This window comes from Labrenzia sp. OB1 (assembly GCF_001624695.1).
Lineage (GTDB): Bacteria > Pseudomonadota > Alphaproteobacteria > Rhizobiales > Stappiaceae > Roseibium.
On the sequence record NZ_JSEP01000009.1, the window covers coordinates 1 to 55,831 of the forward strand.

At 59.6% G+C, this 55,831-nt stretch carries 58 protein-coding genes and 1 pseudogene (1 of these 59 cut by a window edge); 27 read left to right on the plus strand and 32 right to left on the minus strand.

Annotated elements, in window-relative coordinates:
- The coding region (locus OA90_RS13505; RefSeq protein ID WP_156510491.1) for an integrase core domain-containing protein at positions 1 to 237 on the plus strand (237 nt) is incomplete at its 5' end.
- Here OA90_RS13505 and OA90_RS29015 read toward each other — a convergent pair.
- The 14 genes from OA90_RS29015 to OA90_RS13570 all read right to left on the minus strand — a co-directional run bounded on the left by OA90_RS29015 (position 203) and on the right by OA90_RS13570 (position 13,658).
- Positions 203 to 607, minus strand: coding sequence for a hypothetical protein (locus OA90_RS29015; protein WP_199823705.1), 405 nt, complete (start codon positions 605 to 607; stop codon positions 203 to 205). The two genes, OA90_RS13505 and OA90_RS29015, sit on opposite strands and share 35 nt — an antisense overlap.
- Positions 594 to 1,376, minus strand: coding sequence for a glucosamine-6-phosphate deaminase (gene nagB / locus OA90_RS13510; RefSeq protein WP_068412406.1), 783 nt, complete (start codon positions 1,374 to 1,376; stop codon positions 594 to 596). Before nagB ends, OA90_RS29015 begins: the two co-directional genes overlap by 14 nt.
- Before the next feature lie 31 nt (positions 1,377 to 1,407).
- Complete coding sequence (locus OA90_RS13515) at positions 1,408 to 2,481, minus strand: ABC transporter ATP-binding protein (protein WP_068412409.1); 1,074 nt, start codon at positions 2,479 to 2,481, stop codon at positions 1,408 to 1,410.
- Positions 2,482 to 2,484: 3 nt separating this feature from the next.
- Positions 2,485 to 3,312: a carbohydrate ABC transporter permease gene (locus OA90_RS13520; protein ID WP_068412413.1), complete on the minus strand. Its 828-nt coding sequence runs from the start codon at positions 3,310 to 3,312 to the stop codon at positions 2,485 to 2,487.
- Positions 3,309 to 4,172, minus strand: coding sequence for a sugar ABC transporter permease (locus tag OA90_RS13525; RefSeq protein ID WP_068412416.1), 864 nt, complete (start codon positions 4,170 to 4,172; stop codon positions 3,309 to 3,311). The genes OA90_RS13520 and OA90_RS13525 overlap by 4 nt, the downstream gene beginning before the upstream one ends.
- A gap of 52 nt (positions 4,173 to 4,224) precedes the next feature.
- Positions 4,225 to 5,523, minus strand: a complete 1,299-nt coding sequence (locus OA90_RS13530; RefSeq protein WP_156510503.1) for an extracellular solute-binding protein — start codon at positions 5,521 to 5,523, stop codon at positions 4,225 to 4,227.
- Positions 5,523 to 6,377 carry an ROK family protein gene (locus OA90_RS29500; RefSeq protein WP_068412422.1) on the minus strand — a complete coding sequence of 285 codons (855 nt, stop codon included), beginning with the start codon at positions 6,375 to 6,377 and terminating at the stop codon, positions 5,523 to 5,525. Before OA90_RS29500 ends, OA90_RS13530 begins: the two co-directional genes overlap by 1 nt.
- Positions 6,377 to 7,063 carry an N-acetylmannosamine-6-phosphate 2-epimerase gene (locus OA90_RS29505; protein WP_068412425.1) on the minus strand — a complete coding sequence of 229 codons (687 nt, stop codon included), beginning with the start codon at positions 7,061 to 7,063 and terminating at the stop codon, positions 6,377 to 6,379. Before OA90_RS29505 ends, OA90_RS29500 begins: the two co-directional genes overlap by 1 nt.
- A 56-nt stretch (positions 7,064 to 7,119) precedes the next feature.
- A complete protein-coding gene (locus OA90_RS13545; protein ID WP_156510493.1) occupies positions 7,120 to 7,899 on the minus strand; it encodes a GntR family transcriptional regulator in 780 nt (259 codons plus the stop codon).
- A gap of 1,008 nt (positions 7,900 to 8,907) precedes the next feature.
- Positions 8,908 to 9,141: a hypothetical protein gene (locus tag OA90_RS13550; protein ID WP_068412428.1), complete on the minus strand. Its 234-nt coding sequence runs from the start codon at positions 9,139 to 9,141 to the stop codon at positions 8,908 to 8,910.
- Between the two features lie 323 nt (positions 9,142 to 9,464).
- Positions 9,465 to 10,667 carry a biotin/lipoyl-binding protein gene (locus OA90_RS13555; protein WP_068412431.1) on the minus strand — a complete coding sequence of 401 codons (1,203 nt, stop codon included), beginning with the start codon at positions 10,665 to 10,667 and terminating at the stop codon, positions 9,465 to 9,467.
- Entirely contained in the window at positions 10,660 to 11,235 is a 576-nt protein-coding gene (locus OA90_RS13560; protein WP_156510494.1) for a hypothetical protein, read from the minus strand. Before OA90_RS13560 ends, OA90_RS13555 begins: the two co-directional genes overlap by 8 nt.
- A 456-nt stretch (positions 11,236 to 11,691) precedes the next feature.
- A complete protein-coding gene (locus OA90_RS13565; protein WP_068412437.1) occupies positions 11,692 to 12,297 on the minus strand; it encodes a hypothetical protein in 606 nt (201 codons plus the stop codon).
- Positions 12,294 to 13,658, minus strand: coding sequence for a hypothetical protein (locus OA90_RS13570; protein WP_068412440.1), 1,365 nt, complete (start codon positions 13,656 to 13,658; stop codon positions 12,294 to 12,296). The genes OA90_RS13565 and OA90_RS13570 overlap by 4 nt, the downstream gene beginning before the upstream one ends.
- 359 nt (positions 13,659 to 14,017) lie before the next feature.
- Here OA90_RS13570 and OA90_RS13575 point away from each other — a divergent pair, with 359 nt between their 5' ends.
- The 9 genes from OA90_RS13575 (at position 14,018) to OA90_RS13615 (ending at position 23,973) form a co-directional block, all read left to right on the plus strand.
- On the plus strand, positions 14,018 to 14,506 hold the full coding sequence (locus OA90_RS13575; RefSeq protein WP_068412443.1) for an EamA family transporter: 489 nt from the start codon (positions 14,018 to 14,020) through the stop codon (positions 14,504 to 14,506).
- A gap of 301 nt (positions 14,507 to 14,807) precedes the next feature.
- Positions 14,808 to 15,845 carry a tripartite tricarboxylate transporter substrate-binding protein gene (locus OA90_RS13580; RefSeq protein ID WP_082837035.1) on the plus strand — a complete coding sequence of 346 codons (1,038 nt, stop codon included), beginning with the start codon at positions 14,808 to 14,810 and terminating at the stop codon, positions 15,843 to 15,845.
- A gap of 74 nt (positions 15,846 to 15,919) precedes the next feature.
- The gene (locus tag OA90_RS13585; RefSeq protein WP_082837036.1) at positions 15,920 to 17,425 is read left to right on the plus strand and encodes a tripartite tricarboxylate transporter permease; all 1,506 of its coding nucleotides are present in this window, start codon (positions 15,920 to 15,922) and stop codon (positions 17,423 to 17,425) included.
- Positions 17,422 to 18,003 (plus strand): tripartite tricarboxylate transporter TctB family protein, encoded by a 582-nt coding sequence (locus tag OA90_RS13590; RefSeq protein WP_068412452.1) that lies wholly within the window; start codon positions 17,422 to 17,424, stop codon positions 18,001 to 18,003. The genes OA90_RS13585 and OA90_RS13590 overlap by 4 nt, the downstream gene beginning before the upstream one ends.
- A gap of 209 nt (positions 18,004 to 18,212) precedes the next feature.
- Positions 18,213 to 19,424, plus strand: coding sequence for a cupin domain-containing protein (locus OA90_RS13595; RefSeq protein WP_068412455.1), 1,212 nt, complete (start codon positions 18,213 to 18,215; stop codon positions 19,422 to 19,424).
- 4 nt (positions 19,425 to 19,428) lie between these two features.
- Complete coding sequence (locus OA90_RS13600) at positions 19,429 to 20,940, plus strand: ethanolamine ammonia-lyase reactivating factor EutA (protein ID WP_199823706.1); 1,512 nt, start codon at positions 19,429 to 19,431, stop codon at positions 20,938 to 20,940.
- A complete protein-coding gene (locus OA90_RS29020; protein ID WP_068412458.1) occupies positions 20,921 to 21,295 on the plus strand; it encodes a hypothetical protein in 375 nt (124 codons plus the stop codon). Before OA90_RS13600 ends, OA90_RS29020 begins: the two co-directional genes overlap by 20 nt.
- A 167-nt stretch (positions 21,296 to 21,462) precedes the next feature.
- Positions 21,463 to 22,404 (plus strand): tripartite tricarboxylate transporter substrate binding protein, encoded by a 942-nt coding sequence (locus tag OA90_RS13610; RefSeq protein ID WP_068412461.1) that lies wholly within the window; start codon positions 21,463 to 21,465, stop codon positions 22,402 to 22,404.
- A 51-nt stretch (positions 22,405 to 22,455) separates the two neighbouring features.
- Positions 22,456 to 23,973 carry a tripartite tricarboxylate transporter permease gene (locus tag OA90_RS13615; protein ID WP_199823707.1) on the plus strand — a complete coding sequence of 506 codons (1,518 nt, stop codon included), beginning with the start codon at positions 22,456 to 22,458 and terminating at the stop codon, positions 23,971 to 23,973.
- A gap of 208 nt (positions 23,974 to 24,181) precedes the next feature.
- Here the strand turns inward: OA90_RS13615 and OA90_RS13620 are convergent, their stop codons facing one another.
- Positions 24,182 to 24,508 (minus strand): non-heme iron oxygenase ferredoxin subunit, encoded by a 327-nt coding sequence (locus tag OA90_RS13620; protein WP_068412467.1) that lies wholly within the window; start codon positions 24,506 to 24,508, stop codon positions 24,182 to 24,184.
- Between the two features lie 267 nt (positions 24,509 to 24,775).
- Here OA90_RS13620 and OA90_RS13625 point away from each other — a divergent pair, with 267 nt between their 5' ends.
- From OA90_RS13625 to OA90_RS13640, 4 genes are all read left to right on the plus strand, one after another.
- Positions 24,776 to 25,375: a cupin domain-containing protein gene (locus OA90_RS13625; protein WP_068412974.1), complete on the plus strand. Its 600-nt coding sequence runs from the start codon at positions 24,776 to 24,778 to the stop codon at positions 25,373 to 25,375.
- A 1-nt stretch (position 25,376) separates the two neighbouring features.
- Complete coding sequence (locus OA90_RS13630) at positions 25,377 to 25,979, plus strand: cupin domain-containing protein (protein WP_068412469.1); 603 nt, start codon at positions 25,377 to 25,379, stop codon at positions 25,977 to 25,979.
- Positions 25,980 to 26,049: 70 nt separating this feature from the next.
- Positions 26,050 to 27,027: a DMT family transporter gene (locus OA90_RS13635; RefSeq protein WP_068412472.1), complete on the plus strand. Its 978-nt coding sequence runs from the start codon at positions 26,050 to 26,052 to the stop codon at positions 27,025 to 27,027.
- 94 nt (positions 27,028 to 27,121) lie between these two features.
- Complete coding sequence (locus tag OA90_RS13640) at positions 27,122 to 28,045, plus strand: LysR family transcriptional regulator (protein WP_068412475.1); 924 nt, start codon at positions 27,122 to 27,124, stop codon at positions 28,043 to 28,045.
- A gap of 9 nt (positions 28,046 to 28,054) precedes the next feature.
- Here the strand turns inward: OA90_RS13640 and OA90_RS13645 are convergent, their stop codons facing one another.
- The 5 genes from OA90_RS13645 to OA90_RS13665 form a co-directional block, all read right to left on the minus strand.
- Positions 28,055 to 28,288 carry a hypothetical protein gene (locus tag OA90_RS13645; protein ID WP_068412477.1) on the minus strand — a complete coding sequence of 78 codons (234 nt, stop codon included), beginning with the start codon at positions 28,286 to 28,288 and terminating at the stop codon, positions 28,055 to 28,057.
- 212 nt (positions 28,289 to 28,500) lie between these two features.
- The gene (locus OA90_RS13650) at positions 28,501 to 29,523 is read right to left on the minus strand and encodes an amidohydrolase family protein (protein WP_068412480.1); all 1,023 of its coding nucleotides are present in this window, start codon (positions 29,521 to 29,523) and stop codon (positions 28,501 to 28,503) included.
- A gap of 20 nt (positions 29,524 to 29,543) precedes the next feature.
- Positions 29,544 to 30,239 (minus strand): 4-carboxy-4-hydroxy-2-oxoadipate aldolase/oxaloacetate decarboxylase, encoded by a 696-nt coding sequence (locus OA90_RS13655; RefSeq protein WP_068412483.1) that lies wholly within the window; start codon positions 30,237 to 30,239, stop codon positions 29,544 to 29,546.
- Positions 30,240 to 30,249: 10 nt separating this feature from the next.
- Positions 30,250 to 31,230 (minus strand): GTP-binding protein, encoded by a 981-nt coding sequence (locus tag OA90_RS13660; RefSeq protein ID WP_068412486.1) that lies wholly within the window; start codon positions 31,228 to 31,230, stop codon positions 30,250 to 30,252.
- A 3-nt stretch (positions 31,231 to 31,233) separates the two neighbouring features.
- A complete protein-coding gene (locus tag OA90_RS13665) occupies positions 31,234 to 32,337 on the minus strand; it encodes a zinc-binding dehydrogenase (RefSeq protein WP_068412489.1) in 1,104 nt (367 codons plus the stop codon).
- Between the two features lie 149 nt (positions 32,338 to 32,486).
- Between OA90_RS13665 and OA90_RS13670 the strand changes: the two genes are divergently transcribed.
- Together OA90_RS13670 and OA90_RS13675 are read left to right on the plus strand one after the other, a co-directional pair.
- Positions 32,487 to 32,777 carry a hypothetical protein gene (locus OA90_RS13670; protein WP_068412492.1) on the plus strand — a complete coding sequence of 97 codons (291 nt, stop codon included), beginning with the start codon at positions 32,487 to 32,489 and terminating at the stop codon, positions 32,775 to 32,777.
- A 21-nt stretch (positions 32,778 to 32,798) separates the two neighbouring features.
- Complete coding sequence (locus tag OA90_RS13675) at positions 32,799 to 33,740, plus strand: hypothetical protein (protein ID WP_199823708.1); 942 nt, start codon at positions 32,799 to 32,801, stop codon at positions 33,738 to 33,740.
- A gap of 11 nt (positions 33,741 to 33,751) precedes the next feature.
- On the opposite strand, the gene OA90_RS13680 is transcribed toward OA90_RS13675, so the two are convergent.
- The 6 genes from OA90_RS13680 to OA90_RS13705 all read right to left on the minus strand — a co-directional run bounded on the left by OA90_RS13680 (position 33,752) and on the right by OA90_RS13705 (position 40,163).
- Entirely contained in the window at positions 33,752 to 34,606 is an 855-nt protein-coding gene (locus OA90_RS13680) for an alpha/beta hydrolase (protein ID WP_068412498.1), read from the minus strand.
- Positions 34,607 to 34,617: 11 nt separating this feature from the next.
- Positions 34,618 to 35,439 carry a 3-methyl-2-oxobutanoate hydroxymethyltransferase gene (locus OA90_RS13685; protein ID WP_068412501.1) on the minus strand — a complete coding sequence of 274 codons (822 nt, stop codon included), beginning with the start codon at positions 35,437 to 35,439 and terminating at the stop codon, positions 34,618 to 34,620.
- Positions 35,440 to 35,449: 10 nt separating this feature from the next.
- Positions 35,450 to 36,436, minus strand: a complete 987-nt coding sequence (locus OA90_RS13690; protein ID WP_068412503.1) for a 4,5-dihydroxyphthalate decarboxylase — start codon at positions 36,434 to 36,436, stop codon at positions 35,450 to 35,452.
- Between the two features lie 17 nt (positions 36,437 to 36,453).
- The gene (locus OA90_RS13695; protein ID WP_068412505.1) at positions 36,454 to 37,443 is read right to left on the minus strand and encodes a 2Fe-2S iron-sulfur cluster binding domain-containing protein; all 990 of its coding nucleotides are present in this window, start codon (positions 37,441 to 37,443) and stop codon (positions 36,454 to 36,456) included.
- A gap of 22 nt (positions 37,444 to 37,465) precedes the next feature.
- Positions 37,466 to 38,290: an IclR family transcriptional regulator gene (locus OA90_RS13700; protein ID WP_068412977.1), complete on the minus strand. Its 825-nt coding sequence runs from the start codon at positions 38,288 to 38,290 to the stop codon at positions 37,466 to 37,468.
- A 106-nt stretch (positions 38,291 to 38,396) separates the two neighbouring features.
- Positions 38,397 to 40,163 carry an ethanolamine ammonia-lyase reactivating factor EutA gene (locus tag OA90_RS13705; protein WP_068412507.1) on the minus strand — a complete coding sequence of 589 codons (1,767 nt, stop codon included), beginning with the start codon at positions 40,161 to 40,163 and terminating at the stop codon, positions 38,397 to 38,399.
- Positions 40,164 to 40,280: 117 nt separating this feature from the next.
- Here OA90_RS13705 and OA90_RS13710 point away from each other — a divergent pair, with 117 nt between their 5' ends.
- The 8 genes from OA90_RS13710 (at position 40,281) to OA90_RS13745 (ending at position 46,272) form a co-directional block, all read left to right on the plus strand.
- Positions 40,281 to 41,396: an ethanolamine ammonia lyase-activating protein gene (locus OA90_RS13710; RefSeq protein ID WP_068412510.1), complete on the plus strand. Its 1,116-nt coding sequence runs from the start codon at positions 40,281 to 40,283 to the stop codon at positions 41,394 to 41,396.
- Between the two features lie 87 nt (positions 41,397 to 41,483).
- On the plus strand, positions 41,484 to 42,770 hold the full coding sequence (locus OA90_RS13715) for an aromatic ring-hydroxylating dioxygenase subunit alpha (protein WP_068412513.1): 1,287 nt from the start codon (positions 41,484 to 41,486) through the stop codon (positions 42,768 to 42,770).
- 2 nt (positions 42,771 to 42,772) lie between these two features.
- On the plus strand, positions 42,773 to 43,303 hold the full coding sequence (locus tag OA90_RS13720; RefSeq protein WP_082837039.1) for a hypothetical protein: 531 nt from the start codon (positions 42,773 to 42,775) through the stop codon (positions 43,301 to 43,303).
- 9 nt (positions 43,304 to 43,312) lie between these two features.
- Positions 43,313 to 44,029, plus strand: coding sequence for a hypothetical protein (locus OA90_RS13725; RefSeq protein ID WP_082837040.1), 717 nt, complete (start codon positions 43,313 to 43,315; stop codon positions 44,027 to 44,029).
- Between the two features lie 4 nt (positions 44,030 to 44,033).
- Complete coding sequence (locus OA90_RS13730; RefSeq protein ID WP_068412516.1) at positions 44,034 to 44,714, plus strand: class II aldolase/adducin family protein; 681 nt, start codon at positions 44,034 to 44,036, stop codon at positions 44,712 to 44,714.
- Complete coding sequence (locus tag OA90_RS13735) at positions 44,704 to 45,156, plus strand: hypothetical protein (RefSeq protein WP_068412520.1); 453 nt, start codon at positions 44,704 to 44,706, stop codon at positions 45,154 to 45,156. Before OA90_RS13730 ends, OA90_RS13735 begins: the two co-directional genes overlap by 11 nt.
- Positions 45,098 to 45,757, plus strand: a complete 660-nt coding sequence (locus OA90_RS13740) for a hypothetical protein (protein WP_156510495.1) — start codon at positions 45,098 to 45,100, stop codon at positions 45,755 to 45,757. Before OA90_RS13735 ends, OA90_RS13740 begins: the two co-directional genes overlap by 59 nt.
- Positions 45,754 to 46,272 carry a hypothetical protein gene (locus OA90_RS13745; protein WP_068412522.1) on the plus strand — a complete coding sequence of 173 codons (519 nt, stop codon included), beginning with the start codon at positions 45,754 to 45,756 and terminating at the stop codon, positions 46,270 to 46,272. The genes OA90_RS13740 and OA90_RS13745 overlap by 4 nt, the downstream gene beginning before the upstream one ends.
- Positions 46,273 to 46,562: 290 nt before the next feature.
- Here the strand turns inward: OA90_RS13745 and OA90_RS13750 are convergent, their stop codons facing one another.
- From OA90_RS13750 to OA90_RS13765, 4 genes are all read right to left on the minus strand, one after another.
- Positions 46,563 to 47,768, minus strand: a complete 1,206-nt coding sequence (locus tag OA90_RS13750; RefSeq protein WP_068412526.1) for a tripartite tricarboxylate transporter substrate-binding protein — start codon at positions 47,766 to 47,768, stop codon at positions 46,563 to 46,565.
- 64 nt (positions 47,769 to 47,832) lie between these two features.
- A complete protein-coding gene (locus OA90_RS13755; protein ID WP_068412529.1) occupies positions 47,833 to 48,426 on the minus strand; it encodes a cupin domain-containing protein in 594 nt (197 codons plus the stop codon).
- Positions 48,427 to 48,442: 16 nt separating this feature from the next.
- A complete protein-coding gene (locus tag OA90_RS13760) occupies positions 48,443 to 49,021 on the minus strand; it encodes a cupin domain-containing protein (RefSeq protein WP_068412532.1) in 579 nt (192 codons plus the stop codon).
- A 98-nt stretch (positions 49,022 to 49,119) separates the two neighbouring features.
- Positions 49,120 to 49,983, minus strand: a complete 864-nt coding sequence (locus tag OA90_RS13765) for an NAD(P)-dependent oxidoreductase (protein ID WP_068412535.1) — start codon at positions 49,981 to 49,983, stop codon at positions 49,120 to 49,122.
- Between the two features lie 227 nt (positions 49,984 to 50,210).
- On the opposite strand from OA90_RS13765, the gene OA90_RS13770 reads away from it, so the two are divergent.
- From OA90_RS13770 to OA90_RS29030, 3 genes and pseudogenes are all read left to right on the plus strand, one after another.
- Positions 50,211 to 51,722 (plus strand): tripartite tricarboxylate transporter permease, encoded by a 1,512-nt coding sequence (locus OA90_RS13770; RefSeq protein ID WP_156510496.1) that lies wholly within the window; start codon positions 50,211 to 50,213, stop codon positions 51,720 to 51,722.
- Positions 51,712 to 52,188, plus strand: coding sequence for a tripartite tricarboxylate transporter TctB family protein (locus OA90_RS13775; RefSeq protein WP_068412541.1), 477 nt, complete (start codon positions 51,712 to 51,714; stop codon positions 52,186 to 52,188). Before OA90_RS13770 ends, OA90_RS13775 begins: the two co-directional genes overlap by 11 nt.
- Positions 52,189 to 52,615: 427 nt before the next feature.
- Positions 52,616 to 53,194, plus strand: a pseudogene (locus OA90_RS29030) (hypothetical protein).
- Positions 53,195 to 53,226: 32 nt separating this feature from the next.
- Here the strand turns inward: OA90_RS29030 and OA90_RS13785 are convergent.
- Complete coding sequence (locus tag OA90_RS13785; RefSeq protein ID WP_068412547.1) at positions 53,227 to 54,321, minus strand: AbrB family transcriptional regulator; 1,095 nt, start codon at positions 54,319 to 54,321, stop codon at positions 53,227 to 53,229.
- Between the two features lie 868 nt (positions 54,322 to 55,189).
- Positions 55,190 to 55,831: the 3' portion of a LysR substrate-binding domain-containing protein gene (locus OA90_RS13790; protein ID WP_068412550.1), read on the minus strand. 282 nt of this gene lie beyond the right edge of the window; 642 of the gene's 924 nt are visible here — the last part of the coding sequence; its start codon lies off the right edge, out of view — the gene reads right to left on this strand; it ends in the stop codon at positions 55,190 to 55,192.

Genomic DNA, 55,831 nt, shown 5'->3' on the forward strand with positions numbered 1-55,831 from the left:
ATCTCGATGGACGGCAAGGGCGCTTGGCGGGACAATGTCTTCGTCGAGCGGCTTTGGCGGTCTATCAAATACGAGGAAGTCTACCTCCACGCTTACAAGACGGTGTCCGAGGCCCGCGCTGGCATCGGCCGCTATCTGACCTTTTACAATACCCGACGCCCTCACTCATCCCTTGACCGGCAGACGCCGGATCAGGCTTACTTCAAAGCGCTGGCGCCGATGATGGTGGCGGCATAATTGAGGCGGAAATCCACTTAGCAAAACGCCCGAAACTGTTCAGACAAACCGAACCACCTCTCATGATATGTGCCGTCCCACCTTTGCGCGCACCTTCAGCAATGCGTGACAGTGCATCAACAGTGGGTTCAAAATTGAATTGGGTGTCGTTTGCGCCATTGATCTGAAGATCGATGAGGCCGGGTGTGGCCACGTCGGCGATTGTCGCTCCCAGCTCCGTCGCCATGGCCTGCGTAGCCTCGCTGACGTGCACAATACGGCCCTGTACGATCCCGATCAGCTGGTTATGACGAGGTTCGGGTGATTGCCCGTCAAAAAGTGTGCGGGCGAACACAGAGTGTTCGAAACTGGCGGGATCAATTGCAGACACTTTCCGCCCCCTTGGGATGGACGTGCTGATAATATTCCGTATATGCGAGCTCGGCTGCCGCATCCTTGTCCAGAACGATTGTCGCCTTTGGATGCAGTTGCAGTGCGCTCGCGGGACAAGCGGCGGAAATCGGACCTTCAACCATCGCGGCGACGGCCCGGGCCTTGGTGACGCCGGTCGCCAGCAACAGGCAACTGCGGGTGGCCAGGATCGAACCAACGCCCATTGTCAGTGCATATTTCGGGATGTCCTCGGGGTTTTCGAAATAACGCGCGTTGGCGCGGCGCGTGTCCTCGGTCAGGGTCTTTATCCGGGTCAGGGAATTCAAGCTCGATGTTGGTTCGTTGAACCCGATATGCCCATTCTGACCGATGCCGACCAACTGAAAATCGATCCCGCCGCTAGCCGCGATCAGTGCCTCATACCGAGCCGCTTCGGCCACGCTGTCCGCGCAGTCTCCGCGTGGCAGGTGCGTGCGGGACGGATCAATGTCGATATGCCTGAACAATACCTCGCGCATATAGGCGTGATACGAGCAGGCGTGGTCCGGCGCTATCCCGATATATTCATCCAGGTTGAACGTAACCGCCTTGCCGAAAGACGCGCGGCCATCTTTGTGGAGTTCGACCAAACGCTGATAAAGCGGCAGCATCGTGCCGCCGGTAGCCAGCCCGAATACCGCGTCAGGCTTGGTGTCAAGCACCGCAACAAGCTGATCGGCCGCACTGACGACCGCCCGTTCGGCATCGTCGTAAATCAAAACCTTCATGCCACTTCCCTTTTCTTCAAAGCGGTCACGCTTACGCCTGCGGCGACGGGGTCACGCGGTTTCCAGATACGTCGAAAAAATGCAAAGCATCGGCCGGAAAATCGAGGCCAACGCGGGCGCCCTCAACCAATGCGCCGGCGCTCGGAGCCAGCACCGATATGTCGCCTATGGGCCCTGCATCCACAATGATGCTGAGCACTGAACCATGGTATTCGCAGAGTTTTATCGTTCCCTTGATCGCGGCATCGCCTGCCTCCGTGATGGAGATCTGTTCGGGGCGCATGCCCACGGTGCTGATCTTTTCTGAACTGCGTTGCCCGATGTCCAATCGCTGGTTGCCAGGTAGCATGATGCCAGCCTCGCCGCCGCTTGCCGCGTCAATCAGGTTCATTCTGGGGCTGCCGAGAAACTGGGCGACGAATACGTTCCCGGGGTGTTCGTAAAGTTCTCGGGGACTCCCGACCTGCATGATTTCTCCCTTGTTCAGAACGACGATGCGGTCCGCCAGGGTCATCGCTTCCACTTGATCATGGGTGACATAGATCATCGTCGCGGCCAGGGACTTGTGAAGAGACGCGATTTCGATGCGTGTTTCCCCGCGCAAGGCGGCATCCAGATTGGACAGGGGTTCGTCGAACAGAAAGGCCTTGGGTTCGCGCACAATTGCTCGGCCGATCGCAACGCGTTGACGTTGGCCACCTGAAAGCGCGGATGGTTTGCGGTCCAGATAGTCCTCAAGCTTCAGTGTGCGCGCGGCCTCGGCGACCTTGCGCTCAATGACCTGTTTGGGTTGTTTTGCGGTTTCCAGTGCGAAGGCAATGTTCTGGCGCACCGTAAGATGCGGATAAAGCGCGTAGCTTTGGAAAACCATCGAAAGCTGGCGATCAAAAGGCTCCAGCTTGGTGACGTTTTCATCGTCTATCAGAATCTGGCCTGAAGTCACATCTTCAAGCCCGGCTATCATCCGCAGCAGCGTCGATTTTCCGCAACCCGACGGGCCGACAAAAACGCAGAATTCGCCATCTTCGACCGTCAGGGAAACGGATTTGATAACCTCCAGTCCCTTGAAGGATTTGCAGATGTTTCGGAGCGAGATTCTTGCCATTTCTTATCCTTTGACTGCACCGGAGACCATGGAACCAGTGATTTTGCGATACATGATCAGGCCGAGCAGCAGCGGAGGCAGCGCCGCTACAATCATTACGGCAGCGGCCACACCCCATTGGACGCCACCGCCTGAAGTCGCAAAGAAGAACGATGCGCCGACAGTCATCGGCACTGCTTTCTGAGTGGTCAGTATCAGCCCGAAAAGGAATTCGTTCCACGCGGTGATGAAGCCGAAAACAAACGTCGTGATGAAGGCGGGGCGACACAGGGGCAACACGATCCGGAGAATGAGACGCGGCAGCCGCGCACCGTCCATTCGTGCCGCTTCTTCAAGCTCAATGGGGATCTCCGCGACCGCGTTGACCAGCAGCATGAGCGTCAAAGGCAGGTTCACAACGGCAAGAACCAGTCCAAGCCCAAGCCGGGTGTCCAGCAGGTTCACAACGGAAAACATCAAATAGAGCGGCACCGCGAAAATGATGAGCGGCAGGGCACGCAAGTTCACAATGAGCGGGAACAGAATGTTCCGGCCATATCCCCTGCGTACCATCGCCCAGGCGATCGGGAAGGCAACGACGATCGGCAGCAACGATCCGATCGATGCCGACAGCAGAGAGTTCAACAGATAATGATAGATGTTCAAACGGTCGCTTACGGTCAGAACGGTCACGAAATTCTCAATGGTGGGGTTCTGCACCACCAGCGACGGGTTGCGGGCAATTTCGGCCGGTGCCTTCAGGGCGGTTATGAATGTCGCGATGACCGGGAAATTCAAGACAAGAGCTGCGGTCACGAAGACAAGCCACCTGAGGATGAGGTGCAGTTTCATCGTCTCCTCCTCATCAGGCTCTGACCCAGGGCAAGTATCGCGAATGCCACGACGAACAAAAGGATCGCGGCCGCCATCGCCTTGCCGATTTCGCCCCGCCTCAGAAATGTCTCGTAGATGTAGATGGACATCGATGTCGTCGATCCTCCGGGACCGGCGCCCACCAGTGTGTAGATGTTGTCGAACACCCGGAATCCGTCGATAAACCGGATGAAACCCGCGACAAAAAGCGTCGGCATCATTTGCGGGAGCTCGATCTTCCAGAACATGCGCCAGGGACGGGTGCCATCAACCGACGCGGCTTCGCGGATGTCTTGCGGGATCGCTTGATAGGCCGTCAGAAAAAGCAGAAAAGCAAAGGGTGTCCATTGCAGGGTTTCGGCAACAACAATTGTTTTAAAGACCATCCCGGTGCTCAGGAATGACGGCGACCATCCAAGCCATTCATAAAAATAATAGGGAACCGGGCCTGCAAATTCATGCAGAACAAGCCGATACATCAGCCCGATCATCGCAGGTGCGACGATCATGGGAATGATGAGCACGGCCACCATCCAGCCGTTCTCTCTAATGAGAGGGGCCAGGTAGACCGCAAGAAAAAGACCGAGCACGCATTCAAGCAGCGCCGTGATGAGGCCAAAACGCAGCGAAAACCAGGCAGCGTCCCAAAAGGCGGAATCCTGGAGAACAAGCTGGAAATTCGCAAACCCTATGAGCTTTGGGGACATCAGGGACTGGAAGCTGGCTTCCGAAAAACCGTAGACGATGCTCAGGACAACAGGAAACCCCAGCAGCGCCAGCAGGAACAAGACCATCGGACTGGCAAGAATTGCATTTTCCTGGCTAGGCAGAAGGCGCATGGTGATCTCCTTGAATTCGGGCCGGCCGGGGATGCCGGCCAGCCCGGTTTTCTTATTTCAAGAGCTCGGTCATGGACGCGGAGATGTTGCTCATCGCCTCGTCAAGACTTTGTGTGCCTGCCCAGTAGCCGGTAAACTCCTTGGCCTGCGCTTCATAGACCGAAAGCGCATTTTCGGATGTGCCGCCGTTCATGACAAAGCCGTAGTTTGAGGCATAGTCCCCCACCTGCACGAGGTCCGGTCGCTCCTCCGCCAGTTTTCCCGCAGTGGCGGGCGTCAGGCCGGGAGCTCCGTCGGCGCGCGCGTAGGCAAGGGCCGCCTCTTCCGTGGAAAGCCATTGAAGAAACGCCCTGGCGCCCTCCTTGTTTTCGGCTGCCGCGTTCAGACCCAGGCCCAGACCGTGAATGTGAGTAAACCGTCCATCCGGTCCCGTTGGGGGTGCCTGGGTGACGGTCTCCGGTTGAGCGCCGACCAGATCGCTGGCCGCGGCATTCCACTGTACCATCGCCGCAACCTGTCCGGCGGAGTAAGCCGCATTGGCCTCGGCATATTCATATGATGTCGAATCCGGCGGAGTTGCGCCTGCATCGTACAACATCTTCGCCAACTCAAGCGTGTTCCGATAAGCCTCGGAATCCACAGTGATGTTGCCGTCGTTGTCCATCCAGTTCGCGCCGTAGCTGCGCGGCAGCGAATGGAAGACCATCATGTTGAAGAGCAGGTTCTTCATCTGAATGACGGTGCCGTAGCGGGTCGGGCTGTCAGGGTTGACCGACTGGCTGAAATAGAGCGCGTTGGCTGCGAAATCCCGCCAGGTCCACTCTTCCGGGTTTTTCGGTGCCAACCGCTCGCCAAGGTATTTTTCAGAGATATCGCCATAGAGCGTCCTGGCAGCATCATCCGCCATCAAAGCGTCTATCAGGTCCTTGCGGAAGTAGAGGAAATGAAGCGAAAGGTCCGTCGGCACGCCATATTGTGCGCCGTCAAACTGCATGGTCGAGAGAACAGTGTCGCCAAAGACCGACCCGGCCTCATCCGACAATGTGATTGGCTCCAGAAAGGGGGCGTAGCGCCCGATCGAGTAAGTGGCGATTAGGTTGGCGTCGAAGGCCGTGCTGCCAGCCGCCAAATCGACCTGGAGCTTGTCGAAAAAGCCATCCCGCGAGGTGAACAAGAGCTCGACCTTGTCCTCGTCCGCAAGGTCAGCCTTGGCGTTGTAGATTTCAGTGACAGCACGAAGGGCTGTTTCTTCCGGGCCGCCGGGCCATCCGAGGACCGTCACCTCCGCATTTGCTGTGCCTGTAAGCAGCACTGCAAGTGCGGTCGAGCACAAGAATTTGCGCGATAGCATCATTTGTTTGTTCTCCCTTGGGGTGCGAGTGCGGCAATTCCCAAGACGCCTGCGTTCGCCCCCAACGCCGCACGGGCAAGGGTCGATGAAACACGGGCAGGCAGTGTCTTGAGTTTGGTTTGCACCCTTGGGAGATACCCAGGAGCCAAACCCATGCCCCCGCCGACTACAATAACGGCAGGGTCGAAAGTCAGCTGCAGGTTGTGGCACAATCTGGCGATGTGGCTTGCCGATTCATTGATCAGTTCGTCTGCCCAGGCTTCGCCTCTTGCTGCAGCGGCAAAAACCTCGGGCGCTTGCCCGGAATGACCGCGCCGGCCTGCCTCCGCTGCAATCCAGCTACCCGATGCAGTGTCCTCCAGCAGCGTTTCACTGTCGGACAGCAAAAGACCGAAATGGCCACCAATGCCCGACCGGCCCTGCAGCAGCGTGCCGTTGACGACAGCGCCACCACCAATTCCCGTCGAGATGGTCAGAAAGACAGTGTCTTCGCGGTTGCCCGCGCCGAAACAGTATTCGCCCCAGGCCGCCGCCTGGGCATCGTTGCATAGGGTGGCCGGGACCTGGAAGATCGAGGTGACCTGCTGCGCCAGCGGGTACCTGTCCGGAACATTGAGCGTTCTTGGGTTCATCGCGGACCAGAAGCCGTCATGGACCGCGCCGGTGACCGTCACTCCGCAGTGCTCATAGCTCCCGCTCCACCCGCCGGCCAACTCGGCGGCTTGCGCGAGCCAGTCATCAGGCCCGTCCGCGCGCGAAGTCGCCACAGTTTCAGATGCCAACACCTCTTTCCCCTGGACGAGCGCCGTGAGAATCTTGGTGCCGCCGATATCGATGGCCAGCGTCGGAGACATCAGCGATCACCGGTTTTCGTGCGGCCGGTCAGCGCATCCGCGAACCAGGAAGTGATATGTTCCGGCCGTGAAATCGCCGATCCGACGACGACTGCATCTGCACCGTTTTTTTGGGCCCGAACAGCGTCTACGGGTCGCTGATAGCGGCCTTCCGCAACAGTGAACCGTCCGCATCCGGAAAGGGCGGTGACGAGTTCCAGATCCGGGCCATCGGGAATGGGCCCGCCGAGATAGCCGGACATTGTCGATCCGAGCAGTTCGCAGCCAAGATCGGCCGCCCGTCTGCCGTCCTCGACACTGGAGCAATCGGCCATTGCCAACACGCCAGCAGACTTGATTGCCGCGATCAGCCTGGAAATGGGTTCGGGCCGAACCCTGTCGGTCGCATCAAAGGCGACGATGTCCGCGCCGGCCTCGATGAGCGCTCTTGCCTGTGTAGGAAAAGGGGTAATTCGAACCGGACTGTCTGTCAGGTCCTCCTTTATCAATCCGATAACCGGTACTTTGGTAACCGCGCGGACGGCCTTTAGGTTCTCGACACCTTCAATACGCAAACCGCACGCTCCACCGTCCAGCGCGGCCAGAGCGAATGCCGCCGTTATTTCGGGGCGATCGAGGGGGCCACCGATGACAGGCTGGCAAGAGACGATCAGTCCGCTACTTAACTGCTCCAGAATTGACGGCACGCTGATCTCCTCTTTTGATGAGAAGATTTAATACCAGTGCAATACCAGGAAGCAATTTAATTGTAACTGGTATGTACCGTACCCGGTGTCAGCAGCTCTGCGGAGAAGTCGTAGCGCTCTCCGTTGTAGCGGGTCTCCGTGAACTCAACGGGCCGGCCGTCGTCGAGAAAACAGCGCCGTTCGACAATCAGGAGGGGGGTGCCGGGCTCCGCTTCGAGAAGCTCCGCGTCCAGTTTCGTCATGATCCCCGCCCGGATTCTTTGAATTCCGCGCGCTGGGGCAGCGCCAGCAGAGGCAAGCGCCGCATATAAGGACAGCGAAACCATGTTGCCATCCGGCAGAAACACCTTTGGAACGGCGGCACGCTCGACCGCGATCGGCACGCCGTCCGCAAGGCGCACACGAATGAGGCGAACGATCGGTTCCGCAGGCGGCACGCCCAACGCCATTGACTCTGTCGGTGTCGGGTTGACGGTATTGCGAGAGATCCATCGCTGACCGGGTTTCAATCCCCTTGCCTGCAATTCTTCTGAAAATCCGGTCAGGACGGAGAGTGGCTTTTCAAGGCGCGGCGTTACCGACGTCCTCGCGCCTTGCCGCCTTTGCAGGAACCCGTCTGCCTGAAGTTCATCCAGTGCCCGGCGCACGGTCACCCTGCTCAGATCGAGTTTGTCGGACAGTTTCCTCTCGCTGGGAAGATGGGCCGAAGCAGACAGAATGCCTGATTTCAGCGCGTCGGAAAGCGCAGCTGAAAGCCTGCGATACAGAGGTTCGCTCTGGTTGGAGCTCTCCATATGTTTGATCAGATACAGATAAAGATCGGCGAAATCACGCATAACTGGTCCTAATCATGACAATCTGGTAGTTACCAATTTGCGCGGTGCGTGACAAGTGACGATGGCCACGGGACGCATGTTGTTTCGATTTTGCTTGTTGGGGGGCTCTCTACGCGTAGCGCGCAACTTCACCTGGCGAAAAATACGGCAATCCGAAGAGCGGTGAAATGTGCCAATTGAAACCTTTGGCCCTGCTCTTCAAAACCGGCACGTGAACCACAAGCGTTTGTGTGGTTGTATCGCGAAGAAGGGCTGCCGATCCGCACCGGACTTGAAGATCCGAGGCAGGGGAGATGACCGATGGGTCGCACACACTGAAAAGACCCTTGGTGCTCTGCTTTCCGGCCGCACACAGGCTTGAAAATGAAATATCGGCTATCGTCTCTGTTTTCTGGGCTTCAGGGGAGCTGATCCTCCGGAAAGCTGTGCTTTGAAGTGCGTTAAAAATGAATGCCGTATTCAGGAGCAGGATCAAGTTCGATTTTCGAAAGGAGAGATCCCTCGATGATCGCTTGAATACTGATGTTTGCGCCCATGTGCGGATAAAATCTTGACCTCACGTCTGGGATCTCCACGTCGTTGGATTCCCCGTCAGAGGGCTTAGAGTCTAAACCTGTCGTGCGCATAATCCCCGCTCCCCGATACTTTTATGATCGAAAGAAATTTCGAAAAGCACACTAGGGAAGAGATGCAAAAACGGCGCTAAAGCCTTGAGGCGAATTTTCTCGGATTTATGGAAAAGTTGTTAATCTTTCGAGGGCGGGTTGTGATGGATTTACCCGAAATTTTTCGCTCATCTCATTTCAGCCGTTGGCTGGCTCGGATTGGATGTGCCCTGGAGCATGAGTCCAGCAGGGGGCGCATTTGCCAGCGTCAGATGAACAGCGGATCGAGGATCCGGTCGAAGCCAGATGTTATCAGCATTGCTTTCGCACAAGGCTGATCAACTCGCTTCGAACGGCTACAAAGGCGATAACCGCTCTTTGGCTGATCTACGGCTGCTTCGCGTTAGGGCGAAACGAAGGTAACCTTCACGCCGCGCTGGCGAAAGTAGGCCTGCAGCAGCTTACGGCCCGAGCGGTTGTTCTGGACGATCCTGGCCGGATCCAGGACGGCCTCTTTCAAGCCCTCGCGCTTCAATGCTGCCTTGAGCGCGGCAATGTGGTGCTCAATGTCCTCATTGTCCGCCTGAAGAGATTGGTAAATGCGGTTCGTTGCATCCGCTGCGGTCAATTCGCTCAATGGCACGTTCCTTATGTTGTTTACGGCGCATATCACATTTTCGATCCGGGTATCAAAGAGAGTTCACCGGGGCAAAACTACCGGCAGCGGAGAGCTTCGGCGGCAGCTTCCGAAACGAGTATCTCATTAAAGCGCTGTTTTCGTCACTGGGAGATGCCAGATGCCAAACCAATGCATGAAAGGAAGGCGAGCACGTCAGCAGTCCCACTCCTTCGGATATCGCGCGCCATGGGAGTTCGCATTGAAAACGGCATTGCGAACAGGCGCCGCTTGATCCGGACCTGCAACAAGCAGGGTCTTATGTCTTGACGTCGGGAAAAGCTCTAGTGACCACCTCCGGCCAGGCCCACGCCGGTGACAAGCGCGATCCATACCTTGATGCGCAGGCCCCAGGCCTTGATGATGCCGAGCCCGCCGAGAACATGTCCGACCAATCCGTGGCCGAAGTTCCTGTCATAGGTCTGCACGATACAGCCGCTTCCGTTGACAAGCAGGTCGCGATGCTCCGGATAGACCAGCTCGAAAAGTACGGCGACTTCACCGCGCGTGGCGAACTGGGAAGGTTCGAGCAGCCTGCCGGTGGACGTCACCTGACCGGCAGCGATTTCCGGCTGAATTGCGACTATTCTCGCAGGCAGCACAGCATCTATCATCGCTATATTGAAGTTGGTGTCGCAGGCGACCTCGGCAGGCATGCCAACGTAGAGAACGGAGCGGGCAACCTGGGAAAATCCGGCAAAGACCCGTTTGGGATGAGCCTCATCCCGATCGGGTATAATCAGCATCGCGGGACTTGAGGCGATCTGGGAGGCGCGGGCACCGACATGCAAGGTCTGCTGGTCAATGACACCATTCACTTGCGAGCGAACAATCGTCTTTTCGAGCTCGACCTGAGCCTGCTCAAGGGCGGCATTGGCGCTTGCAAGCTGGGCAGGAAGCACCTCGTTCAATTGTGTGTTTACTTCATCCAGAACGGCCTGCGCCTGAGCCACCTTGGCTTCGCCGGCGGACTTGTCTGCAACGGCGGCCTCGAACCGGGTTGCGGTGAACGCGGCGGAATTACGCTGCCGCAGTTCTTCCTGATCCTCAAACACTTCATTGGCCTGTTGAAGCACGGCGTTTTCACGGTCTACGGATGCCTGAGCGGATCGGACCTGTGCTTCGGCAAGTGCGAATGACTTCTCGATCTCCGCCAGCTTGAGTTCCGCGGTCTTGACCGCGGCTTCCTCGGTTTCGTTTGAAACGGTGAACAGGATCTGCCCCGGTTCGACGCGGCTTCCATTGTCGACGTTGATTTGCGTCACCGTGCCGCCGTTCTCACTCACAACCGGCACAATCCGAAACGGTACGAAGCCGGTGTACGATTTCGGGTAGTAGTAGAAGACCGTAAAAAACACCGCGAAGGCGAGAACCAGCCAGGAAAACAGCGCTATGTGAACGTTGTAGAGCGTAACGGGAATGCCTTTCCATCGCAGATAAAGAATACGCAATACGAAAGGTATGGAAGTGACGGTCAACTCAATCATTGTCGCTTGCTCCCACAGTCTGTGAAACCTGTCTTCGGCCTTCAGCGGGCGAACTTGGTGCTGCCATCACAGGCTCTGCCGAAGGGGTGTTTGTCTCGTCCGCCTTCACGATTTCTCCCCTGGGTGCAGGCGGGACACGCCGGCCGTCGCGGTCGTGTTCGCCCAAATGACTTTTCTGCAGTTCCTCGAGCATCACACCCTCAAGCTCACCCTTGAGCGTGTGTTCCTTCATCGGTTCGAACCACAGCATGAGATCGCGCGCGAGCGCAGTCGCGATCAGTGACAGTGGCAGCAATATGCTGAAATGACTGAGTGGCGGGAAAATCTCATAGGCAAAAGCAATCATCAGCAGCATGGGAATTGTTGTTTGCAGCGGCGTGCCTTCGTTGTGCTTCTCGGCAAATCGATCGAAGCGGGCATAAAAGTGAAACACGGCGAACAACAGCAGAAAAACGAGGAACAACGCTGAAAAGGCTGTACTGTCCGTCGTTCCTGGGGGTGCCCACCAGGATACGGTCTGTCCTTCAGTACTTGCCTCATTTGCAAGCGCTGAAGCTGAAGGCGGCACGAAGACGGCAAGAGGCAGAAGCAGGCGGACCAAGAACTGGCTTTTCATTGCTTGCCTTTCCTTTTTTCTGAATTTTTCATGCCGGCCAAAGCGGCTTCGTCAATGTGACGCAAAAAAAACAAATCGAATACCAAACACAAATCATGGTGGACCCAGCGGTCGCGGCGCAGCACTTTTCAGTAAAGCTTTTATCGGCAAGGCTGCAAAGCCGGTCAATGTTTTTCTTACGCAGCGAAAGCCACGATCCAACTGATGACCCTATCCTGATTGAAGGCGAGGCCTCGCGCAGTAAAGTGGCGCCATTGAGATGGCGGTAACGGAAAACAGAGAACCTGTTTGCATTTCCGGGAGGAAATTGCTGTCAAAGCGGATGGGCTAACAGGATCATTGGCCGTTTAAGCACCCAACCTATCCGGCTCCACAGGCGCTGAGGGGGACCAAAGGTCCAGCCAGGTCTTAATCCTGCCAGGTGTTCCACGCCTTCAACTGCTCCACGGCGCGCTTCGGCCCAATTGTCAGACGGCAAAAATCAAATACTCCAGGGGTCACAGAGGCAAAAAAATAGCAAATGTGGAGCTTGAATAAGCGGTGACGCAGGTAGCGGAAGGTGGCCGGAGCCATCCGGTCGGGAATGCAAATGCTGAAACGCCTGTGTTCCGGCTTTCTGCAGTCGGCTTTTGTGAGCGCCGCATAACGGGCAATCGGCGGGGTGCGGCCGCAACAGATCGGGTCGTGAGGCGAATGGAGACCCGTCCAGTCGACGCTTGAGCGCGCAATCGTTGCCATGGCCTCGCCGAAGCCGCGCTGTGCACCGTAGCCGCCGAGGCAGTCGAAAGCCGGTCCGAGCGTGACAAAGGCGAAGCCGCCCCTGCGAGTGCCGAAATCGGCAGTACCTTGTGTATTCGACGAACCGAAGGCTGAACAGACGGATGCGGCTGTCTCGGAGGAATTAAGGGCCGTCTGCCTGAGTTGCGCGTGGAAGGCGAGGAAACCTTGCGAGCAGGGCGGAGGGTGCGCAGAATGACCGGCAATCGATCCTGTCCGGCCGCCGTCCTGACTCATGCTGCCAGCCAGCGCATCGTTTCAAGCATAAAGCCGGCCAGTTGCCGCGGCTTTTCAAGATGGCCGTAATGGGTCATCGGCATGTCGAACACCATCGTCCGGATGGCAATATCGGGATTTCGATCTCGGAACTGGTTTGAGACCAGGCGTTCGCGTGCTTTTTCGGGATCGGTCTTGTGCCAGTGGCCCTGATCCCATTTTCCCGCGGACCAGAGCATTTTATCGTAGCCCGTCAGCGGTGCGTCGTTCGAGGCGAAAAGATCGCCGAGAACCTGATCAAGGTCGATCTCGACCGTTGCGCCGGTAAGGGTCTGCCTGATTTCGGAGACGATCCGGCCGCGCAGTTCAACCATGCCCCGGTGTTCCATGTCCAGAAGAGGCTGCTTGAACTGCGGCCGGCGCGCACTTTCACGCTCGAGCCAGGCTTCGGCAACTTGCAACGCGCCCAAACCCGGTTTCGCAAGGGAGTTCAATGGGCCAACATACGCTGCGTATTCTTCGCTGCCTCGGGCGCGCAATTCCCACATCGGCGGGAACCCGGCCAGTTTGGCAACGCTTCTTTCACGCTTGCCGACCGTTTCCTCCCACTCCTTGCGCAGGTTCGACGGACCGCCGCTGCCCCAGCCAAGGAACCGGCGCTTGAGGCGTTTTGAAAGTTCCGGATCGCCATGTGCCAGATAGACCAGTTCGCCGGAGGTGGAATGGCCGACCAAAACGATGTCACCGCAGGTCTCCCGCAGTATCAGGCGCTTCAATCCTGCGAACTGCATGATGTTGGTGTAAAGCGCGTTGCGAAGCTTTACTTCTTCAGCGGGCAGTTCGGTATCCAGAAGAAATTGCGGGGCGCGTTTGGTGAAAGGGCCTGACCAGCCGCCGTACTTGAAATTCCCGGGAATCGTGACAAGTAGCACATTGACCTTCTGGGCCAGGTATTGGCCAAGTCCCGCCTCATTGTCGAGGTTGACTAGGAACTCGTAGAAATTCGCCGAACCGCCGTGAATGATGATGGCCCAGGGCCGGTTTCGCGCATCCGGGTCCAGGCTTTCCAGCCGGAGTCCGGTGATGTCCCAGTCGAGCCCGTACTGTGAATAGCGCAGCACAGTCCATTTCGCCCGGTATCCGAGGTCAAGTGCCGGAACAGCCTCAAGGTCACGAGGATCGAAGGCTCCGCCGGGCGCCAGATCCGCAAGGCGTTTCACCCTGCGTCCACCGTCCGGTAGTCGGATATCGGCGCCGAAGGTCTCCACGAGGCTTTCGGGCATCATCGTATAGTCCGCCGGCTGGTCGAGCAGGTCCGGCAGGTCACTGCGGTGACGGCTCTCAGGCTTGTCCGAATTGCCGGCGCGAAAATCTGTCGGCACTGGTGGTGTCTCCATTATCTGGCAGAGGCAAGTCGGGGCGAATTTTAGTTGAGAATTTCGACGGAGATAAAAAAACAGAACTTAATTCCGTATATCAGAACGACAGGTAAGGTCGGGCGAGGTGCTTGCGGTTCGGTTCGCGACCCTGATGTGGCGGAAAGGGGGGCGAAAGGATGCTCGGTCTGTCCGGCAGTAAGGCTCTTAACTTTTCGGTTTGTTCCGTTTTCACTTGGAACGGCGCATGCCGCGTCGCATCGGTGTTTCGCGGGCTGCGGAAGTGAAGCGGCTCAATCCGTTTTTCCGTCATCCTGGCCATTGTGCTGCCTGGAGAAGCCCTCAACGATGCATATCTTGCGGGCATGTTCCGCATTGCCGTTGCATTCGGCCTTCTGGTTCACACCTCGTTGACGCGCGATGAGGAGGGGCAGACGCCTCCGGCGGCTCAATGTCTTTTTGGTGCTTTCGCGGCACTCGCCTGTGCGCTTGCCTATGTCACCCGGAAAATCGGGCTCGAGCAATTGCCCGATCCGGCCCCTGGAACCATCGTGAGTGCCCTGGCTGGCCTTGCTGCCGTCGTGGCCGTCATTCTCGTGTCCCGCCGGCAGCGATCCAGCCTTCGTGATGTCTTTCGCAATCTCGATCTCTGGATCGTCCTGTCGGCGGCGATGGTCTCCGAAGGGCAGATTCTGCTCTTTGCCGCCTTGCCTTTCGAAAGGGTCTCGAAAACGGCAATGATTGCCTCGCTCGAGATTTTTGTTTCCATGTTCCTATCCACTGTAGTCTTCAAAACCGAAGGAAGGCCGAGTTCGAAAAGCTTGTGTTGGCCGCGCTGGCAACCACAGGTGTAATCCTCGCGGCGGCAGGATAGGGAGTTGCCTGCAAGCAAGCTGAAAAATAGCTGACTAGACGCGCAATATTGTTCCTTTATACGGACCGCAGTCCCATTGACGCGATGAAAGACTTGATCTTACTGTGAAACGTGAGCTGGGACGGTGGCCGCAGCATCACCTTGGGATCAGGGCGCCGGGAGGGCGCAAAGGTCGATCTTGAGGACGAAGTCCAGGGCTGCGCGACAGCCAGAAGTCCGTTTGAAGGAATGCCGGCAGAGCGACGGCCCAGCGGACGGATAATCACCATTTGGAGGAAAACATGAGACGCGCATTTCTAAAAGCCATGACCGCGGCACTGGCCGCCGCCGCCATCTTCGGCGGAACTGGCGCCGTCCAGGCGGAAACGCCGGCGGAGTTCTATCAGGGAAAGGCAATCAAGTGGATCGTGCCCTACAAGCCGGGTGGCGGTTATGACGAATACTCCCGTATCATCGCTCCCTTCCTTGAAAAATACACGGGTGCACGGGTAGACATTGTCAATATGCCGGGTGCCGGCGGGATGAAGGGCGCCAATGAAATCTTCAATGCACCCGATGACGGACTGACCATCGGCATCATCAACGGCTCTGCCATGGTTACCAATGAAATCGCCGGCATCGCCGGTGCGAAATACAAGGTGGCAGACTACAATTTCCTGGGTCGTGTCGTCGCCGACCAGCGTGTTCTGATCGTGTCCACCCAAAGCGGGCTCAATTCATTTGAAGATCTGCTGGCCTCGGACGAGCCGGTCCTGCTCGGGGCGACCGGCCTGGGCGGATCGACCTATGTCGATGCGGTCGTTGTCGGTCTCGTCATGGGCAACAACCAGAAGGTCATCCACGGATTCAACAGTTCCTCCGACGTCCGCCAGGCGCTGTTGCGTGGAGACATTCAGGGCATGTGGGGATCCCTCGGGTCGGCTCTCAACGGCATTGAGGCGGGAGATATGAAAGTCATCACGCACGACGCGAACAAGGGCATTCCGCAAGCTCCGGACGTGCCGAGTGTCTTTGAACATGCGGCCAATACGGACAATCCGGCCCGCTCGTACGAGATCCTTGCAACGTGGGATGCTCTTTCGGCCGTTGGCCGTCCGGTCGCCACGTCGCCAGGTGTGCCGGAGGACCGGGTCGCCTTTCTTCAGAAGGCTTTCAGCGAGGCGATGAACGACCCGGAGTTTGTGACCATCGCCGAAGATACGCAGCGTGACATTTCTTTCCTGGACGGCAACAGCATGAAACTCATCGCAAGGGCATCGACCCAGATGAAACCTGAGGTGAAGGAAATTTTCGTCGCCGCCATTCGCGGCGAGATCTGAATCGGCAAGGAGCGGACGAGCCGACCCGGCTCGTCCGCTCCACCTTCACCAGTCGGCACGACCGGGGATAACGAATGACAATAATTGAAGGAATGACCAGCGGCTTCCTGCAGGCGGTCAGCCTGGAGGTCCTGCCCTACCTGATAACCGGCGCATTTTTTGGTCTGATCATCGGGGTGATCCCGGGACTGAGCGGCCATTTCGCCATGGCCATGGCGGTGACCTTTCTCTATTCGATGGAACCCGGTGCGGGTATCGCCTTCCTGCTCGGGGCGCATTCCACGGTGGCGCAGGGGGGCGGCCTGACCGCGATCCTTTTCAGCACACCTGGAACGGGCCAGAACGCGGCAACGTTGCTGGACGGACCGCCGATGCGCGACAAGGGGCGGGCCGGTATCGCGGTTGGGGCGGCAATGGCCTCCTGTTTTCTCGGCGCAACATTTGGTGCGATCGCCCTTGCCGCGCTAATCCCGGTCATGCGCGATGTCGTCCTCTTTTTCGGTCCGCCCGAGATCTTCGTCCTGGCCTTCCTGGCCCTGACGTTTGTCGCGATACTCGGCAAGGAAGACCTGGCTCGTAGCCTGATTGCAGCTCTGCTGGGTCTTATGCTGGCCATGATCGGTGTCGACAATGTCACCAATGCCGAGCGTTTCACCTTCGGATCGGAACATCTGGCTGATGGGCTGTCGATGGTCCCGGTGATCCTCGGCCTGTTTGCGGTGGCGGAGATGATTGATCTTTGGCTTCGCGGTGGTTCGCTGGCGCAGGATGCCCCGAAAGCCCTGTCGGGGAAGGAAACGCAGCGCCAGATCTTCCATGGTATCCTGCTCGCTTTCAAGCACTGGTGGCTGGTGCTCCGCTGCAGTGCAATCGGCACGGTCATGGGACTGATCCCGGGACTTGGCAGCGCGCCGGCGGCCTTTGTCGCCTATGGCCACGCCAAGCAGAGTTCCAAGGACAAGGACACATTCGGCAAGGGCAATGTCAAAGGGGTGATCGGAGCCGAGGCAGCCAATGACGCGGTTGAAGGCGGAGCGCTCGCCTCGACGCTTGCCTTTGGAATTCCAGGGTCCTCCTCGATGGCGATCCTGCTGAGCGGGTTGTTCATCCTCGGGCTCGAAACCGGTCCGCAGATGCTGAACAGCAATCTCGACATCGTCTTCATCATGATCTTCACCATCATCATAGGCAACTTCCTGGGAACGATTGTCGGCATGTTCCTCGTCAATCCGCTGTCGCGGTCGACGTCGGTGCGAGCCTCCTTCATGGTGCCCGTGCTGCTGTCAATCATCGTGACCGGCGCCTATGCCGCCGAGCGGTCTGTTTTCGATATCGGCATCGCTCTCTTCTTCGGTGTCGTCGGTTACGTCATGAAGGTGTTGAATTACTCCCGTGCAGCGCTGCTGATCGGTTTCGTGCTCGGTTTTGCGGTTGAAAAGAACCTCTATCTCGCGCTGCTGCTCGACGGTCCGTATTTCATCCTGCAGCCCGTTCCCTTGATCCTGAGCCTGATCACCGTTGCCTTCCTGACCATCAACATCATCGGCATCCTTCGCGATGGCCGGAGGAGGCGGATATGAGCCTGCGGGATACCGGCATGCGCGAAACAGGCGCAGACAAGAAAATCGCCGTGCGCGACGATGACATTTCGAATGAAACCGTCCGGGAGGAGGCCAACCGGCACGCGATGGAGGTCGTCTTCCTCCTGATCCTCGGAGCCGTCGTGCTTGCCGCCTTCGTCCAGGCCTTCAGTTATCAGCTTGTGTCGTCACGAACGCCTTTTGTGATCATGGTGCCGCTCATCGGTTTGCTTGTCGGGCAAATGGTCAGGCTATTGCGCCAGCGCGGCCTGGACTCTGTCCGCGCGCGGGTTCGGGCGGTATGGACCGATGCAGGCTCGGCTTTTCGCAAGTCGCTCGTCTTCGTCGGCTGGCTGGCCGCGCTACAGTTGACCATCCTGTTCGCCGGCCACTACGTGGCGGTGGCAGGCTTCATATTTGTGCTCGCCTGGTATCTGTGCGGCGAGAAATGGAAGCTGTCTCTGGGAATGGCCCTTGCGACCACGGCCATCCTCTATCTGGTTTTCCAGATCGGTTTTCACATCGATCTCTATCCCGGCATGATCTACCGCTACTTCGCCGGTTACCGAAGTTTCTAGCTTCATTTTCAAGCTTCTCGTGACGCAGAGGAGGACCAATTCGGTCAAATCCGGAGGACATGAAAATGGCTTCACCCTGTGTCGTCAGAGTGCTTGACCGGGCAAGAAGCCCGCTCATCGCTCGCTTCCTAAAGGGAGGTCGCCATTTCCCATGCCATTTCGTCTTCATTTAGGAGTTTAAGCCCTAGTTTTCCAACGAGAGACACTCAATGCATGACCCCTTAACCGGCAAGGTCCATTGGCATGAACCCCAGGCCGAAGACCGCGCAGGCCACGGCAAGTTCGGCCAGCCGCTTTCTGAATACGACAGGTTCATGGACGCCGAAGGCATTGGCTGCTTCCGCGGTCTGGGGTTCAACAGCGTCTTCGATCTGCCGTTGAGCGACTGGCCCCGGATGGGCGGGCGCGGACACTTCATCCAATTGCATGGTACCGAGGGCAAGTGGGGCTGCTATGTGGTGGAGGTTCCCGCGGCCGGTGGCCTGAACCCGGAAAAACACCTCTACGAGGAGATATTCCTGGTTGCGGAAGGGCGCGGCACGACGGAGGTCTGGCTTGAGGAAGGCGGACGGAAGCATGTCTTTGAGTGGCAGAAAGGTTCGCTCTTCTCGATTCCGGTGAATGCCTTCCACCGGATCGTCAACGCCACGAACAAGCCGGCTCTGCTGATCGCGGGCACCACGGCACCGAATCTGATGGACCTGATCGGCAACACCGAGTTCATCTACAATACGCCTTACCGGTTTTCCGACCGCTTTTCACCGGTGCCGGATTTCTACAAGCCGTCGGAAGACATTGAGCCGGATCCGATCCGGGGGCTGGCGATGCGGCGCACCAACCTGGTGCCGGACGTGGTGAACTGCGAGTTGCCGCTCGATAACCGCCGCTCCCCCGGTTACCGGCGGGTGGAGCCTTTCATGACCGGCAACAAGTTCTATCTCTGGCTCGGCCAGCATGAGACCGGACGCTATTCCAAGGCTCATGCGCATACATCCGCCGCCGTGCTGATCGGTCTGAAAGGCGAAGGCTACACATATACCTGGCCGGAGGAACTTGGGGTGACCCCCTGGAAGGACGGCAACGGCGATCAGGTGCAGCGGATCGACTACGGCCAGTTCGGCATGGTCAGCGCCGCTCCCGGCGGGGCGCGCTGGTATCACCAGCATTTCAACACATCCAGGGAACCGTTCCGCATCTCCGCCTGGTTCGGTCCGAACCACCCTAGTCTCGTCACCGGTCTGCGTCCGGGCGCGCAGCAGACCGACTATACCGCCATGGACATCACCGAAGGAGGTACGGCCATTCCCTATTGGATGGAAGATCCTCATCTGCGCGAGGAATTCGAAGCCCGTATCCGTGCAAGCGGCGGGACGCTGCGAATGGAGCCCACACGCTATGAAAAACCCGAAAGGGTGACCTGACCCCGTGGCAGACACGCCCCAAATTTCGCCTGCTGGCGGGCAGATCTTCTTCTCCGGGGGCTCCCGTAGCCTCATCGAGGAGGATGAGATCGAGATCACCAGCGTGGGTGTCGACATCGGCTCTTCCACCGCGCATCTGCTGTTTTCCCGGTTGACGCTGGAGCGGTTGGATACCCGCTATGTCGTCACTTCACGCGAGGTTCTCCATGCCTCGGAAATCCTGCTGACACCCTATCGCGACAATGGTGACATCGATGCCGAACGGCTGGGGGCCTTTGTCGACCAGCAATACGCAAGAAGCGGCCTTGCCCGGGAGCAGGTTGACGCGGGTGCGCTGATCCTGACCGGTGTTGCAGTGCGCCGCCGCAATGCCCGCGCCATCGGGGAGTTGTTTGCTGCCGATGCCGGGAAATTCGTCTCGCTCAGCGCCGGTGACAGTCTGGAAGCGGTTATGGCTGCCCATGGTTCCGGCGCGGCTGCCGCATCCAGAGACGGGCGGACGATCCTCAACATCGACATTGGCGGAGGCACCGCGAAGCTCGCGGTTTGCCGGAACGGTGAAGTGTGCGAGGTGACGGCGATAGAGGCAGGGGCCCGCCTCGTTGTGACCGATGCCCGTGACCGGATCGTCAGGCTTGAAGAGTTCGGGGCCAGAGCAATCGGGCCGAATGCGAAGCTGGGCGATACACTGAGCCGCGACGGGCGGTCCGTCCTGGCGGCAATGCTGGCGCACCGCATTTTGCAGGGCACTCTTGGAGGACTTGAGCCGGTCTATCACCGCCTGCCGCCGATCGCTGCCGGCTGGCAGTTCGACGGTGTCGTCCTTTCCGGTGGCGTATCGGAGTTTTTCTACGGCGACACGGCTGAAGATTTTGGTGATCTGGGTCTGGATCTCGCCCGGCTTCTGCGCATGGACCTCAAGGCGGCGGGGTTTGCCGTGCTGCCAAATCGGGACGGCATTCGGGCGACTGTTGTCGGTGCTTCGCAATACACAGTGCAGGTCAGCGGCAGCACGGTCTTTCTGGATCCGCTCGAAACGCTGCCGCTCCACAATCTGGCAACCGTGCGGCCGGCCTTGAAGCTCAGCGAGGAAATTGATCCCGCCGCAATGGAAAAAACCGTCTCGGCGGAGTTGCAACGCCTTGACCTGGCAGGCGGTGCGCAGCCGGTGGCGCTTGCGTTGTCCTGGCAAGGGTCAACAAGCTTCGCCCGGCTTCACGCCCTGAGCTGCGGCCTGGTGGCGGGGCTGGCTCCCGTGCTGTCGGCAGGGCATCCCCTGGTGATCGTGACCGACGGCGATATTGGCGGCCTGCTTGGAATGCATTGCCGCGAACACGGGCTGGCAACGAATCCGATCGTGTCGATTGACGGCATTTCTCCGTCGACCTTCGATTTCATCGATATCGGCGAGGTTCTGCACGCAACCGGAGCCGTGCCGGTTGTCATCAAGTCGCTGGTTTTTCCCGGCGAACCCACCCGGCTGGAGACCGAGACATATGACCGGCACCAAGTTTGAGGCCCCCCCAAAGTCAGTGACTTCGATCTGGCCCGCGGTGACGGTTCTGGCATTCGCATGCGTTGTTTTCGCGGTTGCCCAAAGCTACAGCGAAACTGCCCGCCGCTTTCCTTCAATCATCGCCCTCGTGCTTGCCGTGCTGGCGTTGTTCGACATGTATGGCCGCACCCGGCTCCCCGGACACGACGCGCTCAACACCTTCTGGGGCAGCGGATTTTCACGACGCGAAATGACCCACAATCCGGGCCTGCGCGACGAAATCGCCGTGCTGGGATGGGTGTTGTCCGCGTTCGCCGCCCTGGCGGTGCTGGGCATTCTGGCGGGAGCTCCCCTGTTTACGCTGTTCTACATCTAGCGCCGGGGCGGACGGCCGTTCGCTCAGGCTGCCCTGATCGGGCTCGGTGTCCTGACCTTCGAATATGGCGTTTTCGAATGGGCCCTCGATTACGAACTCTATCGAGGGCTCATTGTGGCGGAGGGCGGGCTTTCGGCCTGGTGAAAAGTTTCGAAAGGAGGAACGAAATGAAACATCTGTTGAAATTGGGGGTTCTGACACTGGCGGCCTTGGCCGCGGCGCCGGCACAGGCCGGTTATCCGGAGAAGGGGCCGGTTACATTCGTCGTGCCCTATGGTCCGGGAGGCGGCTTCGACACGATCGTGCGTACCTTTGCGCCGGAGGTTGAAAAGGTGCTCGGAGCGACCATCGTACCCAAGAATATTCCGGGTGCGTCGGGCACGCGCGGCGGGCAGAGTGTGGCGCGTGCGGAAGCCGACGGCTATACGATCGGCATCTACAATGTGCCCGGCCTGAACGTCGCCGGGACCCTGGGGCGTGACATTGGTTTCAATCTCGATGACGTCACCTGGATCGCCAATCTGGCGGAATCCAAATATGCCGTCGCCGTTGCCAAGGACAGCCCGGTCACCAGTCTGAAGGATCTTTGCGGCCTGGGCCGCCCGATCAAGCTGTCCGATACGGGCAAGGATTCCACGTCCTCGATCGCATCCGTGATTGCGTTCAACCAGATCGGGTGTGAAATCAACAACATCACCGGTTACAGCGGTTCGAACGATACGATGATTGCCGTGATGCGCGGCGAGGTGGATGCTACCTTGAAGCCCATCTCTTCCCTGGCGAAGTATACCGATTCCGGCGACTTGCGGCTGATTGCGACGCTGACGGAAACTTCGGTGGTCGAAGGCGTGCCGTCGACCACCGAACTGGGGTTCCCTGAACTTGCAAAACTCGGCCTCAATCGCGTGGTCGGTGGACCGCCGAACATGCCCGCAGACGTGGTGGAGACACTTTCCGGTGCGTTCAAGGCCGCGGCCGAGAGTTCCACGATCCAGGAATGGGGCGGCAGCACCGGGACTGTGATCAAGTATCTGGATGCCGAACAGACAGACAGCATGATGACAGGCGTTTCGGACTTCTACCTGCAATACAAGGAATTGCTTGAGTAGCAGTCTGCCGGGCCGGTCCACACAGGACCGGCTCCGCCATGAAAGGAAAGCATGATGGGGTTCGAAGCGCTGCTCCAGGCTCTTGCGGACATCGCAGGCGGTGGCGGCATAATCTATTTTCTGTCGGGTATCGTGCTTGGGCTGTGTTTCGGGGTCATTCCGGGTCTTGGAGGCACCACCGCGCTTGCGCTGCTGATCCCGGTCACCTACGGAATGGTGCCGCTGGATGCCATGTATCTGGCCGGAGGTGTCATGGGGTCGACTGCCTTCGGCGGCTCTATTTCGGCCATTTTGTTGAACACGCCCGGCACGGCTCCAAACGCGGCAACAACGTTCGACGGATATCCGCTGGCGCGCCAGGGAAAGGCGGGGTTGGCCATTGGCGCCGCGGCCTGCGCATCTTCGATGGGGGGCGTGATCGGGCTCCTTACGCTGATCCTCTTCATTCCGATCGCCAAGGCAATCGTTCTCAGCTTCGGTCCTGCCGAATTCTTCCTGCTGACCATATTGGGGCTGACCGCAATTGCAGTCTCCGTTCGCGGGAAGATGTTGCGCGGCCTGATCGCGGGAGCGGTCGGACTGACTCTCGCATTCGTCGGATCGGACATGATTTTGGGCGACCTGCGCTTCACGGGCGGTCTCAACTATCTCTGGGACGGCGTTCCGCTCGTCCCCACGCTGACCGGCATGTTCGCTATCTCCCAGATGATCGAGCTGGCGTTGAAAGGGGGCTCGGTGGCAACAGTTGGGGACAAGGACGTGGCGGCCATGAAGATCACGGGAGTGGGGGAAGGGGTTCTTGCCGTTTTCCGTCACTGGCCGGTCCTCTTGCGCGGGTCGGTCATCGGCACTCTGATCGGAGCCATTCCCGGTCTCGGTGGCACGGTTGCCTCCTTCCTGGCCTACAGTTCGACCGTTCAGACGGACAAGCATCCGGAGACTTACGGCAAGGGCAACATTCGCGGTGTAATCGCGCCGGAGTCGGCCAACAACGCCAAGGATGGCGGATCACTGATCCCTACCGTGGCTTTCGGCATACCCGGCAGCGCCGAGACCGCGATCTTTCTCGGCATCCTGGTGCTCCACGGAATGGACCCGGGGCCGATGATCCTTCTGCAGCACGAAGGAGAAATCTACGGGCTGATTGTCGCGATCACCCTTGCCTCGGTCGGGGCATCGCTTCTCGGCCTGGCGATTTCGCGGTTTCTGGTCCTGATCACACGCATCGACGTAGGCATAGTGGCTCCAGTGGTGATTGCCGTTTCGCTGACCGGGGTCTACGTGCTTGAAGGTCGCATGGCGGACGTGCTGTTGACCATGATCATGGGACTGGTCGGCTATTTGATGATCCGCTTCGACTATCCGAGGCTGACGCTGGTGATTGCTCTCGTGCTCGGCGAAACCGCTGAACGGTCCTTTCACCAGGTTCAGCAGATCTCCGACGGACATGCACTGCAGTTCATACTGGGGCGGCCCGTGGCGACGATCCTGTTGCTCGCCACGCTCATGACCTTCCTGTTGCCTGTGGCGCGCAAGCTGCTGGAGAAGCGCAAGGTTTTACGGAACTGAAGACTGGTCCGGCGGTTCCGCAAAGGCCGCCGGGCCAGTGTGCTCCATGGAACACGCTGGATGCGTCTGTGCACGGAACGGCCCGCGGCCAACGAACCAGGCGGGATATCGCAGCACCGAACCCGGCGGGGCGATCAGTTCTCCGTTAACGGCACGCAAAAAAGGCGGCCAATTCAGGGCCGCCGTGGGCGAGGGGAGCTTGGGAGAGTTAGTCCTTTGAAACCGCGATGACGACATGGGTGTCGTCGGGACGGACTTCATAGGTTCTGAGCGGGATCATGCACGGAGGCGCGACGACCTCGCCGTTGCGGATGTCGAAGCATCCGCCATGGAAGTCGCATTCAATGACATAACCATCCAGGAAGCCCTCGGCGAGCGATCCCGGACCGTGGGTGCACAGGTCATCGGTCACGTAGAACAGGCCTTCGACATTATAGACGGCCAAGACCAGATCGCCGTTTTCCACCTTTATGGCTTCACCTTCCGGCACCTCGGACTTTTCGCAAAGCTTCAAGGTTGTCAGGGTCTGTGTCATTGGTTCCTCGCCACTGTTTTGTCTGCTGGTTCCTTTCGCAAATTATTGGAACATCGTTCCGTATGCAAGAAAGTATAAGACGGAAGTTGGAAGTAATTTGCGCTGGAAGCAAGCGGAAATTTCGCGCGCCAGGACAAGTCTGTTCCAACCGGCTGATGATAAGAGGAAAAATCGTGCAGATGAGGGAGGCAACGCAATTGTTCCGTATAAAGGAATATTGTTCTGCATAAAGAATTCGGCTAACGGTAAGGAAATATGGAGGTGACGATGTCCGAGAAGGTCAAGCCAGCCGGCGCCGAAAACGAACAGCCGAAGGGTTACTACCACAGTCAGAAAAACCGTATCTTTGTGCGGAGTGTGCAGGGAGAGTACAATCTGACGACCGAGCTGGAAAGACTCCGTTCCATGCCACGCGTGCGCAAAGCGCGCGAGATCAAATTTGTCGATGGGCCACAAGCCTACAGCCGGCACTATGTCGAACCCAAGGACGGGATCAGCCAGCTTTTCCATATTCATCTTGAGGAATATGGTCCGGGCGGTAAATCGCAGAAGCACGGTCACGTCAACGAGGCTGCGTTTTATATCCTCGACGGGGAGGGCTACGAGGTCCATGACGAGATCCGGTATGACTGGAAAGCCGGCGACGTCGCGATCGTGCACAACAACTGTGTGCACCAGCATTTCAACGCTTCCGACAGCAAGCCCGCCCGGGCCCTGGTTCTGAAGACCAAGCCGATGTTCGTCTTCATGAACATGCTGTTCCAGAAGACGGTCGTGCCCCGCGAGACCACGCCGGCGCCAGGTGGAGAGAACTTCACCGTCCGCGAGGAAGAGGAAGACTTCAATCACCCGGAAGGAGGCTGCTGAGATGGCATGGGGCGAAAGCAAGGCCTGGTTGACGGGCGCTGAGAACCGGGATCTCTATCAGCAGCTCCTTGACGACGCGACCACGGCGCCCGAGCGAAATGCGGCACGGAAGAAAATCGTCCGCCCGGAGGAAATGCCCTGGGAAATGTCGCCTCAGGGGCTTTTGAAGCATCTGATCAACGAGGGCATGAACACCCGGATGGAGACAGTCGACTCCTATATGCAGATCGTTCCGCCAGGGTCGAAATCGGGCAAGCACCGTCATCTCGCGGAGGAATGCCTCTATGTGCTGGAAGGCCGCGGCTACGATCTGCATCAGGACTGTGACGTCGAAATCACTGACGACTACCACTGGAAACCGCAGGACAAGGTCCAGCGCTTCGATTACGAGGCCGGCGATGTGATCTACGTGCCGCCAAACACGATTCATCAGCACTTTAACGCCGACCCCGGCAGGCCGTTGCGGCTGATTTCCTGCATCAACCGGATCTTCAAGCAATGCGGCCTCAACGATCTCGAGCAGATCGAGGATGCGCCGGAATACCAGCCGGGTGTCGAACTGACACCGGAACGGGTTCGTCGCTTCCTCAGGACCTGTTCCTGAACCGGCCGGCCCGCGAGCATTCCGGGCCGGCCGGTTCCGGATACTTCCTTGATGAGTTTGGAGAAACGTGATGTTGGGAGCAATCCTTGCATTGAGTTCGGCTGCCTTCTTTGGCCTGAACAACGCAACGGTCCGTCGCGGCGTGTTGAAATCCACCGTGTTGCAGGGCATGGCGATCACCGTGCCGCTTGGTCTGCCGATCTTCGCGGGCTTCGCTTTCTTCCTGGACGGCTTTGAGGCCATGCGGGGCTGGCCGATGTCGGCATGGGTCTGGATGATGCTGGCCGGTGTCGTGCATTTCGTTATCGGCCGGTACGGCAATTACAGGGCGACGCAGGCGCTTGGCGCAACGCTGTCGACCCCGATCCAGCAACTGTCGATCCTGGTGTCGCTGGTTCTGGCTTTCCTGTTTCTCGACGAGACCGTGAATCTGATGAACCTCTTCGGCATAGCACTGATCATGGGCGGACCCATGCTGGTGGTCGGGCGGCGCAAAAATGCTTTAAAGGCGGGCAAGGCCAAGGGGTTTCGGCCGGACTTCGGCCCAGGCCTGTTCTGGGGTGCGGTCTGCGCTCTGGGGTATGGCACCAGCCCGTTGCTGATTTCCCTGGGGCTCGGGGCCGCGCCGAAGCCGGCAGACGGGATTGGCGGCGTATTCCTGTCTTATGTCGCTGCCACGGTCGTCGTCGCCCTATGCGTTTTCGCGGCCGGCGGCCGATCCTACATGCGCTCGCTCGACCGCGGTTCGGGTGGGTGGTTCCTGATCTCCGCCATCTGTGTGGCCCTGTCGCAGTTGTTCCGCTACCTCGCGCTGACTGTCGCTCCCGTTTCGGTTGTCGTGCCGGTCCAGCGGCTCTCGGTCGTGTTTCGAATTGTCTTCGGCGCCTTGATAAACCGGGATCATGAGGTGTTCGACACCTGGATCATCGTGTCGATCCTGCTGGCGATTGCGGGAGCTGCCGCTCTGACCCTCGACACGGAATTCCTGCTTGAGATCTTCCACGTTCCGGCCGCGACACGCCTGCTGCTGTCATCGCCGCTGTTTTGAGCGAGTGCTCCAGGCAAAAAATAGCGTGCGGGGTAAGCGATTTTATTGCGCGCCGGTGCCGACCTGCTAAGGTCGGGCCGGGAGACTGGGGTCAATGATAAAAATCAGGCAGCTCATCTATCTGAAGAAGGCGATAGAGACTGGCAACATTACGCGTGCCGCCGACCAGTTGCACGTCGCCCAGACCGCCCTGGGTATCCAGATTCGCAATCTTGAGGACCAGCTCGGAGCCAAGCTGCTCAAAAGACATTCGCGCGGTGTCACCGCGACACCGGCGGGAGAACTTCTGGTGCGCCATGCCGACGACATCCTCGCACGTGTGCAGCAGGCGGAAGAAGCCGTTCGGGCGATGGCGGGCACGGGTACGCGCTCTCTGGCGATCGGCCTGCCTCCCAGTGTCATTCGCCTCGTCGGCGATTACGTGACCATGAGCCTGTCACAGAGATGTCCCGAGATCGCGCTGAAAGTCGTCGAGGGGTTGAGCTTCACCCTGACCCGCCAGCTCGCACTGGGCGAGCTGGATTGCGCCTTTACCTATTTGCCGAGCATCGATCAGCAGCTGGATCGCATTGCCCTTCTGGAAGAAGAGTTGTTCTATATCACGTCGCCGAGCTTCGACACCGGAGAGGGGCCGATCAAATTCAGCGAAGCCCTGGCTTCGGATCTTGCACTGACGGGCCGGGACGACGCGGTGTTCCAGATCACGAAACAAAACGCGGAGCGGCTCGGTCTGGACCTCAATGTCACCTATGAGGTGCAATCTATCCGGGCAGTCAAGAACCTGGTGGCCAAAGGTGTGGCGGCAACGATCATGCCTTTTGGAGCTGCCGAAGGCGAATTGCGTAAAGGTGTCTTGAAGGCCCGGCACATTGTTGCGCCGTCAATCATCCGCACGCTCATGTTCGTGCACTCGCGAGACAAGGCGCCGATGATGGCCGATGCGCAGATCGGTGATCTCGTGAACTCCATCACCGATCTTCTGCTGGCGGCCGAAGGGCCGATAATGCGCCGGTTGTGACCGGCGGCTTCAGGCGGCGGCCTGCCGGTTGTCGAGCATGATCCTGGAGACGACTTCCGGCAATTCCTTCCTGGTCAGGCCGAGGCGTGCAAGCTCACCGTCGCTCATGCCGTTCAGGTGCACATAGACACGGAAGGCGCGGTAGCCGGAAAACAGGCCGAGTGGGTCACGAAGGAAGCGTTTGGGCGCGATTTCTTCGACAAGTTGTTTCAGAGTGAAGCTGGAATTTGCCGCGACTGCCATGTGATGTCCCTTTCTTTTATTGCACCGCAATATCTAGGTGAAAAATGTCAGGAAACAAAGTGGAAATCCTTGATTTTGGTCAAGGAGATAGCTGGTATGCACGCAGTGCAGGGCAAATTCCCGTATAGCGGAACAACAGGCGCCAAATCCCCCTGCGTTATCTTGCGAGGGGATGCCGGCTCAACTTCAACGCTGCGGATGAAGGCGGGGGGTCAAAGTCCGCGGGCGCGCAATTGCCGATCCAGGCGCGGATAGACCCGGCGGACATTCCCTTCAAACACCTTGAAGCGGTCTTCGTCGCTGAGATCAAGCGCGTCGACATAGCGCTTTGTATCGTCGAAATTGTAGCCAGTTTCCGGGTCGACGCCTTTCACGGCGCCGAACATCTCCGATGCGAACAGGATGTTGTCGATGTCGATCACCTCGAACAGCAGCTCGATGCCCGGCAAATGGTAGACGCATGTGTCGAAGAAGACGTTCTTCATGATGTGATCGTTGAGATGCGGCTTGCCAAGCATGTCGGCCAGGCCGCGATAACGGCCCCAGTGATAGGGCACGGCACCGCCGCCGTGGGGGATGATCAGCTTCAGGTCCGGAAAATCGCGAAACAGGTCACCTTGCAAAAACTGCATGAATGCCGTGGTATCGGCATTGATGTAATGCGCGCCTGTGGCGTGGAAGTTCGGGTTGCAGGAGCCCGAGACGTGAATCATGGCCGGCACCTCAAGCTCGCAGAGCTTTTCGAAAAACGGATACCAGCTGCGGTCCGTAAGCGGTGCGCCCGTCCATTTGCCGCCCGAGGGGTCGGGGTTGAGGTTGCAGCCCACAACGCCCAGTTCGTTCACGCAGCGCTCCAGCTCATCGATCGAATTTTCGATCGAAACGCCGACCGATTGCGGCAACTGGCAGACACTGATGAAATGCTCCGGGAACAGGGAGACGACCCGGTGGACCAGGTCGTTGTTCAGCCGGGTCCATTCCTTCGACACTGCCTCATCCCCGACATGGTGAGCCATCGCGGAAGCCTTGGGCGAGAAGATCGTCATGTCGGCTCCGCGTTCGCGCAGGGCCTTGAGCTGGTTCTTTTCGATGCTTTCGCGAATTTGGTCGTCGCTGATCGCCTTCAGCTTGGGCGGGACGCCTTTACCGCTCTCAAAAAAGGCGATCTGTGCGTCCCGGAACTCCTGCAGCTCGACAGGCGCGGTGGTGTAGTGGCCATGGCAATCGATGATCATGGGGAAGGTCCTTGCTTTGGTCAGTTTCCGGCGAGGTCGGACTGGTCGACGTAAATCAGCCCTTTCTCGGCCAGGCGCGGACGCATGTTGTTCATGTCGAGACCGAGTTCTCCGGCGGTGTAGCGCTCACGGATGCCTTCCTCCCTTTTCTCGCGGGCCGCGGCGGCGTCCGCCACCTTGGCCACATTCAGCCGCGGCACGACGACCACACCGTCGTTGTCTGCGACGATGACATCGCCGGGATTGACCACGATATCGCCGCAGCTGATCGGCAGGTTGACGTCGCCTAGCGTCTCCTTGACGGTTCCATGGGCGGATATGGCGCGGGACCAGACCGGGAAGCCCATTTTCTCGAGATCGTCGGTGTCGCGGCAGCCCGCGTCGATCACGAGGCCGCGTACGCCGCGTGTTTGCAGAAGCGTGCCGAGCAGATCTCCGAAATAGCCGGAGTCCGAACGAGAGATCGGGCTGACCACCAGAACATCGCCTGGCTGGCACTGCTCGGCGGCGACATGGATCATCCAGTTGTCGCCGGGAGGAACACTTACGGTTACCGCAGTGCCGCTGATCGCCGGACCGCGGAAAATCGGCTGCATGCGGGCGGCCATCAATCCGGTGCGGCCCTGGGCTTCATGCACTGTGGCAACGCCGTAGCGGGCGAGGGCGTCAGTTGCTTTGCATCCGGCACGGGCGATGTTGGTAACAACGGTTGGCATTGGGGTCTCCCTATTGCGAACGGCAGCTCTCGAAGCCGGCTGCAAGCGCCGCGCCGTCGAGATTTCGTCCGATGAAAACGAGCCGTGATTGCCGAGGACCGGCAGTCCATCCGGCGGTGTAATCTCCCTCGAGCATCATGTTCACCGCCTGCACCACCAGCTTGCGGTCCTGGCCTGCGATGGAGAAAATTCCCTTGGTGCGCAGGATGTCAGCACCTTGCCGCTGCAGCAGCTGTTGCAGCCAGTTCTCCACTTTTGCCTGGTCGAGCGGATCGCCGCAGGAAAGAGCCACACTGGCAATCCCCCCGGCGGCGATGTGACCATGGTCGTGGTCATGGTCATGGTCATGCGGCTTGGCGGCGAGATCGATCCGGGTTAGGTCGAAGCTGCGGCGATCGAGCAACATGCCGGCAGGTATCTCCGAGCGCGTGCAGCGGATCAGTTCGGCCTGCGGGTTGATCAGACGAAGTTGCGCTTCGATCAGCTCCAGGGGGGCGGTGGCGGCATCCACCTTGTTGAGAACGATGAGGTCGCCAAAGGCGATTTGTTCGGCGGCATCGCTGCTTGTGGCGGTCTGCTCCAGAACATGTGCCGCATCGGTGACGGTGATCACCGAATCCAGTCTGCACTGTGCCGCGATCACCTGGTCGATCGCCAGGGTCTGGATCACGGGACTTGGATTGGCCAGGCCTGTGGTTTCGATCACGACGCCGTCAAGGTCCCGCTGCTCGGCGCACAGGCGCCGCAACACGCGGATCAGGTCGCCGCGCACCACGCAACAGATGCAGCCGCTGCTGAGTTCGATCAGCTCTTCGTTGCCGCCCTCGATCAACTCGCCGTCGATGCCGATGTCCCCGAATTCGTTGACGATCACGGCCAGCCGACGGCCTGCCGCCTCCGCCAGGATGCGGTTCACAAGTGTGGTCTTGCCCGCCCCCAGGTACCCGGTCACCACCGTGACAGGAAGCCGCTCATCGTCGCTGTCCGGCATGGTTCAAGACCAGGGCATCAGCGAGACGTGGATCACGTCGCCGCTTCCGCCGACAGCGTTGATCGCTATGTGAGTGTCCTTGAGGCCGAAGCGGTGGGTGGTGATCAGGTCCAGCGGGAAACGCGTGGAATTGAGCTGTCTGAGCGCAAGCTCGCAGCTCTCGTAGTTGTGGCCGCGGGCCGCCTTCACCGTGATGTATTTGTTGGCGATCTTGGCGAGCGGGAAATTCGGGAAATCACTGAGTTCACCCTGGATCAGCAGGGTGCCGCCCTTGCGCTTCAGAGCTTCAATGCCGAGCAGGACCGGGATCGTGCCCGCGCCGGCGGTGCAGTCCAGGGACACATCGACGCCTTCGCCGCCGGTGATTTCCCGGATCCGTTCCAATGGATCTTCTTCTTCCACATTGATCACGTAATCCGCGCCGAGCCGCTTGGCGACTTCAAGGCGCTTGGCGTCCTTGCCGGTGCCGGTCACGATGATCAGCGAGGCACCGGCCTGGCGGCAGGCGACAACCTGGCTGAGACCCTGCTGCCCGGGGCCCTGCACGAGGACACGGCTGTCATAGCCGACACCGCAGTCGAACAGCGCCCACTGAATGCCGTTGGCCATCGGTGTCACCACACCGGCTAGCTCGGGAGACAATCCGTCCGGCACCTTGTGCAGCACCGAATTCCACGGCAGGTACATGTATTGCGCGAAGCCGCCGAACAGGTGAGGCGCGCGTTTGGCGGACGTATAGCCGAAGCGCAGGCCTTCAGGATTTTTGCGCCAGTCGGTCGCCAGGCACAGCCGGTAATCGCCACGGTGGCAGTGTTCGCAGTTCATGCAGCCGACATAGTGTTCGGCAAAGACGAGGTCGCCTTCCTTCAATCCTCGGCGTTTTTGAAAGGTTTTGCCCGCCTTGGCGATGTAGCCGATGTTTTCATGGCCCATGATCACCGGATCGGTAATCGGTGGTTTGGAGTAGAACTTCACGTCCGTGCCGCAGATCCCCGCCACTTCCACCTTCAAAAGCGCGGCTTCGTCGGGAATGTCTGGCATGTCGAATTCCCGGAATTCGGTTGTCTGCGGTGCCGTGCGCACAGCGGCAAGAACTTTTTCTGACATGCCCGTCTCTCCTGTTTGAGCTTGACACATTGGTAACAAAGCGGCAGGCTTCTAACAAGAACGCAGTTCCGTATGAAGGAACATGTTGGAAATTATTGCCCGAAACAAGCCTGTCGGGCACGGCCACGGCAGGCGGTTGAGGTGTTGTCATGTTCAGGCGTTTCGGCTCCGGCCGCGACCGGTTGGAAGACCTGGAAAGAGTGGAGGTTCTGGCCCGGGACCGGTTCCGGCTCGACGCGGATGATCTGGTTCTGGTCTCCGAGGATCAGGGGACCCGGCCCGGATATCCGCCACTTGAGACGAATGTGATCTTCTGGCGCGGAGCAGAACGCTACCGGTTTCGCATTTTTTCCCCCTTGGCTGAAGTCGGTGCCGCCGATCTTCCTGTCGCCTGGCTGCTGCCTGCGCTGAAGGACGACGGCGACGGGGAATGCTGTTAACTGCAAATATCGAGGATGCTCATGAGCAAGCTGAAACTGAAGACCGTCACGCGAACACAAGGCAACAACCGCGCACTGAAGGAAGGCCGGGTCACTGCGCCTGACCTGGAGTTCGATTTCGAGGAAATTCCGGTGCTCGTGAAAGGGTTCCGCAGCATGGTGCGGGAACTGGCCTATGACGTTTGCGAAATGGCGCTGACCACATACATCTGCGCCAAGGCTCATGGAGTGAAGTTCACCGCGCTTCCGGTCTTTCTTGTGCGTGACTTCCATCACGATGCGATCCTGCATCATGTTCCTTCAAGCCTGCAGTCTCCGTCGGAGCTTTCGGGCCGCCGGGTTGGCCTGAACCGTGGCTACACGGTAACGACCGGTGTCTGGGCCCGCTCGATTCTGCAGGACGAATACGGTGTCGATCTGTCCTCGGTAACCTGGGCGCCGTCCGGCGACGAGCATGTCGCCGGTTACCGCCCTCCCGCAAACGTCCAGCCGCTCGCGGACAGCGATCTGGCGGGGCAATTGTCTTCCGGCGAACTGGTCGCGGCGGTCGGTGCAAAGGTGGACCATCCGGACGTTGCAACGATGATCGCCGATCCGTTCTCGGCAGGTGTCGCGGCCCTGAAGAAACGGGGCCTCTATCCGATCAACCATCTCGTGGTGGTGCGTGACGAACTTTTGGCGGAAAACCCGGAGATCGCGACCCAGGTGTTTGACGCTTTCGCGTCCTCCAAGCAGCTTTATGTCGATGACCTGAAGGCCGGACGTGTTTCCGAACCCGGCCGGGTCGACAGGATCCACCAGGCCGCACTTGAAGTGATGGACGATCCGTTGCCCTACGGAATCGAGCCGAACCGCGATGTTCTGGAGCAACTTGTCGGCCATGCGGTGACCCAGAAGATCATTCCGGAGCGCATCGACGTCGACACCCTCTTTGCGGCGCCCGTCAGGAACTGCGTTGCCTGACCGCTACCCGGTTAAACCGATGCGCCGTCAAGGAAATCGATAACGCGCTTCGGTGCGTTCTCTTCTGTCTGCTTTTCTGTCGGGATGTCCCAGTAATCGGATCCCTTCAGGCATTCCTGCAGGTAGCGTGCCGCGGACGTGGCATGGAATTCATCGGCTCCGGGCACGATAAGGCTTGGAATATCGAGACACATCAAGTCTTCCGGTTCAGCGCCTGGGGCCGTGTCGCGGTCGATCAGTCCCCGATACATACCTGTCACCGTCAGAAGGTATTTCGCCTGGTCCAGTTCGGCATAGGCCTTGGCGAAATCGTCGGAATTGCGGATCGGCTGGCCCCAGGGGCCACCGCGGGGATCGGCGCTGAAATTCTTGTCGTGGCTGCGCGCGAGATCCACCACCGCCTGGAGGCCGTTCTCCCCGACAAAGGCCAGATGGCGGGCAAAACGCTGGTGCCCGCTGATCCGGTAACTGGCGCCACCGACGGGCCAGTAGTGCACCATGCTCAGCGTGCGTTCGGGCAGGGCGGCGCCGAAGGCCGCCACGGGACAGCATCCCATGCAACCGCCCATCAGATGCGCTTTTTCGACGTTGAGATGATCAAGCAGACCGGCGCCTTGCCGCACGAAATGGTTCCAGGTAATTCGCTCCACCCGGCCGCCCGACTGACCGTTCTCACGCCGGTCGAACACGATGCAGCGGTATTTCCCGGGCAGGTGATCCAGAAGCCTGATGCGCTTGTAGACGCCAAGGTCTGACCATTTTTCGATCCGGGCGTCGAAGCCTCCCGGTGAAAACATCAAGAGGGGCGGGCCGTCGCCCAGCACCTCGTAGCGGGTTTCGATCCCGTCAATTTCAATCATCGGCATGGATGCAGTCCTTATCTTGACGGCGGTGTACCCTTGATTTGGCGCGCGGCGCGGACGTCTTCGCCCAACTCCTTGATTGCCGAGTGGATGATCTTCGCCACATTGGCGTAGTTGTCGGTGTCGCTGTCGAGCGCTTTGGCGCTGTAGCCGATGGCAGCATTCGCCATGCGCACGCGGCCGTCCAGCCACGGGCCGCCCCCGAAACCGCCAATCACGGGAACACCGATCTGTTCCACCACCTTGGGGCCGACCACCGAACCGGAATTGGTGAAATCGAGTATGGATGCACCAGCGGCTTCCAGCATTTTTGCCTCTTTGATCAGCCGTTCGGTCATGCCTTCCGGCACATGCGCATCGGCGCGGTTCATCGCGCCATATTCCATGCCGTAGGCAAGCGCAGTCTGCGGCGTGACGCCGAACTGGGCCCAGACCGGAATGCCGGCCTTGACCAAAGCTGTTGTGGCTTCGGGAAAATCGGCGGCCCCGTCCAGCTTGATCATGTCGACGCCGGCTTCCTTGACGAAGCGAATGGCGGCGCGCACGGCGCTTTCGGCTCCTTCCTGGAGCGGTCCATAAGGAAAGTCGGCGCTCAAGAGCGCGTTTTTCACACCGCGCCGCACCGCCTGGGTCACGGTGAGCATCTGATCCATGGTGATTTCCAGCGGATTGGACTGACCCCAGAGATTGTGGCCGACCGTATCGCCGACAGAGACGATATCGACGCCGGTACGGTCGACGATCTGTGCCATCTGATAGTCCCAGACGACGACGCCGAAGATTTTCTTGCCCTCACGCTTCATCTGTTGAAGCGCCGGAAGTGTGACTTTAGCCATTTCAGGCTCCTTAGATGACGAATTCCTCGAAGGTTTCCAGGGCGAACATTTCCTCGACGCGCAGCACACGCGGCGACAGACCCTGTTCGTGGTGGTAGCGCAGGAAGGTCTCCAGCACCTTGCGGTTCTTCTCCAGGCCGTAGGGCCAGAAGTCTGGCCCCATCAGCTCTACCGCTTCTTCGACATGGGCATTGAACCAGGGCAGCATTCCCTTCAGTGCGCTGGTCTCGCCATTGTCGTGATAGGTGATCCGCTGAGCTTCGCGAAAAGCCTGATAAAGGTTCATGGCAATCCAGCGGTTGGCTTCGTAGACTTCCCGGCGGATCGCGATAACATGCATGATCGGGAAGATGCCGGTCTCGCGCCAGTACTGCTTTTCGACGGGAATGTGGTCGGGAAACAGCCGCCGGACCGTAACGCCGTCGTAGGTGGACGGCTTGCGGGCGGTATGCAGGGCGTCGATTTCGCCGGTCCGGAGCATTTGTGCAAGTGTCTTGCCTTCACCGATCGGCTCGACACTGATGTTCTCCGGCAGGTTCAGTTTCAGTTTTTCCTCGCGGTTGGGCGCTTCTTCGCCTCCGGTCACATAGGTCACGCTGTCCACCGGCACACCGTAGTGGTCCGACAGGATGCCGCGGATCCAGACCGGTGCGGTCATCTGGTACTCCGGCACGCCGACGCGCTTGCCGATCAGGTCCTGCGCCGTCTCGATCCCCGAATTCGCATTCACGTAGATACAGGAGTGACGGAAAAAACGGCTCGGATAGACCGGGATCGCAACGAACGGCCGCTCCGGGCGGCTGAGCGAGACGGTGTAGGAGGACATCGACATTTCAGAAACGTCGAATTCCCTCTGCCTCAGCATACGGAAGAAGGTCTCCTCGACGATCATGTCGAGGAACCGCAGGTCGATGCCCTCGGGGCGGACACGTCCGTCCTTGAGCGGCATGACACGGTCATACCCCCAACAGCCGAGGGTAAGCGGAAGATTGGCCATGATGCTATACTCTCGGCTCAATAAAATTCGTCGAAATGGAGCTGGTTCATCGGCACGCCGGCCTCATGCGCCATCTTCTGGATGGCTGCGGCCATCACCGGGGGGCCGGCGAAATAGATCTCGTGATCCTTCAGTCTTTCGCCGAAATCCGCTTCGACGACCTCATGCAGGAAGCCGCTGCGTTGGCCTTCCGTTGCCTGGGTGTCCGAGAGAGCTGCGATAAAGCTGATCCGGCCGGAAATGTCTCCGCCCAGAAGCGAAGCATCTATAAGGTCGTTTTCGGCCCGGCAGCCGTAGTAGAAATGGAGCTTGCGGCGCTTCAGCAGTCCGGCAGCAGCAGCGCCCCGGGCGATGGATACCATCGGCGACAGGCCCGACCCGCCGGCCATCAGGATGATGTCACGTGGCCTGTCCGGACGCAGATAGGCCGTACTGTAGGGACCGTCGATGGAGATCTCCGTACCATCCTTCAAGGCGAAGAGCTGCCCGGTCGCAACGCCGCCGGGGACCTTCTTGATCTGGAAAGACCAATTTCCCTCACCTGGCAGGTTGCACATGGAATAGGCGCGTGCGCCATTCACCCCCGGCAGCGACAGCAGGGCGTATTGCCCCGGCAGGAAGCCGTCTTCCCCCTCGAATTCGAAACGGAATTCGCGAATGTCATGAGTGATGTCCGACAGGCGGGTCAGCCGGGCTTTCCGGCGCTTGGGCGGGTGAGGGGTGATGTAATTCTCGTCGGCCCGGAACTTTATCGTGCACCGGCCGGAGGGCCGGGCCTGGCACCCCAGCCAGCGGTTGCGCTTCAGATCGCGCTCCGACCAGGCCGGGGCGTCCTCGCGCAGATGCGAGACGTCGCCCTCGACCAGTTCGAACCTGCAATTTCCACAAGAGCCGACATTGCAGGAATAGGCCATGCCGACATTGGCACGAAGGGCCGCCCGAAGAATTGTATCGTTCTCGTCGCAGACAAATGTATCTGCGCTGTTAAGAATTGATATTTCCGTCATTGGCCCTCTTTATCCATGGTTGCTACACGTAGATTTTTGGCCGCCCGGCAAACCCCAGGGTGTGCGAGATCTGTTCGGTGACCTCGATCACCTGCGGTGCAAGTTGCGGGAACTGGCGTTTTTTCATTCGAAGCCGCGGCCCGGCCACACCGACGGCGCCCAGCACGCGGCCATCGTTTTGGTAGATCGGAGCCGCAAGGCAGCGGGTGCCCTCTTCACATTCCTCGTCTTCGACGGCAAAACCCCGACGCTGCACGAGGCGGATCCGTTCGCGCAGTTCTTCTTCGTCCGTCATGGTCTTGTCGGTCATTTTCTCCCGCGGCTGCATCAGATACCTGTCGAGCTCGGCGGACCGCATGCCGGCAAGAAGGCACAGGCCTTCGGCAACGCAATAGGCAGGCCGGCTTTTGCCTGTGCCGGACTTCAGCCGCAGGGTCTGCGGGCTTTCGAAGTCGTGCAGATAAACCGCGCGGTCGCCTTGCAGCACCGCGAGCCGCACGTTTTCCTGGGTGCGCTCGCGCAGTTCGTTCAAGATCCGTTTCGATGCATTGGCCACTTCAAAGCGTGAGCGGACCATGGATCCGAGAGAAAACAGCGCCACGCCGAGCTGGTAACGCCCGTTTTCGGGATTCTGCAGCAACATGTCTTCGTCCAGCAAGGCGCTGGCCAGCCTGTGCACCGTGCTTTTGGCAACGCCCAGACGCTTGGCCAGTTCGCTGATGCCAAGTTCCTTGTCTTGCGCGTTGAACGTTTTCAGCAGATGAATTGCTGTAGTGACCGACGACAGGCGAGCGCTGTCCCGCCGCGGGTTACGGTTTGGTTCATTTTTTTCACTTTTCGAGGTCATATCTGAAAACACCTGTTTCTGTTCCATTTTGCAGAACCGTGTTCCAGTTTTCTCGTGATGACCTGAAGTTGTCAACGTTCCAATCCCCATTTCGCGGCGAACGGAGTCATTCTCCGCTTCGTTCGCCCGGCGTTGTTGCCGTGGCGTGAGAATGCGTGTGGCCATGGCCGTGGTGATGGTGGTGCCCGTGGCTGTGATCGTCAGGCGTATATGGCTGTTCTCCTGACTGGAAATGGATGCGCTCGCCGCCGCGCGGGCCGCGTGGATCTTCCGCGAAGAGCAGAGACTTGACCGTGACCGGAACGGTGAAGGAAGGCAGGCGGATCTTGCCGAGATCGATATAGTCGAAGTCGCGCAGGCTCAGGCCGTCCAGCACAAGAAGATCGTTGGTCAGGCCGATCTCGTCACGCAGAATTCCACCTAAAGTCTGGGCAATGTCTCCATCGATGATCACGTAAAGTGGATGGCCAGCCGCCAGACGCGGCGCCATGGCTGTGGCGATTCCGTCTGCCAGGGCCCGGATTGGCAGGTAGTCGGGAGCGATCCGGTATTCGAAGACCAGCGCGACGTCCCGCGTTTCCGGCGTCATGTCGAAGGCTTCGAAGTGCTTTGAAATGGCATCGGCCACCTGGTCCGCTCCGGGATGGCGCTGCATGTCGAGATAGGGTTTGAGAACCGGCATGTTGCGCCGGGGCAGAACCCTGCTGGGCGATGTGATTGTCGAGGTCTGGCCGCTCAGTTGTACCGAATATTCGGAAGCACCGAGCGCCGTCGCCCGTATGCAGGCCACGGCAGGAAGGATCGGCGCGTTGAGAGCGCCTGCCGACGCGCGGGCTCGTATCGCCTTGCCGAGATGCAGTCCAAGGTCGCCGAAGGATCGGGTTTCGCGCTCATAGACATATTCGCCGACGCCGCCCGAAAACATCAACCCGTCGATCGGCGACAGGTTTTCCGGCAGATCCGTGAGGAACAGACGCGCCGTATCCGCAGGCAGCGTCCGGCAAGTCAGAACGCGGGTCAGCTGGTCGATCATCGTCTCCGCCACGCGGCCAAGGTCCTCCTCTGACATCGGCATTCCCGGGTGCAGCTCGTAGCCGGCGGTCGAAGCGTGGTGCCGCCCCGCGGGATCCATCCGGACAACATGATCATCTTCAGTGGCAATCAGGCGGCCGCCTATGTGGAGGGCGCCGGTCCAGGTAATTTTGCCGGCTTCGCAAAGCGCCAGCTTGGTGGTTCCGCCGCCGATGTCGACATTGAGGATGCGCCGGCCGCTGTCGTGGCTCGCCTTGGCTGCCCCCGAGCCATAGGCTGCAAGCATTGCTTCCATGTGGTTGCCGGCGGTTGCAGTGACGAAATCACCGCCCTTTTCGGCAACGATACCGGCAATTGCCTCGGCGTTTTCGCGCCGCAGGGCCTCTCCGGTCAGGATCACCACACCGGCATCGATGTCCGAAGGCAGGACCTTGGCGTCCCGGTAGGCCTTGTCGATGATCGCGCCAAGTGCGGGGCCGTCGATCGTGGTCGCATCGGCGAAGGGCGTGAACGCGATTTCGGATTCAAAGGCGGTGGCGCGATCGATGATCACATATTTGCTGGCAAGGCTCGAGCCGACCCTCTGCAGGTGGACGTTCGAAAAAATCACCTGTGTCCCGGCTGAGCCGATGTCGATGCCGACCGACGTCAGCATCACGTTGTCACGCTGCCAGATCGGGTTGTCTTCCAAAGGGCCGGGGCTGATGTCGTCATGATCGTGATCGGCATCGCCGTCGTGGTCGTGCGGATAAAAGTCACCGAACATGTGGTCGTCAATCGAATGCGGCGTGTCCTTGGAGGGGGCTGCCGTATCGATATCGGTGGCTTTCTTGCTAATCATTGTTCGTTCCTTTATGCGGACCATCGGTCCATTGACGAAACAATAACCTCCAAGTTACGTTGATGCAACACCTCAATAGAGTCTGGCTCACGGACTCGCAGAACGTACGGAGCGAAGATGGTGAAACAAGCGATCGTCTCAGAGAAGCTGGCAGCCAAGTTCAAGACTGAAAAAGAGTCGCCCTATACAAGGTTCATCGCGGGAGAAGGTCTCGACATCATCGACGGTCTTTATGTCCCGAGCCTGCATGAGGTCGCGTTGAAGCCCTGGGCACGCCGCGGCGGCAACGCGGTTTTCATCAATCACGACGCATCACGGACCACCAACGACTGCTATGTCATGGAAATCCCGGCGGGCAGGAAACTCGAGCCCCAGCGGCAGCTCTTCGAGGAGACGATCCTCGTGCTGTCCGGCCGCGGTTCGACCATGGTCTGGAACGACAGCGGCGACAAGGCCAGCTTCGAATGGGGTCCGGGATCGATCTTCGGTATTCCGCTCAATGCCAGCCACCAGCATTTCAACGGTTCTGGTACGGAACCCGCGCGGTTTGTTTCGGTCACCAACATGCCGCCGCTGCTCAACGTGTTCGAAGAGCCGGAATTCCTGTTCGGTACCTCCTACGACTTCAAGGGCCGCTTCTCCGGCGAGCCGGATTACTTCGCCGATCAGGGCAGGCAGAACGGACTGTTGATGGAGACCAACTTCGTCGCCGACGCGATCAACCTGCCGCTGATCGAGGCGAAGGAGCGCGGCGCCGGTGGTGGTCATATCCGCTTCCAGCTCGCCAAATGCTCGATGAACAGCCACATCAGCCAGTTTCCGGTCGGCACCTACAAGAAATGTCACCGCCACGGCCCCGGCGCCCATGTGATCATTCTCTCCGGCGAAGGCTACAGCCTGATGTGGCCGGAAGGGGAGGACCCCAAGCGCTACGACTGGAAGCCTGGATCGATGATCGTGCCGCCGAACATGTGGTACCACCAGCACTTCAACGGCGGCACAACACCCGCCCGCTATCTGGCGTTCAAGTACGAAGGGGTCGCGATCCGCAATGCCCAGGGCGTACCTAAGGCCTGGATTTCTCAGCGGATCGGCGGTGACCAGATCGACTATGCCGACGAGCGCATGGACGTGCGCAACATGTTCAGCGACGCGCTGGCCAAACACGGCCTGACGCCGCGGATGGACGCCGCCTACGATGCGGAACTGGCCGACCTGCCCCCAAAATCCTGATCCTATTTTCACCGCGCCGGTGCCGGCGCGGTGGCCTGATGGAATGTGAGAAGAACAAGATCAACCCGAAGGACAGGGAGCGAGACAATGCTTCGGAAGGAAGTGAATGAACTTCTGACACAAACGGACCCCGGCACTCCAATGGGCGCGCTTTTCCGCCAATACTGGATCCCGGCCCTCCTGGCCAGCGAACTGCCCGAGGACGATTGCGCACCCGTACGGGTCAAGCTGCTGGGCGAACGGCTGATCGCGTTTCGCGACAGCGACGGCCGCTACGGTCTGATGGACGAGTTCTGCGCCCACCGGGGTGTCTCTCTGTGGTTCGGCCGCAACGAGGAGAGCGGGCTGCGCTGTCCCTATCACGGCTGGAAATACGACGTGAACGGACAATGCACCGAAGTGCCCTCCGAGCCGGATGCGAGCGGGTTCTGCGAGAAGATCAAGCTGCGGGCATATCCGTTGATCAAGATCGGCGACGTCTTGTGGACCCACATGGGCGGCAAGGAGAACCGTCCGCCCGAACCGGTCTGGGAATTCGCCACCGTGGCGCCGGAACAGACCTTCACCTCCAAGCGCTGGCAGGAATGCAACTGGCTGCAGGCCATGGAAGGCGGGATCGATTCAAGCCACGTTTCCTTCCTGCACTCGGGCGGACTGAATACCGATCCACTGTTCAGGGGCGCAAAGGGCAACCAGTATAACCTGGCCGACAAGAAGCCGGTTTTCGAAGTGACCGAGACCGAGGGCGGTCTCTTCATCGGCGCGCGCCGCAATGCCGAAGAAGGCAGGCACTACTGGCGCATCACACCCTGGATCATGCCGAGCTTCACCATGGTGCCGCCGCGTGGCGACCATCCGCAGCACGGTCATTTCTGGGTTCCCATTGATGACGAAAACTGCTGGGCCTGGAGCTACGACTACCATCCGACCCGTGCCCTGACCGGGGCGGAGCGTCAGGCGATGAGGGACGGCCACGGCATCCATAATGAATATGTCCCGGGCACGTTCCGTCCGCTGCAGAACAAAGACAACGACTACATGATGGACCGTGAGGCCCAGAAGCGCGGCGACACCTTTTCGGGCATCAAGGGCATCGCGATGCAGGACGCCAGCCTGCAGGAGAGCATGGGGCCGATCTGCGACCGTACCAAGGAAAACCTGGTCTCCACCGACAACGGCATCATCATGGCGCGTCATCGGTTGCGCAAAGCGGTGACCGCGTTGCGTGACAAGGGCACATTGCCTCCCGGCCGCAATCCGGAACACCAAAAGGTGCGTTCGGTCGCCGCGGTCCTGGAGGCCGACAAGAACTATGTAGAGGCCTGCCGCGATGCCCTGACGGCCGCGCCCGGCAAGCAACGGACGTCGGTATAGCCATGAGCGGCAGCCATCGCCCCACCTTGTTGAGCAACTGCACCTTGGCCACCACGGCAGCCGAGGCGCGGTTCCGGGTTGAATACCCGAATTCCCGGACCCGCTCGTCGCGGATCTTCGCGCTCGACCAGCGCGCGGCCGAGGCGATGTATGCGATCACCGAAGACCCCTGGCAGGGTGCGCATTTTCTGACCGTCCTTGCCAATGACGACATCGAGCCCGAGGCCACGGAGGCCTCTCAGCTCCCCCTCGCGCATCCCGACGGAACGCCGGCAGATCTCGCCGTCGAAATCGAAGGCGCGGATGTGGTGGTGTTGATCTCTTCGTCCGGCCGCAACGCCGGTGCCGCAGAGGTTGTCGCCCGTGAGGCCTATCACCGGAGCATCATGACCGCCGGCCTGGCGCTCTCGGACCTCAATGCGGGCGAAAAGGCGGAAGCGGCCGTGAATGCCATGCGGCCTTTCGCGTCGGTACTTGTTGTCGCCCGGGACGAGGAATTCATCCCGGCCATGTTGAACGCGCTGCGTGCGTGAGGAGGCTCATTGGATTTTCTCACTGTTCTGCCACTCGGATTCATGATCGGCATGGCTCACGCCCTGGAAGCCGATCACCTTGCCGCCGTCACCGCCCTGCACAGCCAGGCCAGCAGGCGAACCGCAATGGTTCGCCGCGGTGCGATCTGGGGCGTTGGTCATACCTTGTCGATCTTCGGGGTGTGTCTGGCCGTTTTTCTGATTGGGCTGTCGATCTCCACCCGCATGGAAGCTGCTCTGGAATTTACGGTCAGCGTGATGATCATCGCCCTTGCGCTGCATGTGCTGTGGCGGTTGAAGCGCGACAGGATCCATGTCCACGCACACAGTCACGACGGCACGCGGCACATTCATGTGCACAGCCACGCGCGTGATCAGGGCCCGCACCGGCTTTCCTCCCATGATCACGATCACCGGTCCGGCTTCGGCAGGGTGTTGGCTGTGGGCATGGTGCATGGTCTCGCCGGCTCGGCCGGGTTCCTGGTATTGGCGGCAGCAACAGCCGACACGCTTGGCCATGTCCTCGTCTATCTCGCCGTCTTCGGTATCGGTTCGATGCTCGGGATGGCAGTCCTGTCGGCGATCATCAGTCTGCCTCTGGGTCTGGCCGCGCGGAAAGGCGGCAGGGTTCCGCTGGCCGTAAACGCGGTCATCGCCTGTGCCGCGCTCTATGTAGGTGCCGCGCTGGCGGTGGAAAGTTTCGGCACACTATTCGGCGGGGTATGATCAGATGGACCGGAATGCCGCGCAATCGGTCTGTGATGCTGTTGCGATTCTGACTGCCGCCGGGGTGATGGATTTCAACGGCCATGCATCGCTGCGCCGGTCCGAAGGCGGTTTCCTGATCAACAGCGGAGCTTCCGATCGTGCGGCGATGACGCCCGAACAGGTCTGCCGGGTCGACGGGGACGGCCGGCCGCTCGACGGTATCCGGCCACCCAACGAGGTCGCGCTTCATGCGGCGATCTATGCGGCACGGCCCGACGTTCAGGCGGTGGTGCACGGCCACCCGAAATGGTCCACGCTCTTCACCCTGACCGGTAAGAGAATAGACGTGGTGATGCCGCAGGGCTGCCTCGTGGCGGATCTTCCGGTCTATCCCGACCCGCATTCCATATCGACAGCCGAACGCGGTGCCGCCGTCGCCGGGATCCTCGGTGCGGACCGCGGTGCGTTGCTGGCCGGACATGGCTCCGTGCTCACCGGGCAAACGTTGCAGGAGGCGGTGGCGCTGGCCGTTTATACCGAGCACAATGCTGAACGGGCCTACCGGGCCCGACTGCTCGGCAGCCCGCGCTGTATCCCGGCGGAGGACCATGACGAATACCGCCAGATGCTCGACAAGCCCGGTCTCTACAAGAAATGCTGGGCCTTCCACCTGAGTCAGAGGAGAATGGCCGATGTGCGGTGAAATCGACGAGACCATCGAGGTCAATCTGCAGCTTCTGGAACGTTTCAAGGTCATGACGCGGATGCTGGGGCTTGAGGTGCCGGAGTCCGTGGCAAGCGGGCCTCGCGGCCTTGCCGACCCGAAGGGCCGCGCCGCCTATATGGAACAGATCTTTCAACTCGGCCTGATGCGGGCGCTCAAGGACGCGCAGGCCGCCGAGGAGGATGAAACGGTCGACGCGATCGCGTCTCAAGCGATTGCCTTTGCGCGTCTTGCCGGCTTCATCGCCGGCCAGTTGCCGCCTGATGCGGATCTGTTTCGAGCGGTGATCGAAGCCGTCACCACAGGCCATTCCGAGACAGCGAAGCTGCAGCAGCAATATCGCAGCAATCAGGCCGAGGCCCATGGCCACGATCACGATCATGGCCATCACCATCCTCACGACGAACCTCATCGTCACTGACGCGGGGGGGGTGATGGGATTCGGTTTCCTGAAAGATCCGGTTTGGAGCAGGCGCACATTTGTGGACGCCTTCGGTAGAGGTTTTTTGGGTTTCCTGGCCTTTGCGCTGCTGATGGGTGTGCTGACTTTCTTCATCAAAGGCCCGCAGGTCGTGCATGAAACGCTCGTGGGTGACGTTGTGTTGCTGGGCGAGATGCTGCCCAGGGTCGCGGTCGCCCTGTCGATCGCGGCTCTTGTCTGGGTGATGTTGCCACGCGACCGCATCACGAAACTTGTCGGGGTCGACTCCGGCTTCAGAGGACTGGTGATCGCTACATTGGCCGGCACGGTCACCCTCGGTGGCCCGTCCTCCGCCTATGCGCTGCTTGCCATGCTGGCGGCATCGGGCGCCGACCGTGGAGCGTTGGTCGCTTATATCACGGCGTGGGCAACACTCGGACTGCAGCGGATACTGGTGTGGGACGTGCCATTTCTCGGGCCTGAATTCGCCATCTTGCGCTTTGCCGTCAGCATTGGGCTGCCGATCGTGGCGGGGCTCATCGCCCGCAGGCTGACCTTTGTGCCCATGGTCTGCGACACCCAGAAAGACGGGGCGGAATGAATATCGGGTTCTGGGTTCTTGTTGTGGTGCTCATTCTTCTGGGCCTGGTCGCCCTGAAACGCCGCGAAGACCCGGGTCCGGTGGTTAAGCGGCTGTTGGAACAGGCGGCAAAGCTGGTGCCGCGCATGTTTTGCGCCCTGGTGGCCGCGGGGTTTGTCGCCGAGTTGCTGCCAAAGGAGGAGATCGCAAGGTTCCTGGGGGCCGAAGCCGGTTTGTTTGCCTTGCCCGCTGCTGCGGCTATAGGTTTGCTGGTGCCTGCAGGACCCGTCATTGCCTTCGCGATTGCCGCTGTCTTTGCCAAGGCGGGAGCCTCGACGCCGGCCCTTGTCACCTTCATCACAGCGTGGAGTATTTTTGCCGCGCACCGGATGCTGATTTTCGAGCTTCCGTTGCTCGGCCCCTCATTCATGCGCATGCGGTTGCTCTCGGTTGTCATCGTGCCGTTTCTGGCCGGGCTGCTGGCCATCGTGATCGGTCTGGTGACAAGTTTCGGAACCGCAATTCCGTACATCTGAACCGTGGTGCCGCCGTCGTTCAGAGACCGACCGGATCTCTGGTTTTGCAGTCCCTCTGCGTTCGGCAACCGGCCGCGCAAAACGCCCTGACGCGACCCAAACTGTCCTTCATCATCATCGACGGGTCTTGCGCTACCGGGATTGCGTGCCCGCTCAGTTATCCTTCAGGACCACACAGGGCCATTGTTGCTGGTGAACAGTGCATTTTTGCTGGTGAATTGTGTTAGCCGGCGGGGAAGACAAAAAAGCGCGCCGGGAATGGCGCGCTTCAAGGTCCCGATTTACCAGGATCAGCCGTTGCAGTTCATGGAACTCGGCTCGAAATCCTCGTTGGTCGGGTCATAGACGATTTCGCAGGCCATGCCGACTTTCAACCCGCCCCGGTCGCCGGAAGCGCCGTTGATCGTGATGGCTGTGCGCGATCCCGAGATCTCGCTCTTGATAACCGCGTCGCCGGAATGGAACTCGACGACCTTGTTTTTGTCCGCCAGCGACAGAATTTCGCTGGTGACGGTGATCGACGGGATTTCAACTTCCAGGGCCGAGGCAATCAGCTTGACCGTCTCGGGCGTTTGATTGAGCGCCGCAAACACCATCTGCTCGACGTGCTCGCCGCTTTCGGGTTCGATCGGAAGGCCGAGCCTTTCCGCTTCCGCCAGGAAAGCGGGATCCTGCATCACATCCATATAGGCAGTGCGCAATTCCCGCAGCACGTCGTCCGGCACGCCGGCGGGGGCTGCGGTCAGCCGTCCGAGAGTGGACATGGCCTGGATGAGGTTGATGATCGCCTTGGCCCGGTCGCTTTCGGCGTAGGTGATGGCCTGTGGTTCGATGTCGCCACCGACGGAGACGATGGTATGTCCGCTGCCGGCGTCGACAAACGGCTTGATCGAAGCGTAACTGGCAAGCTGGCCGGCGACTTCGCCTCTCAGCATCGCCATTTCGCCTTCATTGCCCTTGTAACCGGGGATCAGTTCGATCTTGAGGTCGAAGGCGTCCTTGAGCAGCTTTGACTCCGTGAAGGATGCGGACCCTACACCCGAGGTGGAGAAGTTCACCGGTTCGCTCAGGTTCAGCAGGTCCGTGAAGTCTTTCAGGCCGCTGTCTTCACTTACGACGATGACACGGGCGTCGGCTTCGGCCTTCCCTATCCAGCTCATCTGCCGGAGGTCGAAATTGATGCCCTCCTGCTCCAGGATCTGGGCGTAGATCAGGCCGGTGTTGAAGGTTCCGATGGTCAAGCCGTCCGGTTTGGACGCCGCCAGCGTGTTTGCGCCGATAATGTGGCCGGCACCCGGCAGGTTCTTGAACAGAATCTTGTCCGCGCCGAGCCTTTCCTCCAGTTGCTTGCCGATCAGGCGCGCATAGGCATCGTAGTTGCCGCCGGGGCTGGTGGCGATGATGTAGGTGATGGTCTTGCCCTCGAAAAAACCATCCGCCCAGGCAGGGACCGCCATCGCGGCTGACAGGGCAAGTGCAGTCAGAAGCTTCCTCATGTATTCCTCCCGGTAGTAAGGCCGGGGACGGACAGAGCGTGCCCGCACCCCGGCAGGTGCGAGTTCAGTCCGCAGGCGGAACCCACACATCCTCGAAGCCTTCGGCCGGCTCAAGCTGGTCGAACCAGTCCAGGCCGATGGCCTTCATGATCCGGCTGTTGCACACGATGATCCGAGCTTCGATGTCCGAGGTGTTGATGCGCTTGTGCGCGACATAGGGCGGCACATAGATGAAATCGCCGGGTCCCCATTCGTATTTCTTTGGGTTCGTATCCCAGCGCCACTCGAATTCGACATCGCAATGGAAATGCACATCGTAGTGCAGATCGTGACCGGTTCCTTCAATCACGAAGGCGACCTCCTCGGTCAGGTGACGGCTGGTGCCGGTCGCCTTGCGGGCCTCAATAAACTGCATGTAGATGTCAAGGCAGCATTCCTTGGTGTCCATGCGCTCATTGATGATGTGTTTGATCAGACCGTCCGCCGAACGCTCCAGCGGCATCTGGTTGTGTTTCGCCACGTTGAGGCGGTCACGATATTCCTCGCGGAACTTCTGGCTGGCTTCAAGAGCTTCCTTGTAGAAGGAAACATCACCGGAACTCAGCTTGGAGCGTTGCCGTTCGGTCAGATCTGCAAATGTGGATGCGTCAATGGTCATGTTCTCTTCCTTCGGCTCAAAGGCTCAGCGGCGGGTGATAGTCCTCGTGGCCCGGCACCGGTTCCTTCGGTGGGAAATGGACCATCTTCTGGAAGACCATGTGCATGAAGAGGAACAGAGGCTTGGCCTTGAGAACCAGCACCAGCGTCTCGTCGTCGCTGTCGTTCAAATGCTGATGGACGCAGGCATTCTCCACGATCAGCGCGTCGCCGGCCTCCCAGTCGATGCGGCGGCCGTCATGGATGTCGTGACCCTTTCCCTTGAGAACGAAAAACACTGCCGAATTCATGTGTCCATGGGTCTGGCCGTAACCGTGCGGCGCGAAAGCGTCGACATGAGCCTCGATCGACTGGGCGATCCTGTTGGCTTGCGGGTTGATCACTTTCTTGCCGAAATTATGCGGTCCGCCCTTCCATTTCATGTCGCCGGTCTTGTAGACGCGGGGCTGGCTGTAAAGTTCGTCCCGCATCTCGCTGTAGGTGCCTTCCAGGGCACGGACGAAAGTGCGTTTCTTGGTCCAGCGTTCCCAGACCACCTCTTCGCGTTGATCGCTGTTGTGGCCGATCACGGCATCTTTGGTTTGGTCTTCAGACATGATGTCTCCTCGAAATCCGGTTGCTTGTATCAGCGTAGGCACGCATCTTGTTTCTGTCAACGGGATGATGTTCCGTATAAAAGAACAAAGAAACTGTTTCAGCCAGCCTTGTCTGGAGAGGGGCCGGAACGGGACTGGATCGGCGCGCCCAGATAGCCGGCTTCGGGTTCGTGGAGAAGCTGCCTGACATCATCCGGGCCGAGCCGTTTGACCAGTTGGTCAACCAGGCCGAAGAGCGGCAGCGGCAGGCCGGTTTCCTGTGCCAGTCCCAAAGCCACATCCATGTCCTTCTCGTGCCAGGTGAAGCGGGTGGTGTCCCAGCGTTCCAGCGTCGTGTTGCGGGCAGGGCACTTCAGCAAGGTCTCGCGCATGGCTTGCGCATCCAGACCCCAGGCCCGGGCAAGCGCAAGGGTCTCGTAATTGGCGACGCATGCGGCCCAATGCATCATGTTGTTGCAGGTCTTGGCGACTTGACCCGCGCCATGATCTCCGATGTGTTCCACGCTGCGGCTATAGGCGGACAGCACCGGGGTCACCCTGTCGATGCTGTCCTTCGGACCACCGCAGAGCGAGACAAGTTCGCCGGTTTTTGCGCCCTGCAAGCCGTAGCAGACCGGCGCATCGACAAAATCGATGCCGGCTGTACTGCACCGCCCGGCAAGGTCGATCATGGTCTCGGGGTGGTTGGTTGCTGTCACGACGATGGTGGCGCCGGGCGTCAGGATGCCATCCAGGAGACTTTCCACCGCCGACACGGATTGGCCATCGGTCGCCACCATGACCAGAACGACGTCCGCTCCCTTAAGCCCGGCGGGCCGGTCAGCCGTCTTCAGTCCGGCCGCCCTTGCCGCGTCCATTGCAGCCTCGTCCAGATCATGCGCAACGACTTCAAATCCCGCGCTTGCAATATGACCTGCCATGGCCAGCCCCATCGCGCCAATACCAATTATTGCCACCTTCATTTCGATCTCCTCCCTGGTTTTTCCCATTGCGTACGGAACCGGATCCGGGCGCAATCAAGGATCATTCAAAGTTCCTTCATACGGAACATCGGTCCATTATAGCTTGTGGAGAGAGAGGCGGAAGCCTAATTTGCTCCGTCAAGGCTGCCAGGTGCCGACCTGAAACATGTTTCAAGTGACAGGCCCGCAGCTTTTTGAACCATCACCGAGCCGAGGAGGGGCCCGTTGTGGACGTCACTGTAATTTTCGGACCGTTACTGAACATTCTGACTTCACTGCATCTGATGGGCCTGATCCTGTTGGCGATCCCGATCGGAATGTTCTTTGGGGCCGTTCCCGGTCTCGGCGGGAAATTGGGGATCGTCCTTTTGATCCCCTTTGTCTTCGGCATGGACGCGATGTCCGGCGCGGTATTTCTGTTGGCGATGCACGCGGTTGTGCACACCGGCGGGTCCATTCCTTCCATCCTGTTCGGAGTGCCGGGCACAGGGCCGGACGCGGTCACGATCGTCGACGGATATCCGATGGCGCAGCGCGGCGAGGCGGGCCGCGCGCTCGGTGCATCGCTGGGTGCCTCCGGTATCGGCGGCGTGATCGGCGCCCTCTTTCTGGCGCTGATGCTTCCGGTGTTGCGGCCGGTTGTTCTGGCCTTCAGCCCGGCCGAATTCTTTCTGCTGGCGCTCTTCGGCATCACCTTCATCGCCATGTTGTCCGGCCGCAGTCTGATCAAGGGTATTGCTGTCGGTTTTCTCGGACTGTCGTTTTCTCTGATCGGGCTGGACCCGCACACCGGGTCGCAACGTTTCACATTCGATATGCTGTTCCTCTGGGATGGCGTGAGCGTGGTCGCCGCGGTTCTGGGCATGTTCGCCATTCCCGAAATGCTGGCCCTCGGGGTCAAGGGAGGGGCAATCGCGGAGATACGCGGCAAGGCCGCGCGGTACGATATTCGCCAGGTTATCGACGGCATACTCGATGTGTTCCGCAACCCGTGGCTGACGCTGCGCACCTCGGTCATCGGTGCGGTGATCGGAGCGATTCCCGGATTGGGCGGCGATGCGGCTTCCTGGCTCTGCTACGGCCACGCGGTGCAGACCTGCAAGAACAACGAAACCTTTGGCAAGGGCGATGTGCGCGGCGTGATCGCGCCCGAGACAGCCAACAATTCCAAGGAAGGCGGATCGCTGCTGCCGACACTTTTCTTCGGCGTTCCGGGCAGCACCGGCATGGCGATCCTGATCGGTGCCTTCGTGATGCTGGGCATTCAGCCGGGACCGCAGATGGCGCTCAACGGCATGGACCTGGTCTGGTCGCTGATCTGGGCGCTGGCGCTGGCCAACTTCCTCTCGATTTTCGTCTTCCTGCTGTTCGTCCCGGCCATGTCGATGCTGGTCTTCGTTCGCGGCGCGCTGCTGATCCCCTTCGTGCTGGTGCTCGCTTTCCTCGGGGCCTACCTTTCGGGCGGCGCCTGGGAAAACATGCTTCTGCTCGTCGTGCTCGGGACATTGGGGTACTTCCTCAAGAAATTCGGCTGGCCGCGCCCGCCGTTCGTCATCGGACTTGTTCTTGGCCACATCGCCGAGGACTCGGTCCACAAGGCACTGGCGATCTGGGGGCCGTCTTTCCTGCTGCGGCCGCTGTCGCTGGTCCTGATCGCCCTCATCGTTCTGACCATTGCCACCTATGTCTTCCGCCAGCGGCCGAAGGCCCAGAAAAAGGATGTCAGTCATGAAGGTTGATGCCCGCATTGCCACCACCGGCGCGATGCTGATCCTGATGGGAGGGATTGCCCTGTTGTCCCTCGGTCTTCCCAGCAAAGCGGCCTTCATGCCGCTGCTCGTATCGGTGCCCGGTGCGTTGCTGTGCCTGGCGCAACTGGTCATCGACCTGCGCGATCAGCGCCGGGAGCTTGCGGTTCCCGGAGAAGCGACCGAAGGACCCGACATTCCGGAAGAGGGGGAAGGCAGGTCCGAACTGACCATGTTCGTCTGGCTCGCGGTCTTCACCGTCGTGCTGCTGAGCCTGGGGTTCGTGGTTGGTGGTACGCTCTGCGTGCTGGCCTTTGTGCGGCTGAACAACCAGGGGGCCTGGGGAGCGGCGATCTTCGCTGCCGCAGGAACACTTGCGGTTTTGAGCGGCGTCTTCATCTGGTTGCTCGAGCTGCACCTCTTCCCGGGGTATCTTTTCGAAATCCTGTTGTCGTGATTCCGGCGGAGGCCGAGTGAATGCTGCTGATCGACATTCCGACTGTCGAGGCCCATCTGACCATGGCAATGACCCTCGCGGCGCTGGAGAAGAGTTATCTCGATCTCGCCGCGGGCCGCGGTGTCTGCCGTCCCCGGATTGACATGAGCATTCCAACATCGGACCCTTCCAGAACCTACCGCTGGGGGACGATGGAAGGCGGGGCAATGGGCGGTTACTTCGCCATCAGAATGAAGTCTGACGTCATTCATTACGACGTGGCGGCCGATGGCACCCGGACCCAGGAAAAATACTGCGCCGAACCTGGACTCTACTGCGGGCTGATTTTCCTGACGGAGGTCGAAACCGGACGGCCGCTTGCGATACTCAATGATGGCGTGCTTCAGCACATGCGGGTTGGCGGCGATGGCGGCCTGGGCGTAAATACATGGCGCGGCCGGACGCTGAAGTGGTGGGCATGCTTGGCAGTGGCGGCATGGCCGAAACCCACATGCGGTCCTTCATGGCGGTGCGCAACATCCGGAAACTGCAGATCTACAGCCCCACCCGGGCCAACCGGGAAGCATTCGGTGCCTGAATGGCATCGAAATACCGCCTCGAGGTCAAGGTCTGCGACCGGCCGGAACTGGTCTATCGCGGTGCTGATATCGTCGCCTCGCTGACCGATGCCACCCGTCCCGTGCTCGATGGCGCACTGCTTGAGGCCGGAGCCCATGTGGTCAATATCGGCGGCGGCGGCGGTCTTCCGGACGACGCAACCATGGAGCGGGTCGATATCTACCTCCGCTTTGGCGACGCGCCGCCGGCCGAAGGCCTGGAGGCGGTGGCGATCGACGACGAATATCTGCGCTGGCGTGCCGGCCGCCGCTCGCAGGACCAGCCGCGCAAACGCGCCCACGGCGTCATGCTGCCGGAAAAACGGATCACCCTTGCCGATCTTGTGGCCGGACGGGCCAAGGGGCGCAGCTTGCCGGACGACTGGTTCCTGCAGACCATCCGCAATTGAGAACCTGCGATCTTCAGCGCCTCCCGGCCGTTTCATTCATCCGGCTGGCGTGCATTCTTTTTTGCCCTTCCGTAGAGCGCATGAAACAGCAATGGCGCAAGGGTAACCGCAAAGCCGATCCGAAGCACATGATGCGTGGCCACGAAAACCGGGTCGGCCCCGATTGAAATCGCGATCAGTCCCATCTCCACCAGCCCGCCCGGCGCAAAGGCGATGAAACCCGCGACCGTCGCGGCCATCCCAAGGCCGGAGACAAGCAGCGCCATCAGGAAGGCAACGGCGAGGGTGGTAGACAGGGTCAGGACCGACAGGCCCAGACCGCGCGCCAATTCAGTCCGGCTCGGTCCGGCAAAGCGCATGCCTATGGTGATGCCGATCACAAGCTGCGCCATCTTCAGGAGTTCCTGAGGAATCTGGGCGGCGGTGACGCCTGTGCCATGCAACACGGCGCTCAGCAGGAACGGTCCAACCATGATCGCTGCCGGCAGTCGCAGGCGCCGTCCCAGGAAAACCCCCAGGATTCCGGCAGCGGCCAGCAGGGCAGCATCCTGCACCGTCAACGGTGGTCCGCCGCTGTCCGCTACTATGCCTGCGGCGCTGCCTACCGGTTCACCATAATAAAAGGACAGCAGAATCGGGATCACGGAAACCGAGAGCGACACGCGGGCGAAGTGCTGAATGGTCATCAGGGAAGCCTTGCCGCCATTCTGCTCTCCGATCAGCACCGCTTCAACCAGGCCTCCGGGGCTCGCCGCGAAGAAGGCCGTGGCCGGGTCGTAACCGCCAACCCGCCTCAAGATGGCAGCGTTCACGATCTGAACCAGGCAGGCATAGGGAGCTACAAGCAGGAGGCTTGGCCACCAGCGTGCCAGCTCACTTGCAAAATCGCCGGAGATGCTGGATCCGATCATCAGGCCGACGATGGGCACGAATATGGTGCGGCTCTTGGCTGGCAAACCGGCGTTGAACCCGAGGATCTTCACTTTCAGGAAAGATGCGGCGGCCGTAACGAGCAGTGGTCCGAGCATCCACGGCAGGGGAAGTCTCAGATATTCGAAAAGGATAGCGGCCGCAATGGCGGCGGTCACGGTTACAGCGGCGGCAAGGATGGCACGGGCATCAATCATCTGCGGTGTCAGGCCTGGTTGGAAACTGGCCGCGCGGGGCGCTTCGCGTCAACCTCCGCCCGGTCTCGTGTTTCAAGATCTAAGCGAACCGTCGCTGTCACACAACAAGATGTAATACCGGCATTCCTCCATGCGGAAATCCGCCCTTCTCGGGAAGGCCAGTCTGCCGATCACGGACGGAGCCCGTTTCTTGTCGGTCAGGATGCATCGCTGAATGACGTGCTTCCGGAATTTCAGTCCAGACCAACTTCAAGAAACGGTGTAACGCGCAACTTCACTTGGCATAAATGGCGTTTCCGGGATTAAGTGGGATCAAGCGATTTTTGGCGGTTTTCTGCTGTTTCTGGTGAGGCTAGGTTAAAACGGGCGCGCAACTTCATTTGGCGAAAAACACGGCAATCGGCGGGTTGGTGACTGCAGCCATTTGAAAAAGCGCAATGAAAACAAACACCGCGCAAGTTCGAGGTAGCAACTGAAACGCAATTTCCGGAACGAGTTGCTACCTTGAAAAAATCGGCAGAATTCTGCTGTTTTGGGCTAATTTGCACACATCGACCTAGCATCCGTGGTAGCAACTTTTTCGCCTTTGACGTCGAACATTGCGCAAGTTCAAGGAGGGAACTGAAACACGTTTTCTGGAACGAGTTCCCACCATGGCGCAAATGGCCGAATTCTGTGGTGTTTCAGATGTCGAGGCTAATTGAACCATTCGCTAAGGTGGGTAATTTCAATATCGCAGAATCTGCTCTCTTGGACGCTTTCCATCTAATGCTCATTTGACTTCATTGAACTCAGACCAATCGGTCTCGCCACGTGCCAGGAATGACCGCTGTGCGCACCCAAGTCGGCAGTTCACAGTTTCACAGGCTTACTTCACCCAATCCATTTTCTTGTTTTCAATAAAGTAATTACAGGCTGCTTTCGCGTCCGTTGCGAACTCCTGGATTAGGCGTTTGTTGCGGGCGTCGTGAGCGTAGCTCAAAAACTGCTCCATCGGGGTTTCAGGTTCGAACGGTCGGATGGAAAGACGGTCGCCCATGCCGGCGATGAACAGCGGATACACGAGCGCGACACCCTGCCCACCGGCGACGAATTCCCTGATCGAGGCCACGGAATCCGCATTGATTACGGTCTTCGGGCTGATGCTGTATTTCTGGAAGATCGTGTCGATCTTTTGCCCGGTGTAGGAATCGAGATCGAACGTGATGAATTCAATGTCATTCAGATCGTCCGGGAGAACGACCTTCTTCTGCTCGAGCGGGTGGCTCGGAGGCATGATGCAGACAAGCGGATGTTTAACGATCCGCTCGGTGGCGAAATTGGAGTTTTCGATCGGGGTTGGTGTGATGCTGACATCGACCTGGCGCGTGACCAGATGTTCGACCAGCCATCGCGACCGGCGGGACTGTATCAGGCACAGGACATTCGGATTTCGGTCAAGAAAACTTGCGATTGCTCGCTGTATGAAGGCTCCGGTGAGGGCGGGTGGAAGGCCTACGACGATGCGTCC

Coding starts and splice junctions, on each gene's coding strand:
- nagB (WP_068412406.1), bottom strand. CDS start 1,376: ATGAAGGTTTTGATTTACGACGATGCCGAACGGGCGGTCGTCAGTGCG.
- OA90_RS13515 (WP_068412409.1), bottom strand. CDS start 2,481: ATGGCAAGAATCTCGCTCCGAAACATCTGCAAATCCTTCAAGGGACTG.
- OA90_RS13520 (WP_068412413.1), bottom strand. CDS start 3,312: ATGAAACTGCACCTCATCCTCAGGTGGCTTGTCTTCGTGACCGCAGCT.
- OA90_RS13525 (WP_068412416.1), bottom strand. CDS start 4,172: ATGCGCCTTCTGCCTAGCCAGGAAAATGCAATTCTTGCCAGTCCGATG.
- OA90_RS13530 (WP_156510503.1), bottom strand. CDS start 5,523: ATGCTATCGCGCAAATTCTTGTGCTCGACCGCACTTGCAGTGCTGCTT.
- OA90_RS29500 (WP_068412422.1), bottom strand. CDS start 6,377: ATGTCTCCGACGCTGGCCATCGATATCGGCGGCACCAAGATTCTCACG.
- OA90_RS13545 (WP_156510493.1), bottom strand. CDS start 7,899: ATGCGTGATTTCGCCGATCTTTATCTGTATCTGATCAAACATATGGAG.
- OA90_RS13555 (WP_068412431.1), bottom strand. CDS start 10,667: ATGATTGAGTTGACCGTCACTTCCATACCTTTCGTATTGCGTATTCTT.
- OA90_RS13565 (WP_068412437.1), bottom strand. CDS start 12,297: ATGAGTCAGGACGGCGGCCGGACAGGATCGATTGCCGGTCATTCTGCG.
- OA90_RS13575 (WP_068412443.1), top strand. CDS start 14,018: ATGTTCCGCATTGCCGTTGCATTCGGCCTTCTGGTTCACACCTCGTTG.
- OA90_RS13580 (WP_082837035.1), top strand. CDS start 14,808: ATGAGACGCGCATTTCTAAAAGCCATGACCGCGGCACTGGCCGCCGCC.
- OA90_RS13585 (WP_082837036.1), top strand. CDS start 15,920: ATGACAATAATTGAAGGAATGACCAGCGGCTTCCTGCAGGCGGTCAGC.
- OA90_RS13590 (WP_068412452.1), top strand. CDS start 17,422: ATGAGCCTGCGGGATACCGGCATGCGCGAAACAGGCGCAGACAAGAAA.
- OA90_RS13595 (WP_068412455.1), top strand. CDS start 18,213: ATGCATGACCCCTTAACCGGCAAGGTCCATTGGCATGAACCCCAGGCC.
- OA90_RS29020 (WP_068412458.1), top strand. CDS start 20,921: ATGACCGGCACCAAGTTTGAGGCCCCCCCAAAGTCAGTGACTTCGATC.
- OA90_RS13610 (WP_068412461.1), top strand. CDS start 21,463: ATGAAACATCTGTTGAAATTGGGGGTTCTGACACTGGCGGCCTTGGCC.
- OA90_RS13615 (WP_199823707.1), top strand. CDS start 22,456: ATGATGGGGTTCGAAGCGCTGCTCCAGGCTCTTGCGGACATCGCAGGC.
- OA90_RS13620 (WP_068412467.1), bottom strand. CDS start 24,508: ATGACACAGACCCTGACAACCTTGAAGCTTTGCGAAAAGTCCGAGGTG.
- OA90_RS13625 (WP_068412974.1), top strand. CDS start 24,776: ATGTCCGAGAAGGTCAAGCCAGCCGGCGCCGAAAACGAACAGCCGAAG.
- OA90_RS13630 (WP_068412469.1), top strand. CDS start 25,377: ATGGCATGGGGCGAAAGCAAGGCCTGGTTGACGGGCGCTGAGAACCGG.
- OA90_RS13635 (WP_068412472.1), top strand. CDS start 26,050: ATGTTGGGAGCAATCCTTGCATTGAGTTCGGCTGCCTTCTTTGGCCTG.
- OA90_RS13640 (WP_068412475.1), top strand. CDS start 27,122: ATGATAAAAATCAGGCAGCTCATCTATCTGAAGAAGGCGATAGAGACT.
- OA90_RS13645 (WP_068412477.1), bottom strand. CDS start 28,288: ATGGCAGTCGCGGCAAATTCCAGCTTCACTCTGAAACAACTTGTCGAA.
- OA90_RS13650 (WP_068412480.1), bottom strand. CDS start 29,523: ATGATCATCGATTGCCATGGCCACTACACCACCGCGCCTGTCGAGCTG.
- OA90_RS13655 (WP_068412483.1), bottom strand. CDS start 30,239: ATGCCAACCGTTGTTACCAACATCGCCCGTGCCGGATGCAAAGCAACT.
- OA90_RS13660 (WP_068412486.1), bottom strand. CDS start 31,230: ATGCCGGACAGCGACGATGAGCGGCTTCCTGTCACGGTGGTGACCGGG.
- OA90_RS13665 (WP_068412489.1), bottom strand. CDS start 32,337: ATGTCAGAAAAAGTTCTTGCCGCTGTGCGCACGGCACCGCAGACAACC.
- OA90_RS13670 (WP_068412492.1), top strand. CDS start 32,487: ATGTTCAGGCGTTTCGGCTCCGGCCGCGACCGGTTGGAAGACCTGGAA.
- OA90_RS13675 (WP_199823708.1), top strand. CDS start 32,799: ATGAGCAAGCTGAAACTGAAGACCGTCACGCGAACACAAGGCAACAAC.
- OA90_RS13680 (WP_068412498.1), bottom strand. CDS start 34,606: ATGCCGATGATTGAAATTGACGGGATCGAAACCCGCTACGAGGTGCTG.
- OA90_RS13685 (WP_068412501.1), bottom strand. CDS start 35,439: ATGGCTAAAGTCACACTTCCGGCGCTTCAACAGATGAAGCGTGAGGGC.
- OA90_RS13690 (WP_068412503.1), bottom strand. CDS start 36,436: ATGGCCAATCTTCCGCTTACCCTCGGCTGTTGGGGGTATGACCGTGTC.
- OA90_RS13695 (WP_068412505.1), bottom strand. CDS start 37,443: ATGACGGAAATATCAATTCTTAACAGCGCAGATACATTTGTCTGCGAC.
- OA90_RS13700 (WP_068412977.1), bottom strand. CDS start 38,290: ATGACCTCGAAAAGTGAAAAAAATGAACCAAACCGTAACCCGCGGCGG.
- OA90_RS13705 (WP_068412507.1), bottom strand. CDS start 40,163: ATGATTAGCAAGAAAGCCACCGATATCGATACGGCAGCCCCCTCCAAG.
- OA90_RS13710 (WP_068412510.1), top strand. CDS start 40,281: ATGGTGAAACAAGCGATCGTCTCAGAGAAGCTGGCAGCCAAGTTCAAG.
- OA90_RS13715 (WP_068412513.1), top strand. CDS start 41,484: ATGCTTCGGAAGGAAGTGAATGAACTTCTGACACAAACGGACCCCGGC.
- OA90_RS13720 (WP_082837039.1), top strand. CDS start 42,773: ATGAGCGGCAGCCATCGCCCCACCTTGTTGAGCAACTGCACCTTGGCC.
- OA90_RS13730 (WP_068412516.1), top strand. CDS start 44,034: ATGGACCGGAATGCCGCGCAATCGGTCTGTGATGCTGTTGCGATTCTG.
- OA90_RS13735 (WP_068412520.1), top strand. CDS start 44,704: ATGTGCGGTGAAATCGACGAGACCATCGAGGTCAATCTGCAGCTTCTG.
- OA90_RS13740 (WP_156510495.1), top strand. CDS start 45,098: ATGGCCACGATCACGATCATGGCCATCACCATCCTCACGACGAACCTC.
- OA90_RS13745 (WP_068412522.1), top strand. CDS start 45,754: ATGAATATCGGGTTCTGGGTTCTTGTTGTGGTGCTCATTCTTCTGGGC.
- OA90_RS13750 (WP_068412526.1), bottom strand. CDS start 47,768: ATGAGGAAGCTTCTGACTGCACTTGCCCTGTCAGCCGCGATGGCGGTC.
- OA90_RS13755 (WP_068412529.1), bottom strand. CDS start 48,426: ATGACCATTGACGCATCCACATTTGCAGATCTGACCGAACGGCAACGC.
- OA90_RS13760 (WP_068412532.1), bottom strand. CDS start 49,021: ATGTCTGAAGACCAAACCAAAGATGCCGTGATCGGCCACAACAGCGAT.
- OA90_RS13765 (WP_068412535.1), bottom strand. CDS start 49,983: ATGAAGGTGGCAATAATTGGTATTGGCGCGATGGGGCTGGCCATGGCA.
- OA90_RS13775 (WP_068412541.1), top strand. CDS start 51,712: ATGAAGGTTGATGCCCGCATTGCCACCACCGGCGCGATGCTGATCCTG.
- OA90_RS13785 (WP_068412547.1), bottom strand. CDS start 54,321: ATGATTGATGCCCGTGCCATCCTTGCCGCCGCTGTAACCGTGACCGCC.